This window comes from Enhydrobacter aerosaccus (assembly GCF_900167455.1).
Classification (GTDB): Bacteria; Pseudomonadota; Alphaproteobacteria; order Reyranellales; family Reyranellaceae; genus Reyranella; species Reyranella aerosaccus.
In genome coordinates this window covers 1-54,885 of the sequence record NZ_FUWJ01000013.1, presented here as the reverse complement: position 1 = coordinate 54,885, position 54,885 = coordinate 1, and the positions used below count along the sequence as shown (strand labels likewise).

The following is a 54,885-nucleotide window of genomic DNA, read 5'->3' as shown; positions in this document are numbered from 1 at the left end:
GGTCGACGCTCATGGCGCCGGCGACGCGCCGAGTCTTCGGGTCGAACGTCGCCTTGCCGAAGATGACGCTCGGCACGTCCTTGACCTTGGACAGCCCGTCATGGATGGCCTGGCGGTCGATACCGGACTCGCGCATCACCTGCGCCATCAGGATCATCGTGTCATAGGCATAGGCGTTGAAGGCATCCGGCTCCTTGTTGTACTTGGCCTTGAACTTGGCGACGAAGTCGCGCACTTCCGGCCGTGGATCCTCCGGGAAATAGCGCGACGCGGTGAAGATGCCCTCGACCGCATCGCCGCCCAGTTCGATGAGCTTGGGGGAATAGACCGAGCTCGCCGCTACGATCGGCAGCTTGAGGCCGGCCTGCTGGAGCTGGCGCGCGATCAGGGCGGCGTCCGAATAGTAGGAAATCAGCATCACCCCGTCCGGCTTGGCGTCGCGGACGCGGACGATGGTCGAGCGGAAATCCTTCTCGTCGGGCAGGTAGCCTTCGGTCGCGACGACTTCGGCGCCGTATTCCTTCGCCGCCTTGACGAAGATGTCCTTGGAAGTGCGGCCCCAGTCCGTATTCAGGTGAAGCACCGCGATGCGCTTGAGGCCGAGCCGCTTGACTGCGAAGGCGGCGCTCAGCGGCTGCTCATCCGCCTGGCTGACCGAGTTGCTCCACATGTAGTCGCCGCCCTTGGTGAAGTCAGGATGCGAGTTGGTGAAGCCGAATTGGACCAGCTTGGCTCGCTGGTAGATCGGCGAAGCCGCCATCGAGGCTGGGCTCGAGAAGTCGCCAAGCTCGGCGACGATGCGCTTGTCGGCCACGAATTTCTGCGCCACCGCGACGGACTGCCGTGGATCGCTCTGCGTATCCTCGAAGATATAGGCCAGCGGCCGGCCCTTGATGCCCCCCGAGCCATTGATCTCGTCGAGCGCGAGATCGAAGCCCTGCTTCCACTGCGCGCCGTACTGCGCGTTGGGGCCGGTGAGAGGACCGCTGACGCCGAGATAGATCGGCTCCCCTTTGGCCGGGCCCGTCTGCGCGCCCGCCGGCATGATCGACAAGGGCAGGAGGGCAATAGCAGCAAAGACGAGACGGCGATGGGCGAGCATGGAAGACCTCTCGGATGGTAGCTTCGCGCCTGACAGCTAAAGGTCCGGCCCGAAGGACGGCGAACCTGTCAGGGGCATCGATGCCGGGAAAGGGAAAGTTCGCGTCGAAATTACAGGATTCGAAATCACATCCTCTTCCGGGACAATGGCATCACCATAAAATCCATGCACGGAGCGTACCAGCGGCTTGTGATGGCAGGGCTTCGTGCCCGTTCAGTTCCGCCAGACATCGTCGATAAGGACAGATGCGTTGCCGATATCGAACAAATCGGCGTTAGCTGGGCCGTCACACGCAAGCGCAGAAAGCCCATGCTTCCCAGACCTGGCGTCACGAAAGACCTTTCCCGATTTGTGGTCGAATCCCGATGGGAAGATATTCCTGCAGAGGCGAGGCATGAGGCAAAGCGCGCCCTGCTGAACTTCTTCGCTGTTGCCCTCGCCGGCTGTCGCACAGAGCCGGTGGACATCGCCCTCAGGACGCTCGGCGATTTTTCAGGCGGTCGCCAGGCGACGGTGATCGGCCGTCCCGAGCGGATCGATGCGCTGAATGCAGCCTTCCTCAACGCCGCTGGCGCCAATGTCTTCGACTATTGCGACACACATCTGCCGACGGTCATTCATCCGACGGCGCCTGTGGCGCCGCCGCTGCTGGCGATGGCCGAGCTGAAATCCGTCTCCGGCCGGGAGCTGTTGCTGGCTTTCGTCCTTGGCGTCGAGATCGAATGCCGTGTCGGCTTGGCCGTCTCGCCGGGTCATTATCCCAAGGGCTGGCACATCACATCGACTTGCGGTGTCTTTGGCGCTGCTGCCGGAGCCGCGAAGCTGTTGGGTCTCGGAACGGAGCAGGCCGTCTGGTCGCTGGGCAATGCCTCGACCCAGTCCGCTGGACTATGCGAGTGCCTGGGCTGGCCGGCCAAAAGCCTCTCCGTGGGCAACGCCGCGCGCAATGGGCTGCTCTCGGCCCTCCTGGCGGAGAGAGGCTTCTCCGGACCGCAAGAGCCCATCGCCGGTGCCCAGGGCTTCCTGGCCGCCATGGGGGAGCCGCCGAACTGGGCGGCGCTGACCGATGGTCTCGGCAAGACCTGGGAGGTCGCCAACAACTCCCTCAAGCCCTATCCCTCGGGCTTCGTCATTCATCCCTTGCTCGACCTAGCGCTGGATTGGCGTCTCGCAAACCCCGAGGCGACGGTCGAGCGCGTCGCGGTGCGAGGCAATCCCCTGCTGTTGCAGCGCACCGACCGGCCCAAGATCTCGACGGGTCGCGAGGCGCAGGTGAGCCTGCAGCACGCCGTTGCGGCCGCCCTGGTGTTGGGCAAGGCGGGCCTCGAGCAGTTCACCGATGCCTGCGTCAATGATCCGGCCGTCGCCGCTATGCGCCACCGCATCGAGACGGCGAGCGATACCTCGTTCTCGACCATCGCCGCCGAGATGGATCTCTGGACCAGTGACGGCCGGAAACACAGCGTTTCCACCAAAGCGGCGCGTGGTAGCGTTTCCAACCCGCTGAAGGACAGCGAGATCGAGCAGAAGCTGCGGACGGAAGCGGCCAGCTGGCAGCCGGACCACGATATCCAGGCGCTGATCGATGCAGTCTGGTCGCTCGATCGCAGTGACGACGTGTCAGCCCTTGTCGCGATGACTGTCCCTATTCCACGGTGACGTGCGCGGCCTGCGCCACGGCCTTCCAGGTCGCGATATCCTTCTGGATGAAGGCCGCGAAGTCAGCCGGGCTGTTGCCGACCGGCTGCATGGCTTGGTTCGCCAGCAAGGCTTTGGTTTCCGGGTCGTTCAACGCCTTCGCGATCTCCTGGCTCAGGCGATCGACGATCGCGGGCGGTGTCCTGGCGGGCGCCAGGATGCCGTGCCAGGCGATGGCGTCGAAGCCGGGATAGCCGCTCTCCGCGACGGTCGGCACGTCGGGGGCAACGGGCGACCGTTGTTGCGTGGTGACGGCGAGCGCGCGCAGTTTGCCGGACTTGATATGCGGCAGCACGCTGACCGGGTCGCCGAAGACCATCGTCAACTGACCTGCCACCAGATCGGCGACGGCAAGCGCGGTGCCGCGATAGGGGATATGGGTCATCTTGAGTCCGGCCTTGCTGTTGAACAGCTCCGCAACGAGGTGATTGGCGGCACCCACGCCGGTCGATCCATAGTTCATGGTGCCGGGCTTGCTTCTGGCCAGGGCGACGAACTCCTGCAGGGTCTTGGCAGGCAGGTCCGCGTTGACGACGAGGATGTAGGGGTAGGATGTCGTCATCGTCACCGGCGCGAAATCCTTCACCGGATCGTAGGGCAAGCTCTTGTAGACGGCGGGATTGATGGAGATCGGACCGGATTGGCCGAGTAGAAGCGTGTAGCCGTCCGGCTCGGCCTTGGCGACGATTTCCGTTCCGACGATGGCGCCCGCACCGCCCTTGTTATCGATGACGATGGCCTGGCCGATACTCTCGCCGACTTTCTTGGCGACGATGCGGGCGACGGCGTCGGCACCGCCGCCAGGGGCATAGGGAACGACGAGCCGGATGGGATGGGAGGGATAGTCCGCCGCCTCAGCGGTCTGGCCGAGTGCCGGTGCGAGGAGCGCTGCGCACAGCAAGGAAACTATGGTTCGCTTTCCGACACAGCGCATGGCGCTTTCTCCCCGAAGTTTGTTTCTTCTCGCCACCTTATCGAACTTGTCGCGCCGTGATCACCCCTTCGTGTGCATCGCATCCGCTCTGCGTACGCTACAGTTGGTCGCCTGCAGTCGAACGGGGTGATGGAAAATGCTGAGACGTTCAATTCTTCTTGGCGGACTTGCCCTCCTGTCGGCGGCATCACCGTCCTTGGCTCAAGAGACCCTGCGGCTGCGCGGCACGATCGAGAGCGTCAGCGAACCTGGAAACTTCATCGTCAAATCCCGTGAGGGCGAGACGGTGAAAGTCGTCATGACCGAGAAGCCGATCTACACCGCCATGGTCAAGGCGAGCCTGGCTGATATCAAGCCCGGCCAGTTTGTCGGCGCGACGGCGTTGCCGGACTCCAGCGGAACCCTCAAGGCGGTCGAGGTCCACATCTTCCCTGAGGCGATGCGCGGAACGGGGGAGGGACATCGCCCCTGGGACCTGAAGCCCGAGAGCACGATGACCAACGCCAGCGTGGAGCAGTCGGTCACCAGTGTCGACGGTCGGACATTGACGCTGAAATACAAAGGCGGGGAGAAGAAGATTGTCGTCACGCCGGAGACCGTGGTGGTGACCTACGACATGGGCAATGCTGCCGAGTTGAAGCCCGGTGTCGGGATCTTCATTTCCGCCGGCAAGAAGATGGCCGATGGCAGCATCAGCACGCCGCGTATCACCTACGGTCGGAACGGCCTGATCCCGCCAATGTAGCCGGCTGTGCGGATTTCGTCGTAGCGTCCGCGGAGGTCGCCATTATTCTTCTCCCAAAAGCGGAGGGAAGAATGATTCGTCTCGGGCTCCGATCTGTCGGAATCGCGGTTGCTGTCCTTGCGCTGGTGTCGTCGGCGGTGGTCGCCAACGCGCAGTCGACCCCGCGCTGGCTCACCCTGCCGGACACGCCGACCCTACCGACAGCTCAGCAGAGCGGTCATGCGCCCGTAAATGGCGTCTCGATCTGGTACGCGACGTTTGGCGGCGGCGAGCCCGTCGTGCTCCTGCATGGCGGCCTGGCCAATGCCAACTACTGGGGCGGCCAGGTTCCGTCGCTGGCCCGCAAGTACCGGGTCATCGTCATGGACAGTCGCGGCCACGGCCGCAGTACGCGCAATGCCGAACCCTATGGCTATGATCTCATGGCTTCGGATGTGCTCGGTCTCATGGACTATCTGAAGATCGACAAGGCCGCGATCGTCGGCTGGAGCGACGGTGCCATCATCGGGCTGGATATCGCCATGAAGCACCCCGAGCGCGTCTCGCGGTTGTTCGCCTTCGCGGCCAATTCCGATCCCAGCGGCGTCAAGGATGTGACCAAGAGCCCGGTCTTCACCAAGTTCATCGCCCGGGCAGAGAAGGAATACGAGGCGCTATCGGCGACGCCGAAGGACTACAAGCGATTCCTCGAGGAAATCAGCCATATGTGGGAGTCGCAGCCGCATTGGACCGAATCCGATCTCGGCCGCATCAAGGTCCCGACATGGATCGTCGACGGCGATCATGACGAGGCGATCCATCGCGAGAACACTGAGCTGATGGCGGGGGCGATCCCGCGAACCGGGCTTCTGATTCAGCCAGAAGTCAGTCATTTTTCGATGCTTCAGGCGCCGGACCAGTTTACCGGCGACATCCTGCGCTTCCTGGCGCGCAAATGGGACTAGCCAGCTTTCTCCGTCCCCGTCTCCGTGCTCCCTGCGTTGCGCACATGGTCGTAGTTGGCCCTTTGATAGGCCGTGACGAACTTCATGTATGTCGTCGGTTCATACTTGGGCGGATTTCCCGGTCCGGTGCATGTCGGCAGGCAGACCATCTCGTAGTCGATGGTGCAGTCGAAGAAGAAGGGGATCGCGTAGCGATCGCCGCCTGACCGATTGATCACCCGATGGGGTGTGGCGCGGAAGCGATCATTGCTCCAGCGGTTGAGCATCTGGCCGCTGTTGACCAGGAAGGCTCCGTCGATCGCCGGTGCATCGATCCAGCGATTTGAGGCCGTTCGCAGCGACAGGCCCGGCACTTTGTTGGGGGCCAGTAGCGTCATGAACGACGTATCGGCATGGGGTGCGAGGCCATATTCGTTCTGCTGCAGTTGCGGCGTGTCGGGATAATGCGACATGCGGAGTTGATATTGCGGTTCCCGGAAGGCCTCGCTGAAGTAGTCGGGCGGCAGATCGAGAGCCACGGCGTAAATAGGCAGGATGGAGAGCGAGAGTCGCTCCATTGCGGTGCAATATTCGACGATCGTCTCGCGGAATCCCGGCAGGTTCGCAGGCCACTGATTGGCGCCGCGGAAGCGCTTGTTGGCAATGACATCCGGGTGGTCGAGCGGCAGGTCGCGCTTGACGAAGAAGGCCTCGTTCAAATTCGGGCGATTGTTGGTGCTCACGTCGGAATGCCGCGTCGTCGCGGCGCCGATCGCCAGATAGCCGATATTGTGCTCGTTGATCTTGAGCTTGATCTTCTCCGCCGGAGGCTGGGCGTGGAAGCGCTCCACCTCGGCATAGACCCGATCGATCAGTGGCTGCGGGATGCCGTGTCCCTCGAGGAACCAGAAACCGACGTCCTCATAAGCGTGCTGCAAAGCCCGGGCGCAGCGCGCTAACGCCTCGGTGTCTCCCGCCCGGACACCTGAGATGTCGATGATCGGGATTTCGTCGCCAGGGGAGCTGGCGGAAAACGCAGCCGAGGCAGTGCCCATGGTGGCCTCCTGGAGAAAGGGTTCAGGCGATACGGCGTTTCGTCAAGCGCAAGGCTTTTGACGAGCAAGGAGCGGGCCATTGGGGTAAAACAGACGCTCAACTCAATCGGGAGAAACGCACCTGATGTCCGACGATCTCTTCGCCGAGCTGCGCAAGATCGACACGCCGACAATCACCAATGTCGTGGCGACCTATCCGAAGAACCCGTTGTGTCTCGGCCTCTATAATCCCTGGACCGAGAACTGGTACACCGACACGTCCATCCGTTGCATCTATCCCGAATTGGGCGCGACCATCGGCTACGCCGTGACCTGCGTCTATGGCCTGCCCGATCCAAATTTCTCGGGACGGCTGTCGTTCATGGATGTGGTCGATGCGCTCGACGCCATGAAGAAGCCGACAATCCTGGTGATCCAGCAGAAATGGCCGCCGGAACTGCACAACAAGGCCGGTCTCGCCGGCGAGATGATGGTGAGCTCGATGATGGCGGTCGGCTGCGTCGGCATGCTCTCGAACGGGCCGTCGCGAGACGTCGATGCGATCCGCAAGCTGAAGTTCCAGCTTCTGCTGGGCGGCGTGACGGCTGGCCATGGCGAGATGGCGGTGCAGGCGGTCAACGTTCCGGTGTCGGTCGGTGGCATGGATGTCGCTCCCGGTGACCTGATCCACATGGACGAGAACGGTGCGGTCAAGTTCCCGGTCCAGCATGCCGAGGCGGTATTGAAGAACGCCAAGGCGATGCTCGACGACGAGGCGCGTCGCCTCGTGGATATCCGCAAGGCCAGGACTGCGGCGGAAGTCCGCGCGGCCAATTCGGGCGGCGCCTATACGCAGAAGAAGGGGTGAGGACATGGCCGAGCTCGCCAAGGATCTCCGCGAGGCGCTGACCAGGGTTGGCACCTCAACGCTTACCGGCGTGCTGAACCGGCGTGGCCTGCGCAGCATGACACTGTTCGACGTCTGGCCGTTGCGTCCGGAGCAGCCACCGCTGGTGGGCATCGCCTTCACCATGCGGTTCATTCCCTCGCGCGAGGACAAGGACGGACCGACCTCGACCAGCCGATCGATGGTCCAGCCGCAGGCCATGGAGGAATGTCCGCCCGGCCATGTATTGATGATCGATTCGCGCGGCGACTCCCGGGCGGCCTCGGCGGGTGATCTCTATGTCGGCCGGCTGAAGGCTCGCGGTGCCGCCGGAATCGTCACCGACGGCGGGTTTCGCGATACCAATGGCGTCTTCAAGACCGGGTTACCGGCCTATCATCGGCGCCCTTCCTCGCCGCCGAGTCCGATCGCCCATCGGCCTGTCGACCTGCAGCTCCCGATCGCCTGTGCCGGTGTTGCCGTCTATCCGGGCGACATCGTCGTCGGCGATCGCGACGCGGTGGTGGTCATACCGCCCGAGTTCGTCGAAGCGGTGGCCGAGGAAGCGGTGAAGGCCTACGAGTATGAGGAGTTCGCCGAGTTCGAAGTCGCGCGTGGCCGTCCCCTCAAGGGGCTGTTCCCGGTTGCCGGCGAGGAGGCCAAGCGCGACTACGAGGAATGGAAAAAGAAGCAGCGTTGACGGTGTCGGCCTAGAGCTTCGCCATCACCTCGCCGCGGAACCTCTTCATCTCTTCCAGCATGTCCGCGACCGTTGCGCCACCGAAGCTGAGATCGATGGCGGTGACTCCGATTGCGGCCAGATCTTTCACATCGGCCGCGATCGCCGCTCCTGAGCCGGAGAAGAGGCGGCGTTCGCCGTCGCCTGCCTTGTCGGGGAGCGCGGACCCGTATTTCGGGAACCGGAAAGCAAGCCCGATCGACTTGGGGTCGCGGCCCGCCTCGACCGCCAGCTTGTGCAGCTTCTCCACGCCCGCCCGGAAGCGGCGGAGGCTGTCGAGCGGAAAGGTCGGATTGCTGCCGATCGGATACCAGGCGTCGCCGAGTCGCGCCGTCCGCCGCAGGGCGGGCCCGGATTCGCCGCCGACCCAGATCGGCAGGCCTGACTTCTGCGCCGGCTTGGGCGCAAAGACGATATTGTCGAACTTCACGAACGTCCCGGAAAAGCGCGGATGCTCCTGGGTCCAGAGCTCGCGGAAGGCGGCGACATACTCGTCCGTCACCTTGCCGCGCTTGTCGAAGTCGGGCGCATCGATCGCTTCGAATTCTTCCCTCATCCAGCCTGCGCCGATACCGAGGGTGACGCGGCCGCCGGACAGAGTGTCGATCGTGGCGAGCTGCTTGGCCGCCAGTACCGCCGGACGGTGCGGGACGACCATGACCGACGTCACGAGGCGTAGCCGCGAGGTCCGTGCCGCCACGAAGGCGACTTCGATAAGCTGCTCGTTGCGCTCGCCGTTGCCGGCGGTGCTGAATTCACCGGTGTCGCTGTAGGGATACCGAGCCTCGATGTCGGTCGGAATGACCACATGATCGCTGAAGGTCGCGTAGTCGTAACCAAGCGCTTCGGCACCGGTCGCAAGCCTCGTCAGGTTGTCGGCACTGGAGAGAGGACCTGCGGTCGGGGCGCTGAATCCGAATTGCATCTTCGTCTCCTCAAGCCAGTGTGGTGCGGATCTCGAGGCCGCGCTTCAGGGTCAGCGTGACCGGCGTGCGCTCGGCGATATCTGCCATGCGCTTCCTCTGCTCGTCGTCGAGCGCGCCCTCGATCCGGAGCGTGCGATCGATTCGCTGACTGTCGCCATCGCGGACGAAATGGACATCGGCATGGACGGCCTCGACCGGCCACTTCTTGCGCTCGGCATACATGCGCAAGGTGATGACCGTGCAGGCACCGAGGGCGGCGATCAGGAGGTCATAAGGGGCGGGACCCGTGTCCTTGCCGCCAAGTTCCGGCCCTTCATCGGCTGTGAGTCGATGGTGTCCGGTGGTGATCGACGTCGCGTAGTTGGTCGTGCCGATGCTTGCCGTCGCTCTCGCCATGCCGTCCTCCTCGATCATCCGCCTGTCGGGCCGTCAATCCCGCTTCGCCAGTCTAGCCGCAGAACCAGCTTTGCGGCCGTTTCGATCGGCGGGCTCTGGTGCTGGTTCAAATATCGTTGTATATCAAAGCAATAAATTTCATTCTTTTAGTTATTTCGGAGCTTTGCCATGGCCGTTACTTCCGGCCTCTCCCTCTCCCCTGATGCGGGAGTACGGTCAACACACTCGCCTTGGGCGCTCTCCGGGCCCTTGCTGCTGGGGCTTGTTGTTTTCGTCTGGCTTGCCAACCTGAAGGGAGTGCCGCTGCTCGGCGATCCGGACACCCACTGGCATATCACAGTCGGGAACTGGATTCTGCAGCACCAAAACGTACCTACAGTCGATAGTTACTCTTTTACATTCACTGGCCAGCCATGGATCGCCAAGGAATGGTTGTCCCAGGTGATCCTGGCATCGGCCTACGATGCCGGCGGCTGGGGCGGCGTAGTGGTCCTCGGCGCGGCGGCGTTGGCGGCGAGCTTCGCGTTGATGTTCCGACTGCTGCTGCGCGATCTTAAACCATTACCTGCGTTGCTGTTCACCGGCGCGGCGATTGCGATGACGGCACCGCATTTCCTGTCGCGCCCGCACGTCCTCGCCTTCCTCTTCATGCTGTGGTGGGTCGCCGGATTGGTGCGGGCGGTCGAGGAGCGGCGTGCGCCTGATCCTTTCCTGCTGATCGCGATGCTGTTCTGGGCGAACCTGCATGGCGGCTTCACCTTGGGCCTGGTCCTGGCCGGGGCTCTCGGTCTCGATGCCCTGGTCGGCGCGTGTGATGCGGCGGAGCGGCGGGCATTGTTCTTCGGCTGGGCGAAGTTCGGCGTCGGTTCGCTGGTCGCCGCCTGCGTGACGCCTTATGGGCCGGAATCGATCCTGGTCACGCTGCGCATTTTCGGCCTCGGCGATGCGCTGAGCGCCATCTCGGAATGGAAGTCGCCCAACTTCCAGGAAATCCCGACGCAGGAAGTCATTCTGCTCGTTGCCGCCTATCTCGCGCTTTCGCGTGGCCTCAAGGTGCCCTTGATCCGCTTGCTGATCGTGATCGGATTACTGCACCTGTTCCTGCGCTACGTCCGCAATGCCGAGTTGCTGGCCATGCTGGCACCCCTCGTTCTTGCACCGGTTCTGACCCGCCAATGGCCGTCCTTGCGGCCGGATGCCGAGCCCAAAGGCCGGTTCTCGGCTCTCGCCAGGCCGGCAGGGCCAGCCTCGACTTTCACCGCCGTCGCCTTGATTGCTCTCTACGGGGCCGGACTGGTGCGCTTCGGCGGTATCGAGCCGCCGAAGTCGACGGCGCCGACGGCCGCGCTCGAATTCGTGCGCGAAGCCGGCATCAAGGGGAACGTCTTCAATCACTACGGCTATGGCGGTTTCCTGATCGGTGCCGGCATCCCGACCTTCATCGACGGCCGTGGCGAGCTGTTCGGCGGTGACTTCATCAAACAGTATGTCCAGGCCGTGAACCTGCGGGGCGACGAGCCGCTCGAGGCGCTGCTCGACCGCTACAACATTGCCTGGACCTTTCTCGCCAAGGACCAGCCCGCCAATCGCCTGCTGGCGCACCTGCCGGGTTGGCGTCAGGCCTACAGTGACGACCAGGCCGTGATCTTCGTGCGCGATCGCTAAGCCGGCTTGAGCACGATCCAGGTGCAGTGGCCGAGCGCGCAGAGCCGACCACTCTCGGTGTAGAGCGCCGTGCCCGAATAGAGCTTGCGACCTTCGGTGCCAAGTCTCCAGCCGACCACGGCACAGCGCTCGCCCACGCGGGGCGGATCGATGATCTTGGCGGTCATCCGGCCGGTGAGGGCGGGGCGCCAATCGCTGGGATCCTGCGCGGCCCAGGCACCCGGGCAGTCGAGCGTTCCCCACACGAACTCGGGCCGGATGCGCCCCGTCGCGTCGGCGTGCGCCGCATGCGGCGTGTAGCAGGAGAGGGAACGGCCGGCGCCGGGGCCCGACGCCCCGAGGACGCGCAAGCCATCGCCGACCGGACGGCCACGACCGCAGACAATGCACCAGTGGAAGTCGCTGTCTTCGGGGCTGCCGCCTTCTTCGCCCCGTCGCTCGACCTCGTGCCAGTCGCTCGGTGGTGGCGGTGGCGTGAGATGATCCACCGATCCCGCCCGCGCTTCGCAGATCAGGGTCTCGCCGTCGCGCAGCAGCAGTGCGCCGTCGACTCGGTGCAGGGACATCGGGGTTTCCAGAGGGACCGGCGCGCGAAACGTGATCTCCACCGGTTGGTCACCGCCGAATTCCCGCGCCAGTCGGCCCCCGACATAGCCGCCATTTCCAGACAGGCGCGGTCCATTGAAGCCGCGCTCGACGATGAAAGTCCTGTTCACGAGATCCCTCCGCGGCGCGGACCGTGGCGCGTGCATGCAGCGATTGCAAGCCTGCCGACCGCCAAAGCGCTTGCGCCAATCAGGTCGTGCGGCCAAGGGTGAACGAGATGAGCCGATCCGTGCCCTGGTTCCTGGTCGCCTTGTGCTTCGCTCTTGGCGTCGCCAGCCGCTCGATCAGCGACTCGTTTCCCGTCTTCGTGCCGGCGTTGCAGCAGGCTTTCACCGCAAGCCGAAGTGCGGTCACCGTGGTCTACAGCTTCGCCCTCCTGGTCGGCGGCACCGCGGCGCCGATCGCCGGATGGATCGTCGATCGCTTCGGTCTGCGGGCACTCACCGTGACGGGCATGTCCGCCGCGGCCATCGCCACGTTCAGCGCCTTCCACGCGACCGAACTCTGGCAGCTCTATCTGGGCCTCGGTGTCGTCATGGGCTTCGGAAGCGCGTCGCTGTCGGGCGTGCTGAGTTCCTCTGTCCTGGGACGCTGGTTCCCCAGCCATCGCCTTGGCGTGGCGCTCGCGGTCGCATGGTCCGCGTCGGGCGTCGGCGCGATCATCATCCTGCCGCTGGCCGAGCGCATCATCGTCACCTCGGGATGGCGGGAAGCCTATTTCGTCTTCTCCTGCATCAGCGCCGCTTTCATTCCTGTGCTGCTGTTCCTGCCGTGGCGTCGCATCGCCGGTGGCGCGCCTGGACTGGCGCGCCATCATGGATCGGCTGCGGGCGGCATGACAGTCGGCGAAGCCGTGCGGGACTGGCCATTCTGGGCGCTTACTTTCTCGTTCGGTTTCACGTCGCTCGGCATCTTCGCACTGGCGCCGCAGGCCATGGTCTATCTGCTCGAGCGCGGCATCGAGGGCGCCTACGCGGCCCGCGCGCTCGCAGTGGCCGGTTTCCTCACGCCGCTCGGCATGGTCGGCTTCAGCTGGCTGTCCGATCGCGGCGGGCGCAAGTTGGCGGCGATCCTCGCCTATGCCTCTTCGATCGTCGGGGTCGGCATGCTGGCGCTGGTGCGTGGCCCACAGGACGATCTGTGGTTATGGCTCTACGTGCTGCTGTTCGGCGGCAGCATGGGGTCACGCGGGCCGATGATCTCGACGCTCGCCACCTTGCGCTATCGTGGTCCCAATTTTGGCCGCATCTACGGCCTCATCAGCATGGGCATGGGCACCGGTGGATTTCTGGGCGCGTGGATCGGCGGCCTGCTGCACGATCTCACCGGCGGTTACGGCGTGGTAATGATCTTTTCCGCCTGCTCGCTGGCGCTTGCGGCAACATCGCTCGGGGCCGAGGCCGGAGCCCGAGAACGGCTTAGCCGTTGAATGGAACGCTGACGGACCTATTAATCTTGAGCGACATCTCGATGACCTCGATATCGACATATTGTGTTTTCAGGATAGCCTTGCCACAATGAAAACCATGCTGGACCGGATGGATTTTCCGAGTAGTCACAGTCAAAGGCGGCGGAGCTAGCCGTGACGCCCGGCCTTGAGTCCTGCCACGCGCTGGTGCTCAACGCCGACTTTCGGCCGCTGTCGTATTTCCCTCTGTCGATCTGGTCCTGGCAGGACGCCGTGAAGGCGGTGTTCCTCGATCGCGTCAGCGTCATTTCCGAATACGATCGCACCATCCACAGCCCGTCCTTCGAGATGCGGCTGCCGAGCGTGATCGCCCTCAAGGAGTATGTGCCGGCGGCGCGCCGCCCGGCCTTCACGCGGTTCAACGTCTTCCTGCGCGATCGCTTCACCTGCCAGTATTGCGGCGACGAGTTCGCGACCAACGAACTCACTTTCGACCATGTCGTGCCGAAATCCCGCGGCGGGCGGACCAGCTGGGTCAATGTCGTGACGGCCTGCAGTCCCTGCAATCTCCAGAAGGGCAACCGGCTGCTGCGGGAAAGCGACATGGTCCTGCAGCGTGCGCCGATGGAACCGACGACGGTCGAACTGCAGGAGAATGGCCGCGCCTTTCCGCCCGGCTACCTGCACGAGAGCTGGCGCGACTTCCTGTATTGGGACAGCGAACTGGATCAGAACTGAGCCGCCGCGGCGCGCCCCTCAAGAGGCGCATCGCCCGAAGGGTCAAATCCGCGTCGACAGCCAGATGGCGAGCCGGGAGCCGGCCTTGATCGCCGTGGTCAGCGGACCGTAGCCCAGCGTCTCCTCCGCGCCGGAAGCCAGGGCGGTGTCGCGATGCTCGACCTCCTCGGCCCGGAACTTCTCAACGGTCGCGCGCAGTTCCGCTTCGTCGTCGCCCAAGGCCGTGGCCTGGCTGGCATAGTGTTCGTCGATGGTCTCTTCGACGGCGACGGTGCAGGCCATCGCTGCCTCGTCGCTGATCAGGGCCGTCGCGGCGCCCAGCGCGAAGCCGGCAAGATGCCAGAGCGGCGACAGGGCGGTCGGCCGCACCCGCCGCTGCACCAACAGCCGGTCGAAGGTGGCACGATGTTCACGCTCGGCGTGGGCCATGGCCGCGATCTTGCGCCCGGCCTCGCTGTTGGCGCGTCCTTTGAGACGCAGCGCGGCAAGCTGCCCCTCGTAGATGCGGACGGCGCCGAACTCGCCGGCCTGGTCGACGCGGATCACGCGTTCGGTGATTCTGCGCGGATCTGGATCGCCCGGATTGCGTCCTTCGCCGGTGATCATGGGGTCTCCTTGATGTGCCGTGCGACGCCAACCGACAATGCGATCGCGACAGCTGCGGAGATGATGGCATTCCAACCTGCCATCGAAATGCCGAACAGCGACCACGGAATGGCGTCGCAACGCACCATCTTGGCCGAGAAAAGATACTTCTTGAGCTCGGCCGGCGAAAGGCCGGGCGGGATGCGGCCGGAACATTCCTGCGGACCCTGCCACCAGTGCTGCTCGACGCCGACATGGAAGACGCCGATGCCTGCCGTCAGGAACAGGGCGAGGATGGCGGTCAGCGCGAAGATATAGGCCAGCCGCGGGGCCGCGAACGACGCCAGGGCGGCGAGGCCGATCGCGATCGCCGCGATATGCGGATAGCGCTGCCAGTGGCACAGGTCGCACGGTGGCAGGCCGACCACGTACTGGAAGAAGAGAGCGCCGCCCATCAAGGCGGTGCTGGCCAAGGCGGCCAGCAGGCCGATCTTGCTGGGGAAGGGAAGTTTGGCGAGGGTCATCAAGCTCTTCAGAACAGGTATCGGAAGGCGACGAATCCCCCGATCAACGCCACCAGGAACAGCCATGTCACCAGGGTCAGTCGTTCCTCGATGAAGCTGCGGATAGGCTCGCCGAACTTCCACAGCAAGGCTGCCACGACGAAGAACCGGATGCCACGCGTCACGATGGACGCCCACACGAAAGTGAACAGGTCGAAATGCGCAGCGCCTGAAGCGATGGTGACCAGCTTGTAGGGGATTGGCGTCAGGCCCTTGATGAGGATGATCCAGGTCCCCCATTCGGCGAAGCCGGCGCGGAATCGCTCCAGGCCTTGCTGCAGGCCGTATGTGTTTACCAGCCAGTTCCCGATCGTCTCGAAGAAATAATAGCCGATCGCATAGCCGAGCAGCCCGCCCAGGACCGAACAGACGGTGCAGACCAGGGCGATGCGGAAGGCCTTATGCCGGTTGGCCAGCACCATCGGCACCAGCATCACGTCCGGCGGCACGGGAAAGAAGGAGCTTTCGGCAAAGGCCACAGCGCCCATGGCGACGATGGCTTTGGGATGACCCGCCAGACGGATCATCCAGTCATAGAGGCGACGCAGCATGTGACACGCTCTTAGCGTGTCACATGAGGGGAGGCGAGGGACCTTTGTTGGGCATGCCCCCGCCCCTGCGGGTATCGTGGGCCTATTCCGCCGCCTGCTTGAGGCTGGTCGGCACCGTCTCGCCGGCGAACAGCGCGGCACGGGCAGCATCGTATTCCGCCTTCAACCGGGCCACGACCTCGCCAGCCGGCGGCGCGTCGTGGATCTGGCCCACACCCTGGCCGGCGCCCCAGATATCGCGCCAGGCCTTGGTCTTCATGTTGCCGCCCGAGCCGAAGTTCATCTTGCTCTTGTCGGCTTCCGGCAGGGTATCCGGATCGAGGCCGGCGGCGGCGATGCTGCGCTTGAGGTAGTTGCCGTGCACGCCGGTGAAGAGATTAGTGTAGACGATCTCCTCGCCGGTGGAGTCGATGATGCACTGCTTGTTGGCCTCGGTCGCTGCCGCTTCCTTGGTCGCGATGAAGCGCGTGCCGATATAGGCGAGATCGGCGCCCACTGCCTGCGCCGCCAGGATCGAGGCGCCGTTGGCGATCGAGCCTGAGAGCAGGATCGTGCCGTCGTAGAACTTGCGCACCTCAGGCACCAGGGCGAACGGCGAGAGCCGGCCGGCATGGCCGCCGGCGCCGGCGCAGACCAGGATGAGACCGTCGACGCCCGCCTGCAGCGCGCGCTTGGCATGGGCGATGTTGGTGACGTCGTGGAACACCAGGCCGCCATAGCGGTGGGCCGACTTCACCACGTCGTCGGGCGCGCGCAGCGAGGTGATCTGGATCGGCACCTTGTACTTCTCGCACATGTCGACATCGTGCTGCAGGCGATCGTTGGAACTGTGCACGATCTGGTTCACCGCGAACGGCGCCACCTTCTTCTCGGGATGCTTGGCCTTGTACTCGGCCAGCTCCCCGGTGATGCGCTTCAGCCACTCTTCCAGCATCTCCTTCGGCCGCGCATTGAGCGCTGGGAAGGAGCCGACAATGCCGGCCTTGCACTGCTCGATCACGAGATCGGGGTTGGAGACGATGAAGAGCGGTGCTCCGACCACGGGAATGGAGAGCGAGTCGCGCAAGAGAGCCGGCAGAGCCATGGAGCGAATCCTTCGTCTATTTCAGCAGGGCGTACGGTCCGCCCCGTTCGATTGCCTTCTTGTATGCCGGTCGCGCGTGGATGCGGTCAAGAAACGCCGCCAGGCGAGGGTAATCCGCGCCAAGGCCGGTGCGGGCGGAGGCTCCTTCGAGAGGGAAGCTCATCTGCACATCCGCGGCCGAGAAGCTGTCGCCTGCGAACCAGTCTCGTTTCGAGAGCTCGCTTTCGAGAAAGGAAAGGTGGTTCCTGAGTTGCGGCCCGAGCAGATTCTTCTCCACGCCGGCGGCGATCGCCTTTGCCGCCGGCCGCAGGAAGAAGGGCACACGTTGTGGGATGCGGCTGAACACCAGCTTCATCAGCAGCGGCGGCATCAGCGAGCCCTCCGCATAGTGCATGAAGTAGCTGTAGCGCAGCCGGTCCGGTGTTCCGGGCGCAGGGGCAAACTTGCCGCCGCCATAGGTGTCCGCCAGGTATTCGAGGATCGCGCCCGATTCGGCCAGCACCAGGTCGCCGTCGCTGATGACGGGCGACTTGCCCAGCGGATGCACTGCTCGCAGCGAGGCCGGTGCCAGCATGGTGGCCGCATCGCGCTCGTAGCGCTTTACCTCGTAGGGGATGCCGAGTTCCTCCAGCATCCAGAGGATCCGCTGCGAGCGCGAGTTGTTGAGGTGATGGACGACGATCATGGGGCCTCGACGAGTTGGTTTCGCTCCATGATACGGACGCAATTCTACAGTGGACCACCGCGCCAGTTGCCGTGGAAGCCGGCCGGTACACGGCTGGATAGATGCGCCAGCGCCACCGGCCCTTTGGCCAGATCGGTGGCCTCGAACACGGCGAGATCGGAGCGGCCTTCCTCGGCGCGATAGATCACCGACAGCACCCAACCGTCGCCCTCGGCGGCATCGTCGTTGCGGGCCACGAAGATCGGCTCGCCGAAGCGGTCGTTGGCGCCGGCATTCCAGGTCGTGTTGCGGCCGGTGGCGAGGTCGTAATGCGTGATGCCCTCGATGCGCTGGGCACCGGCGGCGGCGACATTGCCCGAGACGATCCAGCCATGGCGGTAGTCGCTCATGCAGAAGCGCTCGTCGAAGCGGGGGAACTCGCCGGCCCGGTCGTCGAGCTGCTCCTCCTTGAAGGTATTGCCCTGGCCGGCGAGATCGAACGTCCAGCGGAACAGGCGGGCAGCAGGCGTCTGCGGCGCCGAGGGCGAGCCGTCGGGCAGCGGGAACAGCGGGGCCACGTCATACTTCATCACGTCGATCACGACCTTTCCATCCGCCGTCTCGAAATGGTTCATCGGATGGAAGACATAGGAGGGCGGCGCCGACACCCACTTCACGTCGGCCACGGTGCCGCCGCGAGGGATGAAGGCGATGTGCGTGCCCTTGTCCGGCTCCCAGGCGAAAGGCGGCTTGCCGGCCATGGCACGCTCCATCGAGCCGGTGAGCGGGAACACCGGCACGACGATCCAGTTCCGCGTCACGGCGAAGTCGTGGATCATCGCCGAGTAGGGACCGTCGAGGATCTCCGCACGCGTGACCGTGCCGTCCGCGGTCACATTCTGGATGCTGATCTCCTTGGTGAAGCGGCCCTTGGCCGAATAGCCGAAGAAGACCATCTCGCCTGTCACGGGATCGAGCTTGGGATGGGCGGTGAAGGGCCCGCACAGTCTGTCGCCGTAGGTCTCGTAGCCGCCCTTGGGGCCGACCGGCATCAGCGTCGCGGGGTCGAGCGAGAAGGGCGCATGCGCCTCCTCGAGCGCCAGCAGGCGACCGCCGTGCCAGACGATGTTGGTGTTGGCGATGGTCGAGTTGAGCGCCATGACGCGGGGATCGGTATAGAGTGGATTGCCGAAGGTGCCGGACAGGCCCTCGCCCTCCTTGTTCTCGATCTCCCACTTGGGCGTGCGCACCCAACGATTCCGGTAGGAGACGTTGCCGTTCTCGATATGGATGGCGTGGATCATGCCGTCGCCGCCAAACCAGTGATAGGGGCCGCGCGGCGCGAATTGCGGGTTCGGTCCGTTGCGGTAAAGCGTGCCGCACAACTCCTTGGGCATCTCGCCGGTGATCTGCAGATGGGCACCGTCCGCCTCGACGTTCACCGGGGCGTAGTAGCCGCGCAGGAAAGGATTGTCGGTCGGGAAGGGCTTGGCCATGGCGTGCTCCTGATCTTGGACCGTTATGGATAACGCTGTGTATCCAAGAAACGTTATCAATACACGCCGTTTCCCGCAAGAGCTGGTCGATGACATTTGCGCCGACCGTTTTCACCGTTTTTAAACGGTTGGAAAAACGGTCAGGCGGGCGGCCCGCCGGCTCACAAGACCGGCGGTGCACAGGGTGGCGGCAGCATTTACCTTCGAGCGGAACATGCCCTGCATCCTAAGGGCGGCCCTGCAGGAACGACGATTCCGGTCGTCAACGACCTCGTGTGCGCAGACCGGTTGCCAGCCTGTGATCTGTGCCGATCAACTCAAACTGGCGGCCTTGGCTCTGGCGTCCTGATACATTGGGAAGTGGGCCACGCCAGAGATTGCTCCGCCGCGTTGCTTCCGTGCCTACTTCACCCACACCCCGCCATCCTTGCTCCTGTAGCCGAGCGAAAGATAGGTTGCGTCGACGAGCGACTGGCCGCGATCGTTGAGCAGCAGGCCGGGGCCCATCTGGTTCATGGTGTAGCCGAAGGAGAAGCCGGCAGCGGGGTCGGCGAAGCCCAGCGAGCCGCCGGCGCCGACATGGCCGAAGGCGGCGCTGCCCAGGATGGCACTGTCGACGTCGGGGCCGAATATCTGGGCGCCGAGGCTGCGCCTGCGATTGTCCATCGACTTCATGAAGCCCAGCGCGAAGCGGGTCGGGATGCGCAGCGTCGCATCGTCGTGCGTCGCCATCGAGACCTCGCCCATGCGCGCCAGGGTCTTGCCGTCAACGAGTTTGCCGCCGCCGACCGACAGCGGGGCATACAGGCCGGCGAGGCCGCGCGCGTTGGTGATGCCATTGGCGGCGCCGATCTCCGCCGCATGACCGGCGCGGGTGTTGGCGCCGCCGGCGCGCCAGGCGCCGACATTCATGTAGAACAGCCACGGGATCGAGGTGCGGTCGGTGGCGAGGTCACGCAGGAACGGTGTCTTCGCCTGTTCGGGCTTGAGGCTGTAGGCGAGGATGGGGGCCACGCGCGGCTCGATCTCCTCGGGCAGGCCGATCCAGAAATCGAGGCCCAGCGGCTTGGCGATCTCGTCGCGGAAGAAGGTGCCCAGTGACTTGCCGCTGGCGCGCCGCACCATCTCGCCTACGGTCCAGCCGAAGGTGAAGCCGTGATAGCCGTTGCGGGTGCCCGGCTTCCAGAACGGTTCCTCGGCGGCCAGCCGCTCCGTCATGTAGGCCCAGTCGTAGGGGCCGTCCTCCTTCACCTTCTCGCGCAGTGCCGGCACCGCCGAGGAGTGGTCGAGCATCATGCGCGTGGTCACCATCTCCTTGCCGTGCTGGCCGAAGTCCGGCCACAGCTCGGTGACCGGTGCGTCGAGGTCAAGCTTGCCGCGGCTTGCCAGCACGTGGGCGCACAGCGCTGTCGCCCCCTTGGTGCAGGAGAAGACGATGCCGACCGTATCCTTCGTCCACGGCATGCCGGTCTTCGGGTTGGCGACACCTCCCCACAGATCGACCACGGTCTCGCCGCCGACAGTGACGCAGACGGAGGCGCCGACTTCGCCATGATCGGCGAAGTTCCTCTGGAAGGCCTCGGCGATGCGCTCGTAACCCTTCTTGCAGATACCATCGACCGTCATGTCAGTTTCCCTGGTTGGGCAGCGGCAGTTCGAAAGCGTCCAGGAGGAAGCGCGCCGCTTGGGAGAGGCCGGTCTGGTCGATACCGTGACCGACGCCCGGCGCGATATGCAGGCCGACCGGCACGCCGTTGCGGCGCAAGGTTTCCGCCGCTGTCTCGCTGAGCTGGCTCGGCAGCATGGGATCGCTGTCGCCATGGATCAGCAGGACCGGTGGCCGGCTGCGCAGTTCGGTGTCCAGAGCTTCGGGAGCGGCCAGCATGCCGGAAAAGCCGATGATGCCGGCGAGCGGGATGTCGCGGCGCAGGCCGCAATGCAGGGCCATCATCGTGCCCTGGCTGAAGCCCACCAGCACGGTTCTCGTTTCGTCGAGGCCGTACTGCGCCATGGTCTCGTCGAGAAAAGCGTCGACGAACGGCGCGGCGGCGCGCACGCCGGCAGCAACGGTATGCGGATCGAGCCGCGAGATGCCGAACCACTGATAGCCCATCGGCGCGCCCTCGCAGGCATAGGGCGCGTTGGGTGCATGGAACACCGTGTCCGGCATCAGCGGCGCCAGCACCGGCGCGAGGCCGATCAGGTCGTTGCCGTCGGCACCGTAGCCATGTAGCAGCACCACGAGATGACGAGGCGCGCCACCCGCGGCCGGGCCATGGCTGGGACCCTCGAGCTTGATCATGATGCCTCCGCTTTGATCTTGGTCGTTTTTGGCGTGGCCTTGGGCACGGTCTTGGCCACCGGATCGACCGGCGCGACCTTAGGCTCGCGCGCGCTCCAGTCCGGCATGTTGCGGCGCCAATGCCAGAGCAGCAGCGCAGCGGCGCTGCGCCACGGCCGCCACGCTTCGGCGATCTTCACCAGCCGCTTGGCGTCGGGTCGCGTGCGCAGCTTCTTCAGGTGCTGCGCCGCGATCACCAGGCCAAGGTCGAGGCCCGGCATGATGTCGGGCCGGCCATGAGCGAACATCAGGTAGATCTCGGCGGTCCAGGGGCCAATGCCCTTGGCCTGCGTGAGCATGGCGATGGCCGCCTCGTCATCGAGCGCCTCGAGCGCCGCGAAATCGATACGGCCCTCGACGATATCGGTGGCGAGGCTGCGGCCGTATTTCATCTTGGCGGCCGACAGGCCGACCGCGCGCAGATCCTCGTCACCAAGCTTCAGGAAGTCGGCCGGCTCCATCGAGGGCACGGCGGCCTCCAGCCGGAGCCAGATCGACCGTGCCGCGTGCACTGAGACCTGCTGACCCACGATCGAGCGCATCAGGCCACCGAAGCCGGATGGGACCCGGCGCAGCTCGGGGTGACCGACCTCCTTCAAGGCGCGCGCGAAATCGGCGTCGACCTTGGCGAGGTGGCGCAGGGCCTTCTTGAGGTTGGCAGCATCGAGGACCACTTGGGGCATCTCGACCGCATAGCACGCCACGCGAGCCCGCTGTAACGTCCGATTGATGAAGATCGTCACGCGCTTTGCCCCCAGTCCGACAGGCGAGCTGCATCTCGGCTCGGCCTATTCGGCCTGGACCGGCTGGCATCGCGCGCGCGAGGCGGATGGTGTGTTCCTGGTGCGCATCGAGGATATCGACATCCGCCGCTGTCGACGCGAGTTCGAGCACGCGATCCTCGCCGACCTGACGTGGCTGGGCTTCCGGTGGGACGGTGCCGTGCGACGGCAGTCCGAGCATTTTGCCGATTACGGGCGCGTGCTCGACCAGCTCGATCAAAGGGGCTTCGTCTATCCCTGCTTCTGTTCGCGTGCCGACATCGCCCGCGAGATCGCGGCCGCCGCTGGCGCGCCGCATGGTCCCGACGGTCCGCACTATCCGGGGACCTGTCGCCATCTACCGCTCGAACAGAGGCGAGCGCGGCTGCGAGCCGCCGAGGAGCATTGCCTGCGGCTCGATGCGGCGAAGGCGGCGGCCGAGGTGGGTGCCTATCATTTCTTCGACGAGACGCGGGGCCGGATCGAGGGCGAGCCACTGCTGCTGGGCGATTTCGTCATCGCGCGCAAGGATACGCCCACCAGCTATCACCTCGCCGTCACGGTCGACGATCATCTGCAGGGTGTGACTTTGGTGACGCGCGGCGAGGATGTGCTGCCCTCAACCCATGTCCATGTGCTGCTGCAGCGGCTGTTGGGTTACGAGACGCCGCTCTACGCCCATCACCGCCTGCTGACCGATGCCACTGGACGCCGCTTTGCCAAGCGCGACCGCGACATGACCATCCGCGCCCTACGCGAGTCCGGGCTCAGTCCGCAACAAGTGATCGATCGCGCCCTGCAAATGGCCGGCGAGGCGGTGACATAGCAGCTGCATCGCCGCTCCGGCGCGCCCGCGGCGGAACGAAAGAGGAAGAGCGGGCTGGAAGCCGCTTCGCCGGCTGGCGCGGCGGCCCGGCTGGGCCTAGGATTTTGCCATGGACCGAAAAGAAGAATTGGCCGTCGGGAGGCGGCTGCTCGGCCATATCGACTGCCGCACCACCGATCTGGCGGCCGATATGTTCCGCAACCAGACCATCGCCTATGCGTGCCGCGATCGCGCGGCGCTCGAGCGCGAGAAGCTGTTCCGCGAGCGACCGCTCCTGATGGGGTTGTCGTCGCGGCTGGCCAAGCCGGGCGACTATCTCACCGAGGATGTCGTCGGCATGCCGGTGCTGCTGGTCCGCGATGGCACTGGCAGCGTGCAGGCCTTTGCCAATGTCTGCCGCCATCGCGGTGCACCGGTGGCGCAGGGCTGCGGCAACGCGCGGGCCTTCACCTGTCCCTACCATGGCTGGACCTACGATCTTGCCGGCCGATTGCTGGGCGCGACCGACAAGCCGGGCTTCGCCGGGCTCGACATTGCAGCACACGGGCTGGTTCCGCTGCCGACGGTGGAAAAGCACGGCATGATCTATGTGCGACCGGGCGTCCCCAGGCCGGGCGAGAGCCGCACAATCGACATCGATGCCGAACTGGGAGTCTTCGCTCCGCCGCTTGCGGCGCTGCAGCTCGACGACTTCGTCCTCCATTCCACCGATCGCATCGCGCCGCGCATCAACTGGAAGTTCGCGGTCGATACGTTCCTCGAGAGCTATCACATCGCTCATCTGCACCGGAAAACCATCGCGCCGTATTTCGTCGGCAATTGCTGCGTGTTCGATTCCGGTGGCCTGCATGGGCGCGCCTCGTTCGTGAAGAACTCGATCGACAAGACCCGGGCCGAGCCCGAGGACGAACGCCGCTACCTGCCGCATATCGTGCAGATCTATCAGCTGTTCCCCAACTCGCTGCTGGTCTGGCAGATGGATCATATCGAGATCTGGCGCACCTTCCCCAAGCAGGGAGATCCCGGCGTGTGCGAAGTGGAGCTGACACTCTACAAGCCGGTCGAGACGACAAAGCCGGATTCCTACTGGGAGAAGAACCGCGACATCGCCATCCGCACCGTGCTCGACGAGGACTTCCCGTTGGGCGAGCGCATGCAGATCGGCTTCGAGTCGGGCGCGACAGAAGAGGTGGTCTATGGGCGCAACGAGCCCGCACTGGTCCATTTTCACCGTTCGATCCGCCAGGCTCTGGGAGTAGCAGCATGATGCGTGACAAGCCGCCGTTTCGCGCCGATCAGGTCGGCAGTCTGTTGCGCACGGCGCCGCTCAAGGAAGCGCGTACCAGGCGGGCTACGGGAGAGATCACTCCCGCGGAGTTGAAGGCGATCGAGGATGAGGAAATCCGCAAGCTGGTGGCGAAGCAGGAAGCGATCGGCCTCCAGGGCATAACCGACGGCGAGTTCCGCCGCTCCTGGTGGCACTACGACTTCCTGCGGCATCTCGACGGTGTCGAGCTGGTGAGTGTTTCCCAGGGCCTGCAGTTCAAGGGCACGCAGACCAAGGCCGAAGGGCCGCACGTTCATGGCAGGATCGACTTCTCGCCGTCGCATCCCATGCTCGATCACTTCAGGTTTCTGAAGTCGGTGACACGGCAGACGCCCAAGATGACGATTCCCTCGCCGGCGGCCTTGCATTATCGCGGCGGCCGCCAGGCAATCGAAAAGTCCGTCTATCCCGAGATGGACGCCTTCTTCGACGATCTCGGCAAGGCCTATACCAAGGCGGTGCGGGCGTTCGGCGAGGCCGGCTGCACCTACCTGCAGCTCGACGAAGTGTTCGTGGCCTATCTCTGCGATCCCGCCCAGCGCGAGTATCTCAAGAGCCGTGGCGACGATCCCGACAAGCTGCTGCATATCTATGCCGACCTGATCAACGCGGCGTGTGCTGGCCGTACGCCCGGCATGACGATCTCCATGCATCTTTGCCGGGGCAACTTCCGATCCACCTGGATGGCGCAGGGCGGCTACGAGCCGGTGGCCGATATGCTGTTCAACAGGATGAACGTCGATGCCTATTTCATGGAGTACGACAGCGAGCGCGCCGGCGGCTTCGAGCCTTTGCGGTTCCTGCCGCGGAACAAACACGTCGTGCTGGGCGTCATGACCTCCAAGACCGGCGCGCTGGAGAGCAAAGATCTGCTCAAGCGCCGCATCGATGAGGCGTCGAAGTTCGCGCCGCTCGACCAGCTCTGCCTGTCGCCGCAATGCGGCTTCGCCAGCACCGAGGAAGGCAATCTGCTGGCGGAGGAAGAGCAGTGGGCGAAGCTTTCGCGCTGCGTGGAGGTGGCACGGGAGGTCTGGGGTTAGACCCGAATCGCCGAGCTTCTGCCACTGGTCCAGGGCCGGCGAATATCCTTGTCCTTTCGGCTCCAGCGCCGAACCGAATATTCCCTGCCGACACCGAGCAAAGGCATATCCCCGTTTTGTTCGAGCGACCCGGCTTTGCTGTTCCGACGCTGACCGCTACTCCATCCGTCGTTGAAACAACCGGCGGCTCCAGGGTCGAGGCGTTGGCGCCCCCGGTGGAAATGCCGAAGTGGAGGCCTCATTCATGCCGTTACATCCGAAAGGCTCGATCCTGCCCTTTCATCTCCACGGGAAGGGACACGGTGTCCTGCAGACCGTGAACATCGAGGGGTCGCCGCATGCGATCCGGGCGGAAGGTCATCCGGCCTTCGGCGGAAAGGAGTCCGCCCCGAGTCCGCTGGACTATGCTCTTGGCTCACTGGCATCGTGCAATCAGGTAACCACCTTCATCGTCGCTCGCGATCTCGGCATATCGATCGGCAGCTTTTCGATCGATCTACGGGCCGAACTCGACAACTCCGTGCTGGTGTTCGGTGCCGAGGGAAATCCGAACTTCTCTTCCGTCACGCTCGACGTCGTGGTGGAAACCGACGCGAGCGATGCGGCGTTCTCAAAGCTGGCGAGTGAAGTCGAGCGGCGGTGTCCGTTGACGCAGCTCTACGCGCGCAGTGGGGTCAAGGTGACGAACAACTGGCACAACTGCCGGCTCGCGAAGGTCGTCGGCTGACCGGATCGAGCATGACACCGAACTGTCACCGATTGATCTAACGCAAGGGCCAGCGAAGCCGGTCGACCTATCAAAGCTCCGAACTTGCGTCGGGTGGCGGCCGGTGACCGAAAAATCGCAGATTGTCCGATTGCTCGGCGAAGGCAGCCTGCTGCTGCCGACGCTGCTTGCAGATGCCCTGGCGGCCAACGATCGCCTCAAGCTGAGACTGACCTTGCTGCAGGAGGCGTCTGCGCAGGCACGTCATCCTGTTCATGCGCCGCCCTCCTTCACGATTGAGCGGCAGGCGGCGGGACTGGCCGATCCTCAGTTCGATGCCATGGTCAGCGGCGCGCGGCAGGTGTCGGGCGATCGGCTGCAGATCCCCGGCGCGCATGCGCTCGTGCACGGCGTGCCCGATGATCTCAAGACGATGTTGGCGCCGCTGGAGGCTTGCGGCACCGACTCCTATCCTGAATTCAGGAAGCGCCTGGAGAAGCTTTCGGCATCGTTGCCGGTGGCCGCGCATGACGAGCTGACGGCCGAAGAGATCCAGTCGATGGCCGCGGCCCGACCCGGCGGCCCGGAGACCGTTCACCGCCTGGTCATGGACGCCCACAAGGCAATCAACGCCCTCGCCGCGGAGTCGGCACTAGAAGTGATCGATGGCGCACGGGTTCATCACGTCGACGAGGCTGACCGCCAGCGCATCCGGGCCTTCATGGCCGGCCTCAATCGCACCGCCGGCCTTGCCTTCGGCCATCCCGGGCTGGCGACACTGGCCACGCGGTCGGGGGCACGACTGGTGATCCAGAACGACATCGGCACGACCGATGCGCACGTGCTGGTGATCCATGTCGAGGGCAACACCACGACCGTCACCTACACCGACATCCACCGCCCGCGTGCCCGCTTCTTCATGTCGATGTTCGACGGGCGCGATGTCGCCTGGAACGCCCTGACCGAGCGGCAGGCCCAGGAGCTGCAGGGCGGCGAGGCCTTCTATCTCGTGGTCGGTCGCCACGCGGCCGCGGACGAAGCCGCGCAGCTGCGCTTTCTCGAGTTCCTCGGTTCGCGCATCGTGTTCCTCATCGACTGGAACAAGGCGCGCAAGGCGCTGCAGATCTTCGTCGGCAAGCAGAATGCGATCGACATCCTGCGCTGGGCATCGTCGCACGATTGCGGCCATCGCGGCTTTCTCGAGCTGGGCGGCGCCGATCTCGTCTTCGAAGCGATCCGCCGCACCGGCGCCGGCCGCATCCCCTACGGAGCCCGCCTCGATGCGGTTCTGGGCGAGAAGGAATGCACGACATTTCTACGTCATGTGCTGCGTCAGACCAGCGAGGGCCTGCGTGCGAGCCGCTCGGTCCGCCTGATCCGCGACGAGATCCAGGCCGAGCTGGCCGAGCTGTTCGATACCGCCGAGGCGGCCTTGCTCGTCCTGCTGGTGCGTCATCTGGGCATCGCCCGTACCCTGGCTTCCGCCATTGCCGAAAGCTTTGCCAGTGATGGCCATGCAGTCGCCGGCCTGAGGACGCGGCTCGCGCAGCGCGCGAAGCAGATGGAGGAGAAGGCCGACCGGCTGACGGTCCAGGCGCGCGAAATGTGCGAGCGCATGCAGGACGCGGACGCGCTCCGACTGGCGTTGGACGAGATCGAGAACTGTACGGACGCGCTCGATGAATGCGCCTTTCTATGGAGCATCGCGCCGACGGGTGAAGGCCTGCTCGGGAACGTTGTCCTCGTCGACCTTGCCGACATCGTGGTCGAGAGCATCAGCCATCTCGTGCGCGCCGCCGAGGCCGCGTCGCGGCTGCCGCAGGGCAACCGACTCGATGCCGCGACCTCGCTGCAGGCGATCGATGCCGTGACCCTTGCCGAACGGCGGGCGGATACGGCGGAGCGGGAGGCTCTGCGGGCCTTCATGCGTCAGCCGACGTCGGACAGCCGGGTGCTGGTGCTGGGCATCGAATTGGCGCGCACGCTTGAAACCGCCACCGACCATCTCGCCCATGCCGCGCTGTCGTTGCGGGAACGCGTGCTGCAGGAGTTGTCGACATGAGTGACGCGGTCGAGCCTCTCTTCATTGCCAGCGGCACGAAAGGCCCGGAGATCACGGCCGAGGTCGCCGGGTCGAAGGCGGTTGGATTGTGGCGGATGGCGAGACTTGGCTTGCCGGTTCCGCCGGCTTTCGTCCTGCCGACTGCGCTGTGTCAGAGGGTCAATGCCGGCGACGGGGCCGCCCTGGAGGCGTTGGAACGGGGGCTGGTCAAGGGTATCGCGTGGCTCGAGGAGCGGACAGGACGCCGGTTCGGCGACGCTCGTGCGCCGCTGCTGATCTCGGTCCGCTCGGGAGCGGCGGTCTCGATGCCCGGCATGCTGCAGACGGTGCTGAATATCGGCCTGGATGACGAGACGGTGCATGGCCTGATCCGCCTGACCGGGAACCCCCGCCTGGCTTTCGATTGCTGGCGCCGCCTGATCCAGTCCTATGCCGAGGTGGTGGGGGACGCGCGGCCGGACGATTTCGATCGTTGCTTGGCGGCCATGGTGGCCGCCGAACAGGTGGAAGGCGAGGCGGAACTCGATTCGGAAGCAATGGAGCGTCTGGCGCTGGATTATCGCGAGCTGGCGACCCGGCTCGATCGGGGAGCGCCGCCGGACAATCCGCGCGAACAGCTGAGCGAGGCGGCGCGAGCGGTGTTCCGCTCCTGGGACAGTCCGCGCGCGGTCGAATACCGTCGGCTCAACGGTTTGCACAAGCTCGCCGGCACGGCGGTGACCGTCCAGGCGATGGTGTTCGGCAATTCGGGCCCGCGCTCGGGTGCCGGCGTCGTCTTCAGCCGCAATCCGGCGACGGGCGCCAACGCGCTTTATCTCGACTTTCTGTTCGACGCGCAGGGCGAGGACGTGGTTTCCGGCCGGCGCACGCCGGTCGATAGCACCCGCCTGGCCTCGCGCTTGCCCGACGTGGCGAAGCAGCTGGCCGACGGCGTCCGACGTATCGAGCAGGAACAACGTGATGCCCAGGATGTCGAATTCACGGTCGATGATGGCCGGCTGTATTTCCTCCAGACCCGCAGCGCCAAGCGCACGCCACTGGCGGCGCTGTCGATGGCGGTGGCCATGGTGCAGGAAGGGCTGATCGATATACCCACCGCGCTGGCCCGTATCGGCACCATCGATCCTTCGGCGCTGACGGTGTCACACTTCGCGGAGCCGGCGGAGGCTGGTGCCCAGGCGATCTCCGCTGCCCCGGGCGTCGCCAGCGGCCGGGTGGTGTTCGACTCGCAACGCGCACAGGAATGGACGCAGCGCGGCGAGCCGGTGATCCTGGTGCGGCCCGATACCTCGACCGAGGATGTGGCGGGCTTCGCCGTTGCCCAAGGCATCCTGACCGCCGCTGGCGGCCGTACCGCGCATGCGGCGGTCGTGGCGCGGCAACTCGGCAAGGTGTGCCTGGTCGGCTGCCGGACACTGGCCATCGACGAAGAGCATCGCCAGGCGATGCTTGGTGATGCGGTTGTGCGCGAAGGCGACTGGATCTCGCTCGACGGCGATGCCGGAACGATCGCGCTGGGCCGGCGCTCCATCGTCTCCTGTCCACCACCAGAGGCCGCCGAGGTGGAGCGCTGGAAGCAGGCCGGGGCGGGCCCGGCCTGACACGCGCCCGGCCGTTCTTTCGTCGTCCGCCTACGCCGCCTCGGCCTGCCCCTCGATGGCGCGGCGGATGGCGGCCCGGGCGAGGAGCCGGGTCGAATCCAGCGTCGGCAGCGGCGCGTTGGTGTCGTTCAGGATCAGCGGGATCTCGGTGCAGCCCAGGACGACCGCGTCGCACCCTTCCTCGTCCTTGAGCCGGCCGATCACCTTCTGGAAATAGGCGATGCCCTCGGGCTTGAAAATGCCGCGCACCAGCTCGTCCATGATGATGCGGTTGATCTCGTCGCGCTCGGGGACGGTCGGCCGCACCCACTCGAGACTGCGGGCGGACAGCTTCTGCGGATAGACCTCACTGTCGGTGAGCCAGCGCGTGCCGGTGATGGCAATGCGCCGGAAGCCGCGCGCCACCGCCTCCGCGGCGACGCTGTCGGCGATATGCAGCCAGGGAATCGGCGACCGCGCCTCGATAAAGGGCAGGGCTTGGTGGATCGTGTTGTCGGGGCAGATCACGAACTGCGCGCCCACACGGGCAAGTTTCTCGGCCGAGCGCAGCATGAGCTCGCCCACGGCCGGCCAGTCGCCGCGATAGATGGGGGTCATGTAGTCGTCGAAGGACGGGGTGTGCATGGTCACCTCGGGATGACCATGGCCGCCCAGCAAGGCCGGCGCTTCGGTGCAGATGGTGCGGTAGCACAGAGCCGCACCCTCCGCGGAGCAGGCGGCAATACCAATGTGAAGAGGTGTCATGGCGCCACTGTTGCCGAAGAGCGGGCGGACGTCACCTCCTCAATGGCGTGCAGCTGTCACTTGGCGGCGTATTTGAAGGCAGGCAGCGTAGTAAGAGTCTTCTTGCTGGCTCCCGCGAGCAGAAGTTCGCCCTCGTAGGTCGTCAACGCTCTATAGGGAAAGGCCACCAACTTGGGACCCGATCCCACGAAATTCCCGACCGACAGGACGACGACGTCCGATTTGCCGTCCTCGCTCAGGATCACATCGTCGACCTTGCCCACGGTCTGATGGGCTTCGTTGACCACCGCTTCCCCAATGATCTTGCTGACGCGCTCGCCCTTGTCGACACTCACGACATCGATCTTGGAGAGTTGCTGGATCGGCGGCTCGCTCTGCGCGTAGCCGGGAACGCTGGCCAGAATGCCGATGGCAGCGGCAACAACGGATGGGATCAGACGCATCGGAGAACTCCATTCTCAAGGCGATCGTCGCCGGCGCAACGGCAACGGACGGCAACTTGGCCTGTTCCTGCGGCGTTAGTGAGGCACATGACGCACTGCGTTTGCGGTGCTCGTGCAAATTCCTAAACCGGAGGCATGAATGACCGACGTTACCAAGATCACGAGCGGGTCGCTGATCGCGGCCGACAAGGTGAACGGCACCGACGTCTATAACCCGACGGGAGACAAGCTCGGCACCGTGGACGACATCATGCTCGACAAGAAGAGCGGGCAAGCAATCTACGCCGTGATGTCGTTCGGCGGCTTCCTCGGCATGGGCGAGAAGCAATATCCGTTGCCCTGGTCGGCCCTGACCTACGACGAGACCAAAGGCGGCTTCGTGGTCAACGTCGACAAGAAGCGGCTCGAGAATGCGCCGACGATCGACGAGGAGGACTTCGTCTGGACGCCTGACTACGGACGCAGCGTGGACAAGTACTACGGTGCGCCGACCTATTGGTGATCAGTGGCGAATGGCGTCGCGCGGCAGTCCGTGCGACGCCTACTTCTCGCCTAGCTGCCGGTTGACCCAGAACTGCACCGGGTCCGCTTCGAGGAACTTCCTGGCAATCTGCCGCTGCTCCGCATTGGCAATCTTGCCGACGATCAAAGCGACCACGAGATCACAATTGTAGGAAACCGCGATTCCGGCAGCGAGCTGGGAATCGCCCCGCGAGCGCAGGCGATAGAGGCGCATGCGTCCGACCAGGTCGGCGATCTGGATGTGCTGGCCTTCGAGCGGGACGAACAGCGGATCGACGAGATCGATGTCGGTGACCCGATCGACTTCAGAATCCTCCACGACGCCGGTATCGCAATTGCCGCAGAAGCCGAGCTTGGGGCGGACATAGAGTTCCATGTCATGCCCGCGCCAGGCTTGTCCTTCGTTCCAGCCGTCGCGCGGAAACGGCCAGGCGATCCGCTGCCATCCGTCATGCGTTTCGGGCCTGTGCGCTACGTCCCAGCGGGCGAAGACGGAGAGACCGGCAAGGGCGACCACGAACGTCGCCGCCAGGGCACCGTAAACAAGGGTACGCGTACTCAGCATCCTTAGTTGAGGCCCGCGGCGGTTCGGGCCGATCCGGTCAGTTCGAGAATATGCAGGCCGGTATTGGCACGGTCGACGATATAGATGTACCCCCGTTCGTCGGTTTCGACGTTGTTGGTCTGTATCGCTGTCTTGCAGCGGTCCTGACCAGCCTCGCGCACGCAGCGCTTATCGGTCTTGTCGGTGATGGCGGGGATGAAATACCCGACTTCGGTCGGATGGTACGGGTCGCGGATGTCCAGTGCGCGGACGCCGGCATTGAAGAAGGCGATGAAGGCCATTTTCTTATAATAGACCGGCGCCATGCTCTCGTTGGAAGAATGCGAGCCGAACCGGCCGCCGCGCTGGCAGAAGTTGCCGCTCGCTTCCGGCACGGTCCAGCTCGAGATCATCATCGGCCGCGATTCGATCGAGACATCGGCGAACCACACCATTTGCCGGGCCTCCCGGCATTCGTTCTGGATCGCCTCGTCGACGATCATGACGATATCCCGCTTCGATCCGTCCTTGTCGTGCGCGAACTCGGCGATCGGCATCTGCAGCATGGGGAAGGTCGTATGCGCGCCGTTCCAGGCCGACATCGGCAGGCGGCCCACTTCCGGATAGCGCAGGTTGGCATCGGTGGGCGCGGCCGGGCCTTTCAGGAGCTTGTCGCGATCGACGATCTGCACCATGCCTTCCTTGTCGGTGCCGTAGCCGAAGTAGACGCGATTGCCCTGCGGGCCGGTCGAGATCGGGCCATGCAGCTCCATCGGAACGGTGCCGGTGGCTCCCGGCTGCTGGCCCGGCAGGCCGAAGTCGCGGATTTTGCGGGGGTGGGCAGGGTCAGACAGATCGTAGATCTGCGTCATGCGCCGCACGCGCCAGTCGGGTGCGCCCGAGACGAGGTAGGCGATGCCGGTATCGCATTCCCACCAGCTCTTATGCGTGTCCTTGAGGCCGGCGATGCGGGTCACGAGCCGGGGATTGGCCGGGTCGGCGACGTTCCAGATCTCATGCGCCTCGCTGCCGAAGGTCCTCAGCATGTAGACGGCATTCCTGTCGCCCTTGGGCAGGGTGCTGCCATCGCAGACTCGCACCATCTGCGCCCCGCCACCCTCGTACTTGCCTTCCTGCCCCGGGATGTGGCGCAGATATTTCGGATTGGCGGGATAGGTGACATCGACGATCGAGGTTCCGTTCGGCTCGGCCTTGCCGGTCATCGGATTGATGGGATCGGGTATCGCGTCGGTGCCGCCGTGATGGCCAATATAGGCAATCCAGCGGTCGCCCTGATGGTGAATGGTGGGCTGGTAGGCACTACGGCCTTGCAGGTCGTTCCAACCGACGAGCCGCATATTCGAGGCTTCCGGCGGATCGCCGATTTTCTGTTGCTGGGCGAAGGCGCCGGACGCGGCAAGCAAGGGAAGACCGACGATCAGCAAGGCCAGGGGCTTCATGGCGTTTCTCCCTTTTGCGGCAACACTACAGCAGGCCGGTGCGGCGGCAACCCCGCGACCGGCCCTGCCGTTGGCTTCGGAGGTCACAAATTGCGGAGGACTCCATGGACAGCACCGAACGGGAGCGCCTCGATCGGCTCAATCGCGAAGCCGAAGCCGAGAAGGGGCCTGGCGATCCCCAGCCCGTGCAGCCGCGTAGTACCCGGCCGCTGATTGTGCTGATCTGCGTTGCGGTCGTGGTCGCGATCGGCATCGTCGGCATCATGTATCTGCGCAACTACGATGGCACGCGCTCCGTCCCCGTCGCGCAAGGCCAAGAGCGGACACCGGCGCCCGCGCGGTAACCGGCGTGCTGCAGAGGGGAGCGATTCAAGGCTGTCTGTCCTAGGGGCGAGGGTCGATTGGTCGACTGGCGAAGGCCGGTTGCAACTTCCCGGCCCGCGGCACGGCCTTCGTTCGTTCAAGCATCCAGGCGGGCACAGCGAGCAGCATGATGCCGGCCACGGCGATGGCCGTCTTGCCGATCTCGCCGAAGGGTCCCCAGTTTTCGTCGACGGCCTTGAGCAGGTAGACGGCGATGACGTGCCAGGCATAGACCTGAAGTGAATGCCGGCCGAGCAGGCGCAGAAACGACAGCTTGAACAGGCGATCGAGCAGGTAGGCAAGCCATCGCAGAGGGATACTGGCCGTAGCCGGACCGAGACGCACCACCCAGGTGACGAGGTAGGCGAGCGCGACGAAGTTGAGCAGATAGACAGGCCCGAACTCGCCGCGATTGGCCAGCGCTCGCAACCGTGCTTCCACCGCCTCGGGCATTGCGAAGTGGTTGGACCAGACGCGCCAGATGGCGAAGAAGAGGACCGTCATGGCTGCCACCAGCGCAAGCTGCGGCCGGTCGGCACGGAAGAGTCGGCTCCAGTCGATTCTGTCCTGGATCATTGCTGTTCCGAGTACCAGGCCGGCGACGAACACGAGCTGCCAGGCGAACGCATTGAAATAGGCACGGAGCGGCAAAAGCCGCGCGACGGCGTCGGCCAGGGCGAGATGGGCGCCCAGTTGCACAGCCAGCCACAGCACGATGCTGCCGCCAGCCACCCACGCCCAACGGCCCTGCAGGCAGAGCCAGATCAAGGGAGGAGTCGCCAGCAGATAGACGACGTACTGCGGCAGGACATCCAGATAGTCGGGTTGGTAGAGCAGCAAGGCGGAGGCGGCGACATGCCGTCCTCGTCCGAAGTGCAGATCGCCCAGCCAGTGATGCCAGTAGACCCACGAGCCGGGCAGCAGCGTCTGCAAGACCAGGATGATCAACACGCATCCCAGCGCATAGGCGTAGATCTCCGCGGCGCGGTTCCAGATCGCGACGGTGGCGGTGCCGAGTCCGTGACGTGCCATGCGCCGACCGTGCACCAGACCTGCAAGCAGGCCGGAGAGGAAAACGAATCCCTGCGCGCCTTCGACAAAGGCCAGTTCGGCATGATTCAGGAGCACCAGCAGATAGCCGCCGGTGAAGGTGAGATGATTCAGGAACATGAAGACGAGAAAGTAGCCGCGCAATCCGTCGAGGATTGCCAGTCGGCCAGCAACCAGACTTCCTCCTGGGGAAGGTGGCTCCGCGTGCGGGTGAAACAGCCTCATCGGCAGACGTTCGTCTCCTGCACCCGAGCGCTGCCGGGCTACACCAGGGAAACGCCTCAACTCTGCCGCGGGTTCGGAGGTCCGGCCTTCAACTTTCTGTGCTTCACACGCAATGCGAGCGTATGGCGGCGGGAAGCTCGTCCATCGACATCACGACGAGATCCGCACCGGCGGCTTCCAGCTCGGCAGGCAATCGGTCCGTCGCATGTCCCGCCCCGCAAAAGCCAATGGCTGACATTCCGGCCGCCTTGGCTCCCCTGACGCCATGCGGCGAGTCTTCGATCACGATACAGCGGGAAGGCGTGGCGCCCGCTATTCGCGCGGCGTGAAGGTATATGTCCGGTGCAGGCTTGCCGCGAGGCACGATTGCCGTGCTGAAGATGTGCGGCGCGAAGTGCGCCGTCAGCCCGACGGCGTCGAGCTTCCTGGTGAGCTTGGCTGGAATACTCGAAGATGCCACGCATTTCGGTATGTGGCTCAAGGCGTCCAGCGCAGCGCCAACCCCGGCGACCGCTGACAGATCGACATCGCAACGCGCCCAGACCATGGCCTCCCGCTCGTCGAGGAGACCGGCCGGCTGTGGCTGGCCTATCTCCTCGAACAGTGTCCTGTACATGTCGGCGCGAGCAATGCCGACAAAGCGCTCGATCAACTGTCTCGTCGTGACCGTCAAGCCGAAGCGCGTCAGCAGTTCGGCATCGACGTCGTGTTCGAGGATCTCGCTGTCGACGAGGACGCCATCGCAGTCGAAGATGAGGAGATCGGGCCTCCTCAAATCTGGTGAGCCATCGGCGGGGCGGGGATGGGGCGGACGCGTTCGTAGGCGGCGGCGGCCCGCATCACCAGCGCATCACGGGCATGGGCGCCGACAATCTGCAGGCCGATCGGCATGCCCTCGCGGTCGAGGCCGCACGGGATGGTCGCCGCGGGCTGGCGCGTCAGGTTGAAGGTGAGCGTGAAGGGCGTCCAGCCGATATCGACGCCGTCGCCACCCCACGCCGCGTTCTCGTTCACGGCAAAGGCCGTCATCGGCATGGTCGGCGTCAGCAGTAGGTCGTACTTGGCAAGGAATTGATTCATGATCACCGCGAGGTGCTGGCGCTGGCTGATGGCCGACACCACCGCCTCCTGACCGAGGTTGGCGCCGACTTCCGCCGCCTTCAGCAGGCCGGGATCCATCAGCGCGCGCTTCTCCTCGCTGTAGTTCTTCACCAGCAGCGCCACGTTGGATTGCCAGTGGGCATTCAGGATGCGCCGCGGATCGAGGCCCGTCAGGTCCGGCGAGTCCTCGATCACCCGGGCGCCCAGGGTCTTGAACACCTTGACCGCAGCGTCGACGGCAGCCGCGACGTCGCGATCGATCTTGTCCTTCTCGACGAAGCCGAGAGTGGGCGAATAGGCGATGCGCAGTCCCTTCACGCCCTTGTCCAACCCCTTGAGGAAGTTCTCCTCGTCATCCGGTCGCGCGTAGGGATCGCGGGCATCGTAGCGGGCAATGACGTTCATCATCATCGCCGCATCCCTCACTGTGCGCGTCATCGGCCCGATATGCGAGAGCGTGCCTTGTGCCGATGCCGGCCACAGCGGCACGCGGCCGTGCGTGGGTTTCAGGCCGAACAGCCCGGTGAAGGAACAGGGAATGCGGACCGAGCCCGCGCCGTCGGTGCCGATGGCGAGATTGCCCATGCCCACCGCCTCCGCGGCGACGCCGCCCCCGGAGGAACCGCCGCTGGTGCGCCCGATCTTCCACGGGTTGTGGGTGGCCCCGAACAGCGCCGAATCCGTCACGCCCTTCCAGCCATATTCGGGCGAGGTGGTCTTGCCGAGCAGCACGGTGCCGGCTTCGCGCAGCCGTTGTGCCACCGGGGCATCGACGGTCCAGGGGCCGTCGGGATCGGTCGCCAGGCTGCCCATGCGCGTCGGCATGCCCTTGGTCAGCACCATGTCCTTGATGGTGATCGGCACGCCGTCGATATCGGACAGGCGCTTGCCGCCCTTCTTCCAGCGCTTCTCGGCGGCGCGCGCCGCGCGCAATGCTGCATCGGGATCGAGATGCTGGAAGGCATTGAGCTGCGGATTGAAGGCGTCGATGCGCGCCAGCGCCGCCTTGGTGGCTTCGACGGGCGAGGCCTTGCGCGCCTTGTAGAGTTTCACCAGCTCGTAGGCTGGCATCATCGCAAGGTCGGCGGTCATTTCATTGTCTCCGGAAGGGTAGGGAACTCGAGGGGATCGGCCTCGGCATAGCGAGCCGCGGCGCGCAGGACCAGGGCGTCCTTGTAATGGCCCGATGCAATCTGCAGGCCGACCGGCAGCCCGTCGCGGCTGAGCCCGCACGGCACGCTGACAGCGGGATGGCGCGAAAGATTGAACTGGAAGGTATAGGGAGACCACTGCTGGTTCGGCTTGCCGTCCGCGCCGATTGGGGCATTCTGACCGGCCTCGAACGGCTGCACGGCCAATGTCGGCGTCAGCAGAAGGTCGTACTTCTCGAAGAAGGCATTCCAGGCGATCGTTGCCTCACGCCGTGTGACCTGCGCGTCGACGACGTCCTGCAGCGTATATTTCAATCCTGCCTGTGCGCCCGCCAGCAGACTGGCATCGAACTGGTCGTGGCGATCTGCCGGATAGAGCTGCAGCAACCGCTGCAGAGCACTCAGCCAATGCACCACGAAGGTCCGGCCGGTCTCGCGATAGTTCGTCGGCGGCACGGCCTCCTCGACGGTGCAGCCCATCGCCTCGAAGCGTTTGGCCGCCTTGGTGACCATGGCGGCCACCTCGATGTCGAGCGGGTGATCGCCCATGCGCAGGATGAACGCGATCCGGCATTTCTTGAGCTTGCCCTTGATCGCCTTCACATAGTCGACGTCGTCGGCTGGAAGGCTCCAACCATCGCGCAGGTCGGGCTTGGCGATGGCGTTCATCATCAGCGCCGTGTCGAGCACCGTGCGGCACATCGGGCCGGTGTTGGAGAGCTCGCCGGTGAGCGATGGCGGCCAGGCCGGGATGCGGCCGAAGGTGGCCTTCAATCCGACCAGTCCGGTGAAGCTCGACGGCAGGCGGATCGATCCGCCGCCGTCGGTGCCGATCGCGATCGGTCCCAGCCCCGCGGCCACGGCGGCACCAGCTCCGCCGGACGAGCCGCCGGGCGTGCGGTCCATCTTCCAGGGATTGCGCGTGATGCCGTGCAGGGGCGAGTCGGTCACCCCCTTGTGGCCATATTCCGAACTGGTGCTCTGGGCGAAGACGATGGCACCGGCCTCGCGCAACCGCGCAACCGCCGGCGCGTCCGCCTCGGCCGGTGTCTTGTCGGTAAGCTTGCTGCCCATCGAGGCGGGCCAGCCTTTGACGCGCACCAGTTCCTTGATGGAAACCGGCACGCCGTCGAGCGGCGACAAAGGCTCTTCCTTCATCCAGCGCTTCTCGGATGCCTTGGCGGCGGCCAGGGCCGGCTCGGCATCGATGACGCACAGTGCATTGAGGCGCGGATTGATGGCCTCGGCGCGCTTGAGCACCGCCTTCATGACTTCCGTCGGCGAGGTTTTGCCCTTGGCGTAGAGCTTGCCGAGTTCGGCGGCAGTCGCCTGTGTCAGGTCCGTCACGCAGCATTCCCCTTTACGCTTCGATACTGCCGCGCCAACTGGCCGGCCTGGTAGTCGGCAGCCATCGCCAGCTCGGTCCGACCGAGTTTACGGTACAGCTCGGCCAACGCGCGCTTGGTCGCGGGCACGGTCGGCCGCTCGCGCTCGTCGATCTGCAGGATCTTTACGGCGGCATCGTTCCAGCCTGCCCGCATCAAGGCATCGAGATGGAACGCGCCGAACAGGGACCGTTGGGCGATGCTGCCGCCGATCGTCGCAAGATGAGGCACGGCCCGGCCGAGCAGCTGCGCGGCTTCGCCGTAGTCGCCTTTCGCATAGGCAGCGAGACCATGCGCCGCCGGTACGGCGGCGTCGGCCCACGCTTCGCGCTCGAACGGCTTGGCTCGCTCGGCGCGGTCCTCGAGGCTCGCCAGCATCTCCGTCACGGCGCCGTGCTGCTCCGCTCGTGCCAGCGCATACAGATACTGCAGGTCGAGGAAGGCCACGAAATGATCGTGCAGGCGGTCCTTGAGATAGGAGGCGACGTCCGTCCATCGGGATCCGACATCCACGCCGCGCAGCTCGAGACGGGCCAGCAGCGAGATGGCATTGATCTGGTCCTCGGAGAATTCCTTCCACACGCCCCAAACGCGATTGTCGAACAGCGCCAGAGCCTCGTCGGTGCGATCGAGATCGATCAGGAACAGCGCCAGATGCCACCAGTTGTGGGTGTACATGAAGGAATTGCAGTCCTCCCACGTATCCGCCACGCCCTCCAGGAAAGCCACGCCTTCGACCATACGGCCGCGCGCTTCCAGGCAATGGGCCAGCGCATGGTGGGCCCACGGGTCCTTGCGCTCCATCTCGATCGCAGTGCGGGCATGCGCCTCGGCCTCGTCGAGTCGGTTGCATTCCTCCAGGCCGAAGGCACACATGCCCCAGACGAAATGGTTGTCACGGTTGGCGGCGAGCAGTTGTTCGCCGATGCGCATCAGGGCCTTGGCATCGCCCTGGTTGAAGGCATGGAGCTGGCCCAGCTTGCCGGCCAGCAGGTCGCGTGGCCACCCGGCGACGATCTTCTCGTGCAGGGCGAGGCTCCTGTCGCCATCGCCGGCAAGCCAGGCCTCGGTTGCGGCAATCCAGGCCCGTTCACGCGGGTTGGCGTTCTGCTCCAGCGCCTTTGCGCGCTCGAGATAGCCGGCGCCGAGCGCGCGGCCTTCGATGGAATTCATCGACAGGACCAGGTTGGCAGCCAGTGCCGGCAGCAGCGCACAGCGCTCCTCGCGGTCGGCGGCCTCCATGAAAGGCTGAAAGCGCTTGCCGAAGACCAGCCATTCCTCGCGCAGGAAATCCAGCGCCTCGATGGCATCCGCGTCGGCCGCGCCGACCTCCAACCCCTGACCGTCCCGAAGCAAGATTCTTCCTCTCGTTAGCCCGACTTTTGCATGCCTGACGGTCGAGAGCAAAAGCTAGCAAGCGCGAGGACCGAGCAGTGATAAAGCGTCGCTCTTTGTTGGTCGGAGTTGCCACCACATCGATCGTTCCGCGCATCGGTCTGGCAGCCGGCTATCCGGACCGCCCGATCCGCCTGGTCGTGCCCTATGCGCCCGGGGGCGCGACAGATACGGGGGCGCGCGCCCTTGGCGAACGCCTGGAGAAGATCCTGGGGCAATCGATCGTGGTCGAGAACAAGGCGGGCGGCAGTACGATCATCGGGACCGAGACGGTGGCCAAGGCCAAGCCCGATGGATACACGCTGCTGCTGGCTCCCGGCGCCCTGGCCGTGAATGCCGCGTTCGGCATCGCCTTGCCCTATAACACCTTCAAGGATCTGGCGCCGGTCGCACGCTTTTTCGACATGCCGATCCTGCTGGCAGCCAGCAACGACGCGCCCTTCAAATCGATGCAGGAACTGCTGGCGACCGCCAAGGCCGGTGGACCCTCCATTCCCTTTGCCACCGCCGGGGCGGGCAGTATCCAGCATCTCTGGGCGGAGTATCTGAAGACGCGCACCGGGCTCAACCTCGACCACGTGAGCTACAAGGGCAGCTCCGAGGCTTTGCGCGATGTAGTGGGTGGACACGTGCCGCTCCTCTCCGATCTTCTGATGCCGACGGCAACCGCTGTGAGAGCGGGCAAGGTCCGCGGTCTCGTCGTCGCCATGCCGCAGCGTTCTGCCTTGTTGCCGGACGTACCGACGGTGGGAGAGGTGGGACTTGCCGGCATGGAGGGCGCAGTGCCTTTCGGTGTCATGGCGCCGGCCGGCGTATCACCCGAGATCGTGGCCAGGCTCAATGCTGCCATCAATGATGTGCTCCATGACGGCGGCTTTCGAGACAGGCTTGCAGAGTTCGGCTTCACGCTGATCGGCGGCACGCCCGATTTCTACGCGCAAACCTTGGCCGACGAGTCGGCGAAGTGGCGCAAGGTCATCCAGGATGCGCACATACCGCCGCCAGCCTAGCTGAGTGGCGTCGGCCGGCGAGCTCGCCTCAGGATTTCGGCGAGCCGCCGAGGAAGCAGTAGACGAGGCCGCTGCGCGAAGCACAGATATGGCTGTTTCCGTCGGGAGCCAGCTGCTTCAATACCGCGCGCGGCGGCACCGTGATCCAGTGGCCATCGACCAGCGCGTGCCACATTCCGTCTTCAGAGAGGTAGGCGCGGGTCGGCCGGCAATCGCCCTCGCGACCGTCGATTGTGCCGTTACAGCACGAGTATCCGGTCTCGGGCTGCTTCAGGTCGCGATACCAATCGTGATTCTGGGCGTGGCCCTGACCGTGGAAACCTTCTTGCGCCAGCGCCGGCAGGGCCAATGCGGTGGCGCAGAGCAGGACAATGGGACGAGCAACAACAGACCAACGGCGAAAGGGCATGGGGGCCGAACCCCTTTCCGCAAACACCAGTCGAGCCGGTCACGTATTCGAAACGACGCGCCATTGCGCTCGACTGAATCCGTTACGACAATATTAACTCAAGATGTTGTGGATGTCGTCAGCTCTTCGGTACACCGCCGATGAAGCAGTAGATCATTCCGCTCTTTCCAGCACAGACATGTGAATTGCCGTCGGGCGCCAGGGTCTTCAGTACGACGCTGGGCGGCACGGGCTGCCAATGGCCATCGACCAGCGCGCGCCACGTGCCGTCGCTGTCCTTGTAGGCGCGGGTCGGGCGGCAGTCGCCATCGACGGTGTCGCCATTGCAGCAGGAATAGCCCGTGCCGGGCTGCTTCAAGTTCTTGTACCAGTCATGATTTTGCGCATGCCCATGGTCGCGCCATCCGTCGATCGCCGATGGATCGTGATGGCCTGGGGCGGACATATCCTGGGCGGCGACCGAGAGGGCGACTCCCAATGTCAGTGCGACCGCAAGGGAAATGACGCGCATGAGGACAACCTCCTCAGGCGCATCAACGGCCGATCAGGACGGAAGTTGCCGCGCGCCGCCCTAGGGGAAGCCGGGTTGCGTCTGGCGCAGTCCTGCCGCGATGGCGAAGAAATCGGGATCGTCGGCGCGCAGCAGGCCGTGCCGCACGAAGAAGTCGATCAGCACCAGATTGCAATTGTATTTGAAGGCGTTGGTGTCACGCACCGTCTCGAACACGCGCTGAACGGGCCACAGCTCGAACGACTCGACCTCGCCGTCATTGGCGCGCGGCGTGAAATCCTCGGGCAGCTCCAGGTCGAAGCAGGTCATGATGTCGGGCTTGAGCTGCGCGCCGGACTGGTTCCAGTAGGAAACGTAGCTCACCGCCCTGGCCTGGCGCGCGAGCTCGGGCGGGATCGAAGCTTCCTCGCCGCATTCCTTGATCAGATTGTCGAGCAGTCCGATGCCGGCCGGCTGGCCGCCGGCAACGGTATTGTCCAGTTCGCCCGGAAAGGTCGGTTTGGTACGGGACCGGCGCGGCACCCAGATGTGCAGGCCGTCCTTCTTGCGCACATAGCCGGTCATATGCGGACCGTAGGCGCGCACGCCGAACCAGGGCACTGCCGCCCGTTCCATGGTCATCAGCGGCGGCCGCGAGAACTCCCAGGTCACGGCGTAGGGCTCTTCCCGCCATAGCCCCTTGAAGTGGCCTTGTGCGCGCAGTTCGAGCAGAAACGACCGCATTGCGGCGGTGCGCTTGGTCGGGGCGTCGAGATGGCCGGCGAAGTACCAACCCTGCTTGCGGTGGGTGAAGAGGTCCGGCTTGGCGGCAAGCACGGATGCAAAATCGCGATGGATGAATCCTGCCCGCTCGGTACCGACGAACCACGGTTCGAAGTGGCGCAGATCGACATTGTTGCAGCGGGCGATATGGTCGAGAAAGGACATGGCGGCAGACGACTAGCACAAAGTGATGGGGATGACCGAAGACGAACTGCAGGCGCGGCTCGATGCGACAATCGTGGCAGAGGAACGTTACGGTCTGGTCGTGGAGGAGTGCGGCGACCAGGAGGTGCGGCTGCGCTTCCCCGAACGGCCGCGAGCCTGGACTATGCCGGCGCTGCTGGCCGCCCTCGATGCGTCATTGCGGGCCGCGGCCGGCGCCGATGCCGAGGTCACGCATCTCGCGCTCACCGTGCTGCGACCGGTGCAGCAGGCCGACATCGTGACGCTGTCGCGCGTCCTCCGCCGCGACCGCGATACGATCCATGCCGAGACCTGGCTGTTCAGCCATGCGCCGATCCAGCCCATCCTGCATGCGACGGCGACGCTGTCGGCATCGGCATAGAGTCTGGACAGGAGGCCCATCGCCCGCCATAAGCAGAGACATGCAGACCGTGTCCGCTCTCGTCGTCGTTATTCTCGCCATCCAGCCGGTGGTGGGTTAGCGCGCGTCCGAACGGTCCCGAAGCAACCCGCCCCGAGAGGCGGGTTTTTTAATGCCTGTCCCTCGGAGGTCCGATCAGAGGAGACAGACAATGCCCGACCATCCGCCCTATCCGTCGCCCCATCCTTTGCACGACGTGATCGCCGCCGCCGACCGCGCCATCACCGACGAGGATTTCGACGCCGTGATGACCTTCTATACGGAGGATGCGACCCTCGTGGTGAAGCCCGGCCTCAACGCCACGGGCACGGAGCAGATCCGCCGCGCCTTCGAGGCCATCGCCGAGCATTTCAACCACAGCCTTGTCGTGACACAGGGCGAGCTGGTCGTGATCGAGGGCGGCGACACCGCGCTGGTCGTGGCCGAGACCATGCTCGACTGGACGCAGAAGGACGGCGCGCTCGCCTCGGCGACCCGCCGCGCGACCTACGTCTTCCGCAAGCAGGCGGACGGAAGCTGGCTGTGCGCGGTCGACAATTCCTACGGTACGGACCTCGTGATGTCGGAGGTCTGACGCGGTGGCGCCTTCTACGCCGCGTCGGCCGTTGCGACGCGCGGACGATCACGCAGGACGAAGACGATCAGGCCGGCGGTCGCTGTGAGCGCGGCCGATCCCAGCCACACCCAGTCGTAGCGGAACGTGAGATCGAACAGGTATCCGCCGAGGAACGCCCCGGCGGCAGCGCCGATCGCATGGCCTGCCGAGATCAGTCCCATCGACAGGCCCATGACGCGCAAGCCGATATGGCTGGCGGCAAGACTGGCAGTCACTGGGACCGTCGCATAGTCGACAGCGCCGAACAGGGCGGCGAAGGCGATCAGCCGATCGTAGTCGACTCCCACGCGCATCAGGATCACGAAAGCGATCGCGCGCATCAGATAGATCACGCTCAGCAGAGCGATACGGTTCACCCGATCCGACAGCCAGCCGGACAGAACCATGCCACCCATGTTCACGGTCGACAGCAGCCCATAGGCTGTCGCACCGAGCAGGGGCCCGAAGCCGCAGAACGCAGCGTAGGACAGGAAGTGGGTCTCGATCACGCCGGCGGTGGTGTAGCCGCACAGCAGGAAGCTCCAGAACAGGACGTGGAACGCGGGCTTCTTCAGCACGAAGCGGATATCGGTCAAGAGCGGAGCTGTGCCGGGTCCCGCCTTCTCGATGACGACGTGCTTCGGCAGCGTTGCCCACAGGAGCGGCAGCAGGGCGAGGGTGGCAGCGCCGAGCGCGAGAAAGCTCCAGCGCCAGCTCGAGCTTGCCAGGATGGCGGCAACCAGCGGCACGACCACGAGCTGACCTCCCGTGGCGCCGGCGGTGGCGATGCCCGTGGCGAGGCCGCGATGCCGGTCGAACGACCGCGCAATCGCCGTCGAGACGACATGGGTCGCGACCATGCCGAAGCCAACGGCCGCTACGCCGCTGAACGCCAACAGGAAGACGAGCCGACTGCTGGTCGCAGCGACGATCACGCTGCCGCTGCCGATCAACGCCAATCCTGCGACAAGCGTCGTGCGGACGCCCTTGCGGTCGATCATCCGTCCCGCGAAGGGGGCAACCACGGCCATCACCAGCAACGCAACGGCGGCAGCCGAGGAGACGAAGCTGCGCGACCAGCCGAGTTCCTGCGTCCAGACGGGCATCACCAGCCCCAGCGTGGCACGCGTCGAGAAGGCGAGTGCCAGGGCGAGGAAGCCGAAGGCGACCACTGACCAGGCGATCAAGGAGGAGGAGCGGAAATTCACTGACATGTCAGACCCTTTGCGGCCCGCAGGCTCGGCCGCCGGGGCCGCGGCGACAAACGATGCTTTCAGCCCATCGCTTTAGCTGTGCTAAACCCTGGGTCGTGGCCATCCGATTCGATCTTCTTCATACCTTCGTGGTCGTGGCGCGTGAGCGCAGCATGAAGGCGGCGGCCGAGCGGCTGTCGGTGACGCCGGGCGCCATCAGCCAGCGCATCCGCTTGCTGGAGGAAGCAGCGGGACAGCGGCTGTTCGTGCGCGGTCGCGATGGGGTCCGATTGGCGTCGAAGGGCGAGACGCTGTTCGCTGCTCTCGACGCTCCGTTCCACGCCATCGAGGCTGCCGATCGCGGTCTGGGCAAGAACGCCGCGCGCCGCGTCGTCGTCAGCATGATGTCCTCGTTTGCGTCGGGATGGCTGGTGCCGCGGCTCGGCCGCTTCGCCAGGCGCCACCCCGACATCGAGGTCGTCGTCGAGACCGGGCCGCGGCTGGTCGATCTCGCGCGCGAGCCGGTCGACATGGCCATCCGCCACGGCCTCGGCAACTATCCCGGCCTTGACGCGACGAAGCTGATCGCGCCCGAACTGGTGGTGGTCGCAAGTCCGCGCCTGCTCCGGTCAGGACCACCCCTTGCCGCGCCGGCCGATTGTCTCCGCTATACGCTGCTGCACGACATCGATCGCGGCGACTGGCCGCTCTGGTTCGAGGCCCAGGGCGTGGCGGTCCCCAAGCGCCTCAAGGGACCGTCTTTCTCCGACGACCACCTGGTGGTGCGGGCCGCCGTGGCCGGGCAGGGGCTGGCACTGGTGCGCGATGTCTATGCACAGGACGAGCTGCGCTCCGGTCGCCTGGTGAAGGCTCTGAAGACGCGCTGGCCGGCCCGCTTCGCCTATTACGCCGTCACCCGTGCGGGGCGGGAGCACAGCCCAGCGCTCCGGCACTTCAAGCGCTGGCTGGTCGAGGAAGCGAAACGGGACCGGCGCTGAGCTGCCCCGCACTCGGCGAAGGCCAAGGCAGAGTCCGATTTTGTGAAGTGTCATGGTGCCATACGCGGCGTGATTCCGATCGCACAGCCGAGAGGATCGAAGGCGAGATGGCGGCTCGGGGAGTAGGCCGACATTGCGCCCCGATGAGGATGGGACCACAGTTTGCGTCGGCCGCAACCGATCGCCGAGACATGCTGAAACTGGACCACCTCACCGTCATCGCCCCGACTTTGGCGGAGGGTGTCTCGCACATTCGAACTTGCCTCGATCTCGACGTCCCCTTTGGGCAGCGCCATGGTTACATGGGCACCTACAACCACCTTCTTCAGCTAGGGGGCGCGATCTATCTGGAAATCGTGGCTCTCGATCCCGAGGCGGATGGACCCGGTCGACGGCGCTGGTTCGGCCTGGACGATCAGGGAAAGGTCAGGAACGACTGGGAGGAAGGAAGGCGCTTGCGAGGCTGGGTCGCGAGAACCGATGCCATCGAATCGGTTATCGCCGGGCGCGAAGGAATCTTCGGCGAGAAGGTCTCCCTTCCAGCGATCAACTCGACATTCGACTTCGCCATTCCCAGAGACGGCTCTCTTCCTCTGGATGGGGCAGCACCCTCTATCATCGACCGGCGCGGCAAGCCTCGCTCAATGGCGACAATTGCTGATCTCGGCGCACGCCTGCGGTCCTTCTCGCTCGAGCATCCTGACCCGGCCGCCATATCAGCCCTCTATCGAGAACTCGACATCGATCGCCCGCCTGCGCTCACTCGCGGGCCAATGCTGCGCTATCGCGCGCAGATCGAAACGCCCACCGGGCTTAAGGAACTGACCTGAACTGCCTGGCCGTGCCCAGCGGGACGCGAGCATGGCCGAGCCGTCTCGCCTACGCCGCTTCCTTCCACGCGCCGTCGACCACGGCGACGATGTCGCGCATGATCTGAGTGAGGTCGAAGTCCTTGGGCGTGTAGACGCGCGCCACGCCGGCGGCAATCAGCGCCTCGGCATCGGCCGGCGGGATGATGCCGCCCACCACGACCGGGACGTCGCCGATGCCGGCCAAGCGCATGCCCTCGAGCACGTCGTTCACCAGTGAGACGTGGCCGCCCGACAGGATGGAGAGCCCGACCACATGCACGCTCTCCTCGAGCGCCGCATTAACGATGCGCTCGGGCGTGAGGCGGATGCCCTCGTACACCACCTCCATGCCGCAGTCGCGGGCGCGCACGGCGATCTGCTCGGCACCGTTGGAATGGCCGTCGAGGCCGGGCTTGCCCACCAGGATCTTGATGCGCCTTCCGAGCCGCCGGGAGACCGTTTCGACCTCGCGGCGCGCGGCATCGAGGCGTGTATCGCTGACACCGGCCGCGCGGGCGACGCCGGTCGGGGCGCGGTATTCGCCGAACACCTCGCGCAGCGTCTGGGTCCACTCGCCAGTGGTGACGCCGGCCTGGGCACAGGCAATCGAGGCCGGCATGACGTTGCGATCTTCCTTCGCCGCTGCCGCCAACTCGGCCAGCGCCGTCTTCACGGCCCCGCCGTCGCGGGCCGCGCGCCACGCATTCAGCCGCTCGATCTGGTCGCGCTCCACCGAAGCATCGACGGTGAGGATGGCGCCCTCGCCGGCCGAAAGCGGCGACGGATCGCCCTCGGTAAAGGCATTGACGCCCACCACTGTCTGCTCGCCTGCCTCGATGGCGGCCAGCCGCTTGAGGTTCGATTCGACCAGCCGCTGCTTCATGTAGGCCGACTCGATCGCCGCCACGGCGCCGCCCAGGTCGGCGATGCGCTGCATCTCGGCCAGTGCCTCCTGCTTGAGGCTCTCGACCTTCTTGGCGATCTCGATGCTGCCGTCGAAGATGTCGGCATATTCAAGCAGGTCGGTCTCGAAGGCCACGATCTGCTGCAGGCGCAGCGACCATTGCTGGTCCCACGGCCGCGGCAGGCCGAGCGCCTCGTTCCAGGCCGGGAGCTGTACCGAGCGGGCACGGGCATTCTTGCTCATCACGACCGCCAGCATCTCGAGCAGGATGCGGTAGACGTTGTTCTCCGGCTGCTGCTCGGTGAGGCCGAGCGAGTTCACCTGCACGCCGTAGCGGAACAGTCTCTGCTTGGCATCGGCGACGCCGTAGCGGGTGCGCGTGAGCTCGTCCCACAGCTCGGCGAAGGCCCGCATCTTGCAGATCTCGGTGATGAAACGGATGCCCGCATTCACGAAGAAGGAGATGCGGCCGACCACCTGCGGGAAATCCGCCTCCGGCACCTGGCCGCGCGACCGCACCGCGTCGAGCACGGCGATGGCGTTGGCGAGCGCGAAGGCCAGCTCCTGCATCGGCGTGGCACCCGCTTCCTGCAGGTGATAGCTGCACACGTTCATCGGGTTCCACTTGGGAACCTCGCGATAGGTGAAGCCGATCGTGTCAGCGGTCAGCCGCAGCGACGGCTCGGGCGGGAAGATGTAGGTCCCGCGCGACAGATATTCCTTGATGATGTCGTTCTGCGTCGTGCCCTGCAGCTTGGCGCGCTCGACGCCCTGTGCCTCGGCGGTGGAAATGTAGAGTGAGAGCAGCCACGCCGCCGGCGCATTGATGGTCATCGACGTGTTCATGCGGTCGAGCGGAATGCCGTCGAACAGGGTGCGCATGTCGCCGAGGTGGCAGATCGGCACACCGACCTTGCCGACCTCGCCCTTGGCCAGCGGATGATCGGAGTCGTAGCCGGTCTGGGTCGGCAGGTCGAAGGCGACCGACAGGCCGGTCTGGCCGCGCGCCAGGTTGGTGCGGTAGAGCTCGTTCGACTTGGCCGCCGTCGAATGGCCGGCATAGGTGCGAATCAGCCAGGGCTTGTCGCGTTTGGCCGCTGTCATGGTGTAAGCTCCGACCTCCCATTGGATGTTGCGCTGCAGCATAATGGCTTTCGCGGTGCAGCCAAGAGGTAAAAGCCCGTCGTGCAAGACCCTTCCGGGCCCGCCGGCCCTCCGTCCCCTCCCGCGTCCCGGGTCGAGCCGACATTGATCCCGCAGCCGACGGCGAGCGCGGCGCTGGCGCCCAGCCGGCCCGTGTATGACGGCAAGCTGGGCGAGCTTTATGCCATTTATCTGCGCCATCTGCTGCTGATGCTGCTGACGCTCGGCCTGTCGCGCTTCTGGGGGCGCACGCGCATCCGGCGCTACCTGTGGAACCACTTCTCGATCCTGGGGGATCGCTTCGAGTATCGCGGGCGCGGGCTGGAGCTGATGATCGGCTTCCTGATCGTGGTGGCGATACTGGCCGTGTGGGCGGGAGTCGTGTGGGCGATCTGGCACTTCGGCTTCCGCGATCGATCGGCGCCAGGCCTCGACATCATCGACGTCGTGTTCCTGTCGATCGGCCTGATCGGCGTGCCGCTCGCTTTCGTCGGCCAGTATTCGGGCCTGCGCTACAAGCTCTCGCGCACACGCTGGCGCGGCATACGCTGCGCCATGGACGGCTCGGCCTGGAGCTATGGTGCGCTGGCGACCGGACTCACCTTCGCCAATGCCATGACGGCCCGGTTGTTGACGCCGGTCGTGTCGGTGAATCTCGCACGGCCGCGCATCGCCCACGCCCACGTCGGCACGCAGGGCTTCGAGTTCGCTGGCCGCGCCGGCGACATCTATGGCCGCTATGTCGGCTATTACTTCCTCAATATCGGCGCCTGGATCGTGGCGGTGGGCATCGCGGTCGCGGCGGTGACCGGCTCGATCGCGCGGCTGGGCGGAGCGGAGTTCGAGGAGGCTTTCACTCATCCCGGTCCCAAACTCTTTCTGACCATCGCCGTCGCGGCCTTCGCGGCCTATCTGCTGTTCGGCGTCATGATCCTGCCGTTGCGCTGCTGGTGGCGGGCCTATCTCTATCGCTACCTCGTGAGCCACACCCGTGCCGGCACCGTGCTGTTCGCGACCGCGCTCACGACGCGCCAGATGTGGGGCTTTCTTGTGCTGAACTACCTGATCGTGATGCTGACGCTCGGGCTCGGCTGGCCGTGGGTGATCCATCGCACCATGCGCCTGATCGCGGGCGAGCTGTGGGTTTACGGTGAGCCCGACGGCGCGGCGATCGGACAGCCGCCGCAGCGGCCGCCGCGCTTCGGCGAGGGGCTGCTCGACATGTTCGATGTGAGCAGCATCTGATGCCGGCCGCTCCAGGGACGATCCACGGCCGCTACTATGACGGCAAGAGTGCCTGCGTGCGCGAGGTCTTCGTCGTGACGACGCCGGGCGAGGTGATCCTGCGCGATCTCGGCGACTCCTCACTGGTGGCGCGCTGGCCGATCGTCGAGCTCGGCATTCTCGGCGACAGCGAGCACGAGGCGGTGCCCCTGCTGGTCCGCGGCGGCGACGAGGCACGGCTGGCGATCGAGGATGCCGAGCAGCGGCGCCAGCTGGCTACCGCCGTGCCGGAGATCGCCGCCATTGGCGCGCGCAAGCCCGAGCCCGCCGGTCGCATCCTGCAATGGGGCGGTGCCCTGGTGGCGGCGATCGGTCTGTTCTGGTTCGGCATCCAGACCGGCAGTGACACGCTGGCCCCGATGGTGCCTTACGGGCTGCAGGCACGGCTGGGCGAGAGCGTCTATCGGGCGATCGCCGGCAACCGCCCGCAATGCGACGGCCAGGAAGGGCTGGCGGCGATCAATCAGTTCGCCAACCGCGTCGCCGCGGAGGCGGGATACGACCATCCCATCAGCGTGCGGGTGCTGAAGGGCGGGCCGGTCAATGCCTTCACCCTGCCCGGCGGGACGATGATCCTCTACGGCGACCTGATCGCCCTGACCAAGGACGGCGACGAACTCGGCGGCGTGATCGCGCACGAGATCGGCCATGCCGTGCTCTATCATCCGATCAAGGGCCTGGCGCGCCAGTACGGGACGCAGCAGATCCTGAAGGCGCTCACCGGTGGCTATTCCGATATCGGCACCCTCGGCAGCGGCGGTGCCCTGCTGGCAGCGCTGCGCAACGGGCGCGACTTCGAGCGCGAGGCGGACGAGGAGGGCGTATCGCTGCTGGAGAAGCTCGGCCTGCATGCCGATGGCATGTCGCGCTTCTTCGAGGAGCTGCTGAAGGCCGAGCCGAAGGATGCCGCCAAGGCTGCGGGCATCTGGTCGGATCATCCGCCCACGGCCGAGCGCGTCGAGGCGACCAAACGCCCGGCGACGGGTGCGCCCGACTTCACGCCGGCGGAATGGACGGCGATCAAGTCGATGTGCCGGTAGCGCGCCGAGGCAACTTTCCCACGGAATCCGGCGTTGGCCCCGATGCGAGCAGGGGAGCCCGCCATGCACAAGGATACCCGGGATATTGCCAAGGCCACGCTGTGGACCATCGCGGTCCTCGCTGCCGGACTGATCGTGGTCGGCATCTCGGCCGAGCTGCTTCAGGATTGGGCGGTCCACCGCCACGAACAGGCCGAGGCGACGCGCACCGCAGCTGCCCAGTAGCATACCTCCTCGAGACCGAGAGAGCGCGAACGGCGCGCCCTCGGCAACGCTGCTAGGTGCTGCTGATCGTGCCGTTGTTATTGTTGATCGGAGGCACCGATCCGCCGCCGCCATTCGGGCTGGGATTGATGAAGGATCCACCGCCGGTGGAGCCGCCGCCGTTCGACCCACCATCCGACCCGCCCGTGCTGGCGTTGGTCGCGGGCGTACTGTTGTTGTTGGACGGGCTGCCGGCCGAACCGCCATCGAGCGGGATGACCACGTCGACGGGGATAGCCGGCGATGCCGTCGGCACCGTGCCCGGCGGTAGGCTGGCCAACATGGTATTGGTGGTCGGCGGTATCGCCCCGCTATTGACCGGCGCGACGGCATCCACCGCCCCGCCATCGATCACCGGAGCAGCGCCCATCAGCGGACCCGTGCCCGACAGCGGACCGGAACCGGCAAGCGGACCGGCGCCCGTCAGCGGGCCGGAGCCGGCAAGCGGGCCAGTCGATTGCATTGGACCGGCACCCGACAGCGGACCGGCACCGAGCAGCGGGCCGAAGCCCTGCAGCGGACCGCTATCCTCCAGCGGCTTCTGGCCCTGGAGTGGGTTCTGATCGTCGAGCGGTCCCCCGCTGGCGTTCTGCAGGCCTACACGTCCTTGCCCCGGACCGGTCTGGCCCGAAGTCTGGCTTTGTCCAGAACCTTGGCCTTGACCCTGATCCTGGCCGATGCCGGTCTGGGCGACAGCCAAGCCGATGCCCAGAGCCGCAACCGTGGCAATGGTCGAGGTGGAGAGAAGCTTTTCCATGAGGGAAATATAGGACTCTTGGCGGTGGGTTTCATCACCTCAATTTCAATTTCATTGAGGGAGACAAGAACCACTCTTAATTGCAGAAGAAATTGCAGTCAGGGTGACCTCTGGGTTTGGGCGCGCGTGCGAAGCCAATCCCGAGATACTGCCTCTTTCCAGCTCCGGCCTGCGTCCTTCAATACCTTGACAGTTCCGTGTGGTGAACCGAGAGGGAGGCCACGGCCCGCACGGGGCGGGCCGGCCGAGTGAGGAAACATGGCTCAGAAGACGGCAGCCGGGGCGCACAAGCGCAAGGCCTGGTACAGGGTCCTTTATGTTCAGGTGTTGATCGCGATCGCCCTGGGTATCGTCGTTGGCTGGCTGTGGCCGCAACTCGCCACCAATGAGTGGATCAAGGCGCTGGGCGACGGCTTCGTCCGCCTGATCAAGATGGTGATTGCGCCGATCATCTTCTGCACCGTCGTCTCCGGCATTTCGCACATCCAGGACGCCCGCAAGGTCGGGCGTGTCGGCGTCAAGGCGCTGGTCTATTTCGAGATTGTCTCTACGCTGGCGCTGGTGATCGGCCTGATCGTGGGCAATCTCGCGCCGGTGGGCCAAGGGCTCGCCGCCAAGCCCGATGCGGCCGCGGTCGCCAGCTATGCCAAGCAGGCCGCCTCGCAGAAGTCGGTCGACTTCGTGCTCAACATCATTCCAGATAGCGTGTTCGGCGCCTTTGCCAAAGGCGACATCCTGCAAGTGCTGCTGTTCTCGATCCTGTTCGGCTTCGCGCTGATGACGCTGGGCGAGCGCGGCCATCGCCTGCGCGGCATGATCGACGATGCGGCCCACGCGGTGTTCGGCGTTATCGCCATCGTGATGAAGGCGGCGCCGGTCGGCGCCTTCGGTGCAATGGCCTACACCGTGGGCAAGTTCGGGCCGGCGGCGCTCGGCAACCTGTTCGGCCTGGTTGCGGTCTTCTACGTCACCGCCGCTCTGTTCGTGGTGATCGTGCTTGGCCTGATTGCCCGCTTCGTCGGCTTCAACATCTTCCGCTACCTCGCCTACATCAAGGACGAGCTGCTGATCGTGCTCGGCACCTCGTCGTCGGAAAGCGCCTTGCCGCAGCTGATGGAGAAGCTGGAGCGGCTCGGCTGCTCCAAGCCGGTGGTCGGCCTCGTGGTGCCGACCGGCTACTCCTTCAATCTCGACGGCACGAACATCTACATGACGCTGGCGACCCTGTTCATCGCGCAGGCCCTGGGTGTCGACCTGACGCTGGAGCAGCATCTCGTGATCTTGGGCGTCGCCATGCTCACCTCCAAGGGCGCCTCTGGCGTGACCGGCGCCGGCTTCATCACGTTGGCCGCCACGCTCAGCGTGGTGAATCCGGCCCTTGTGCCCGGCATGGCCATCATTTTCTCGGTCGACAAGTTCATGAGCGAAGTGCGCGCGCTCACGAACATCACCGGCAACGGCGTGGCGGCGATCTTCGTCTCCTGGTGGGAAGGCGAACTCGATCGCGCCAAGCTGAACCGCAACCTGCGCCGCGAGATCGATCCCTCCGACGTGGAGACCGCCGTCACCACGGGATAGGGTGGGGTGGCTCCCGTTAAATAAACGGAAAAAAAACGGGAGCCGGTGCCCTTCAAGGCGCGAAATCAAGGACCGGGCCGAGGCCATCGCTGGGAAAAGCGGCGGAAAACGAGCGCGACCGACGACGGACCTTTTGGAGATCGGTCGCGGATGCGGGTGACGGCGAACGGCGGGACTTGAACATGCGGGCGCTCCGGTCGGAGATCGAGACGCGCGCAGCTTACGCGCACTCTCTCTGGGACCACGATTCCGGTCGTCAATGACGGCTTGCACGAACAGGATCACCGCGTGGAGGTGCCATCCGCCGCGCCGTTGCTCCATTGGCTGAAGAGTGGCATGCCGCTTCCGGTGCCGAGACCCCGGGGGAGTCGATCAGATGGACGCCATCGTTATCGTCGACATGCAGGTCGGACTGTTGGAGGGCGCCCCCAAGCACGACCTGGGCGGCGTGATCGACCGCATCAATGCGTTGACCGCCATGGTTCGACGAGAGGGCGGCACCGTCATCTGGATCAGACATTGCGGCAAGCCGGGTGACAGCTTCGAGCGCGGCGGCCGCGGCTGGGCATTCCTGCCCGAATTGAGTCGCTGCCAGGACGATCTTCTGGTCGAGAAGAGCCTGAACGATCCCTATGTCGGAACGCGGCTCAAGGAGATGCTGGAGGGGCTGGCGCCGCACCGCGTACTGATTGCCGGTTGGGCAACGGACTTTTGCGTCGATGCGACGGTGCGCTCGACTGTCTCCTGCGGCCACAATGTCGTGGTCGTGCAGGACGGCCACACGCTTGCAGACCGCCCCCATCTCGATGCCCCAGCGGTCATCGCGCATCACAACTGGATCTGGAGCAACCTGATCACGGACCGTTCCATAACCGTCCTTCCGGCGGACGTGCTGTTGGCTGGATAGGGCCGGGCAGCCGGATGCCCGCATTCGCCACGCCCTCCTGCACAAAAAAGGCGGCCCGGGAGGGCCGCCTTCTTCGTTTCGATCAGGTCGAGATTACTGGATCTCGATCACGACGCGGCGGTTCTGCGGCTCGCGGACACCGTCGGCGGTCGGGACCAGGAGGCCCTGCTCGCCCTTGCCGACGACCGAGATCGCCGTGGCCGGCACGCCGTTGCGCACCAGAGCGTCCTTGACCGCATTCGCACGACGCAGCGACAGCGCCATGTTGTAGCTCTCCGGGCCCGA

57 protein-coding genes (1 of these 57 only partly in view) are annotated in these 54,885 nt (G+C 65.2%); 26 read left to right on the top strand and 31 right to left on the bottom strand.

What is annotated here, in order from left to right; all coding sequences use genetic code 11:
• A protein-coding gene (locus tag B5D62_RS28455) for an ABC transporter substrate-binding protein (RefSeq protein WP_085937468.1) crosses the window boundary here: on the bottom strand, nt 1-1,102 show its 5' portion. The gene continues 56 nt to the left of window position 1, outside the view; the window shows 1,102 of its 1,158 coding nt (coding positions 1-1,102); it begins with the start codon at nt 1,100-1,102; its stop codon lies off the left edge, out of view.
• A gap of 165 nt (nt 1,103-1,267) precedes the next feature.
• Here B5D62_RS28455 and B5D62_RS28450 point away from each other — a divergent pair, with 165 nt between their 5' ends.
• Nucleotides 1,268-2,761, top strand: coding sequence for an MmgE/PrpD family protein (locus tag B5D62_RS28450; protein WP_336470177.1), 1,494 nt, complete (start codon nt 1,268-1,270; stop codon nt 2,759-2,761).
• On the opposite strand, the gene B5D62_RS28445 is transcribed toward B5D62_RS28450, so the two are convergent.
• A complete protein-coding gene (locus B5D62_RS28445) occupies nt 2,748-3,734 on the bottom strand; it encodes a Bug family tripartite tricarboxylate transporter substrate binding protein (RefSeq protein ID WP_085937466.1) in 987 nt (328 codons plus the stop codon). The genes B5D62_RS28450 and B5D62_RS28445 overlap by 14 nt on opposite strands.
• A 136-nt stretch (nt 3,735-3,870) precedes the next feature.
• On the opposite strand from B5D62_RS28445, the gene B5D62_RS28440 reads away from it, so the two are divergent.
• Complete coding sequence (locus B5D62_RS28440; RefSeq protein ID WP_218191363.1) at nt 3,871-4,479, top strand: DUF5666 domain-containing protein; 609 nt, start codon at nt 3,871-3,873, stop codon at nt 4,477-4,479.
• Nucleotides 4,480-4,550: 71 nt separating this feature from the next.
• Nucleotides 4,551-5,423 (top strand): alpha/beta fold hydrolase, encoded by an 873-nt coding sequence (locus B5D62_RS28435; protein ID WP_085937465.1) that lies wholly within the window; start codon nt 4,551-4,553, stop codon nt 5,421-5,423.
• Here the strand turns inward: B5D62_RS28435 and B5D62_RS28430 are convergent.
• A complete protein-coding gene (locus B5D62_RS28430) occupies nt 5,420-6,457 on the bottom strand; it encodes an isopenicillin N synthase family dioxygenase (RefSeq protein ID WP_085937464.1) in 1,038 nt (345 codons plus the stop codon). The two genes, B5D62_RS28435 and B5D62_RS28430, sit on opposite strands and share 4 nt — an antisense overlap.
• A 124-nt stretch (nt 6,458-6,581) precedes the next feature.
• On the opposite strand from B5D62_RS28430, the gene B5D62_RS28425 reads away from it, so the two are divergent.
• Nucleotides 6,582-7,304, top strand: coding sequence for an RraA family protein (locus tag B5D62_RS28425; RefSeq protein WP_085937463.1), 723 nt, complete (start codon nt 6,582-6,584; stop codon nt 7,302-7,304).
• Nucleotides 7,305-7,308: 4 nt separating this feature from the next.
• On the top strand, nt 7,309-8,022 hold the full coding sequence (locus tag B5D62_RS28420) for an RraA family protein (RefSeq protein WP_085937462.1): 714 nt from the start codon (nt 7,309-7,311) through the stop codon (nt 8,020-8,022).
• 10 nt (nt 8,023-8,032) lie between these two features.
• Here the strand turns inward: B5D62_RS28420 and B5D62_RS28415 are convergent, their stop codons facing one another.
• Together B5D62_RS28415 and B5D62_RS28410 are read right to left on the bottom strand one after the other, a co-directional pair.
• Nucleotides 8,033-8,986: an LLM class F420-dependent oxidoreductase gene (locus B5D62_RS28415; protein ID WP_085937461.1), complete on the bottom strand. Its 954-nt coding sequence runs from the start codon at nt 8,984-8,986 to the stop codon at nt 8,033-8,035.
• A 10-nt stretch (nt 8,987-8,996) separates the two neighbouring features.
• Complete coding sequence (locus tag B5D62_RS28410) at nt 8,997-9,383, bottom strand: OsmC family protein (protein WP_085937541.1); 387 nt, start codon at nt 9,381-9,383, stop codon at nt 8,997-8,999.
• Nucleotides 9,384-9,815: 432 nt separating this feature from the next.
• Between B5D62_RS28410 and B5D62_RS28405 the strand changes: the two genes are divergently transcribed.
• Nucleotides 9,816-11,048 (top strand): hypothetical protein, encoded by a 1,233-nt coding sequence (locus B5D62_RS28405; RefSeq protein ID WP_170921184.1) that lies wholly within the window; start codon nt 9,816-9,818, stop codon nt 11,046-11,048.
• On the opposite strand, the gene B5D62_RS28400 is transcribed toward B5D62_RS28405, so the two are convergent.
• Nucleotides 11,045-11,764, bottom strand: a complete 720-nt coding sequence (locus B5D62_RS28400; RefSeq protein WP_085937459.1) for a hotdog fold domain-containing protein — start codon at nt 11,762-11,764, stop codon at nt 11,045-11,047. The two genes, B5D62_RS28405 and B5D62_RS28400, sit on opposite strands and share 4 nt — an antisense overlap.
• A 107-nt stretch (nt 11,765-11,871) precedes the next feature.
• On the opposite strand from B5D62_RS28400, the gene B5D62_RS28395 reads away from it, so the two are divergent.
• Both B5D62_RS28395 and B5D62_RS28390 read left to right on the top strand, forming a co-directional pair.
• Nucleotides 11,872-13,083, top strand: a complete 1,212-nt coding sequence (locus tag B5D62_RS28395; protein ID WP_085937458.1) for an MFS transporter — start codon at nt 11,872-11,874, stop codon at nt 13,081-13,083.
• 186 nt (nt 13,084-13,269) lie between these two features.
• Nucleotides 13,270-13,800, top strand: a complete 531-nt coding sequence (locus B5D62_RS28390) for an HNH endonuclease (RefSeq protein ID WP_231714977.1) — start codon at nt 13,270-13,272, stop codon at nt 13,798-13,800.
• Between the two features lie 42 nt (nt 13,801-13,842).
• Here B5D62_RS28390 and B5D62_RS28385 read toward each other — a convergent pair whose 3' ends face one another.
• The 9 genes from B5D62_RS28385 to B5D62_RS28345 all read right to left on the bottom strand — a co-directional run bounded on the left by B5D62_RS28385 (nt 13,843) and on the right by B5D62_RS28345 (nt 21,767).
• A complete protein-coding gene (locus B5D62_RS28385) occupies nt 13,843-14,406 on the bottom strand; it encodes a demethoxyubiquinone hydroxylase family protein (protein ID WP_085937456.1) in 564 nt (187 codons plus the stop codon).
• Nucleotides 14,403-14,909, bottom strand: a complete 507-nt coding sequence (locus B5D62_RS28380; RefSeq protein WP_085937455.1) for a disulfide bond formation protein B — start codon at nt 14,907-14,909, stop codon at nt 14,403-14,405. Before B5D62_RS28380 ends, B5D62_RS28385 begins: the two co-directional genes overlap by 4 nt.
• An 8-nt stretch (nt 14,910-14,917) precedes the next feature.
• Complete coding sequence (locus B5D62_RS28375) at nt 14,918-15,499, bottom strand: YqaA family protein (protein ID WP_085937454.1); 582 nt, start codon at nt 15,497-15,499, stop codon at nt 14,918-14,920.
• A gap of 82 nt (nt 15,500-15,581) precedes the next feature.
• Nucleotides 15,582-16,583 (bottom strand): NAD(P)H-dependent flavin oxidoreductase, encoded by a 1,002-nt coding sequence (locus B5D62_RS28370; RefSeq protein WP_085937453.1) that lies wholly within the window; start codon nt 16,581-16,583, stop codon nt 15,582-15,584.
• A gap of 16 nt (nt 16,584-16,599) precedes the next feature.
• Complete coding sequence (locus B5D62_RS28365) at nt 16,600-17,268, bottom strand: glutathione S-transferase family protein (protein WP_085937452.1); 669 nt, start codon at nt 17,266-17,268, stop codon at nt 16,600-16,602.
• A 44-nt stretch (nt 17,269-17,312) separates the two neighbouring features.
• The gene (locus tag B5D62_RS28360) at nt 17,313-18,743 is read right to left on the bottom strand and encodes a carotenoid oxygenase family protein (protein ID WP_085937450.1); all 1,431 of its coding nucleotides are present in this window, start codon (nt 18,741-18,743) and stop codon (nt 17,313-17,315) included.
• Nucleotides 18,744-19,145: 402 nt separating this feature from the next.
• A complete protein-coding gene (locus tag B5D62_RS28355; RefSeq protein WP_085937449.1) occupies nt 19,146-20,369 on the bottom strand; it encodes a serine hydrolase domain-containing protein in 1,224 nt (407 codons plus the stop codon).
• A 1-nt stretch (nt 20,370) separates the two neighbouring features.
• Nucleotides 20,371-21,045, bottom strand: a complete 675-nt coding sequence (locus B5D62_RS28350; protein WP_085937447.1) for an alpha/beta hydrolase — start codon at nt 21,043-21,045, stop codon at nt 20,371-20,373.
• Complete coding sequence (locus B5D62_RS28345; RefSeq protein ID WP_085937540.1) at nt 21,042-21,767, bottom strand: DNA-3-methyladenine glycosylase family protein; 726 nt, start codon at nt 21,765-21,767, stop codon at nt 21,042-21,044. Before B5D62_RS28345 ends, B5D62_RS28350 begins: the two co-directional genes overlap by 4 nt.
• Nucleotides 21,768-21,813: 46 nt before the next feature.
• On the opposite strand from B5D62_RS28345, the gene gluQRS reads away from it, so the two are divergent.
• The 6 genes from gluQRS to B5D62_RS28315 all read left to right on the top strand — a co-directional run bounded on the left by gluQRS (nt 21,814) and on the right by B5D62_RS28315 (nt 29,407).
• The gene (gene gluQRS, locus B5D62_RS28340; RefSeq protein ID WP_085937445.1) at nt 21,814-22,671 is read left to right on the top strand and encodes a tRNA glutamyl-Q(34) synthetase GluQRS; all 858 of its coding nucleotides are present in this window, start codon (nt 21,814-21,816) and stop codon (nt 22,669-22,671) included.
• 109 nt (nt 22,672-22,780) lie between these two features.
• Nucleotides 22,781-23,938 carry an aromatic ring-hydroxylating oxygenase subunit alpha gene (locus tag B5D62_RS28335; protein WP_085937444.1) on the top strand — a complete coding sequence of 386 codons (1,158 nt, stop codon included), beginning with the start codon at nt 22,781-22,783 and terminating at the stop codon, nt 23,936-23,938.
• Nucleotides 23,935-25,038 carry a 5-methyltetrahydropteroyltriglutamate--homocysteine S-methyltransferase gene (locus B5D62_RS28330; RefSeq protein WP_085937443.1) on the top strand — a complete coding sequence of 368 codons (1,104 nt, stop codon included), beginning with the start codon at nt 23,935-23,937 and terminating at the stop codon, nt 25,036-25,038. The genes B5D62_RS28335 and B5D62_RS28330 overlap by 4 nt, the downstream gene beginning before the upstream one ends.
• 316 nt (nt 25,039-25,354) lie before the next feature.
• Nucleotides 25,355-25,765 (top strand): OsmC family protein, encoded by a 411-nt coding sequence (locus B5D62_RS28325; protein ID WP_218191362.1) that lies wholly within the window; start codon nt 25,355-25,357, stop codon nt 25,763-25,765.
• 103 nt (nt 25,766-25,868) lie between these two features.
• Nucleotides 25,869-27,806, top strand: a complete 1,938-nt coding sequence (locus B5D62_RS28320) for a hypothetical protein (protein ID WP_085937440.1) — start codon at nt 25,869-25,871, stop codon at nt 27,804-27,806.
• Entirely contained in the window at nt 27,803-29,407 is a 1,605-nt protein-coding gene (locus tag B5D62_RS28315) for a pyruvate, phosphate dikinase (protein ID WP_085937439.1), read from the top strand. Before B5D62_RS28320 ends, B5D62_RS28315 begins: the two co-directional genes overlap by 4 nt.
• A 30-nt stretch (nt 29,408-29,437) precedes the next feature.
• Here B5D62_RS28315 and B5D62_RS28310 read toward each other — a convergent pair whose 3' ends face one another.
• Both B5D62_RS28310 and B5D62_RS28305 read right to left on the bottom strand, forming a co-directional pair.
• Nucleotides 29,438-30,151 carry an aspartate/glutamate racemase family protein gene (locus B5D62_RS28310; protein WP_085937438.1) on the bottom strand — a complete coding sequence of 238 codons (714 nt, stop codon included), beginning with the start codon at nt 30,149-30,151 and terminating at the stop codon, nt 29,438-29,440.
• 56 nt (nt 30,152-30,207) lie between these two features.
• Nucleotides 30,208-30,594: a PRC-barrel domain-containing protein gene (locus B5D62_RS28305; protein WP_085937437.1), complete on the bottom strand. Its 387-nt coding sequence runs from the start codon at nt 30,592-30,594 to the stop codon at nt 30,208-30,210.
• Between the two features lie 139 nt (nt 30,595-30,733).
• Here B5D62_RS28305 and B5D62_RS28300 point away from each other — a divergent pair, with 139 nt between their 5' ends.
• The gene (locus tag B5D62_RS28300; RefSeq protein ID WP_085937436.1) at nt 30,734-31,096 is read left to right on the top strand and encodes a PRC-barrel domain-containing protein; all 363 of its coding nucleotides are present in this window, start codon (nt 30,734-30,736) and stop codon (nt 31,094-31,096) included.
• A gap of 39 nt (nt 31,097-31,135) precedes the next feature.
• On the opposite strand, the gene B5D62_RS28295 is transcribed toward B5D62_RS28300, so the two are convergent.
• Complete coding sequence (locus tag B5D62_RS28295) at nt 31,136-31,681, bottom strand: hypothetical protein (RefSeq protein WP_085937435.1); 546 nt, start codon at nt 31,679-31,681, stop codon at nt 31,136-31,138.
• 2 nt (nt 31,682-31,683) lie between these two features.
• The gene (locus B5D62_RS28290; RefSeq protein WP_085937434.1) at nt 31,684-33,120 is read right to left on the bottom strand and encodes an LVIVD repeat-containing protein; all 1,437 of its coding nucleotides are present in this window, start codon (nt 33,118-33,120) and stop codon (nt 31,684-31,686) included.
• Between the two features lie 104 nt (nt 33,121-33,224).
• Here B5D62_RS28290 and B5D62_RS28285 point away from each other — a divergent pair, with 104 nt between their 5' ends.
• Entirely contained in the window at nt 33,225-33,464 is a 240-nt protein-coding gene (locus B5D62_RS28285) for a hypothetical protein (RefSeq protein ID WP_085937433.1), read from the top strand.
• 40 nt (nt 33,465-33,504) lie between these two features.
• Here the strand turns inward: B5D62_RS28285 and B5D62_RS28280 are convergent, their stop codons facing one another.
• The 5 genes from B5D62_RS28280 to B5D62_RS28260 all read right to left on the bottom strand — a co-directional run bounded on the left by B5D62_RS28280 (nt 33,505) and on the right by B5D62_RS28260 (nt 39,751).
• Nucleotides 33,505-34,758, bottom strand: coding sequence for an OpgC family protein (locus B5D62_RS28280; RefSeq protein ID WP_085937432.1), 1,254 nt, complete (start codon nt 34,756-34,758; stop codon nt 33,505-33,507).
• A 103-nt stretch (nt 34,759-34,861) separates the two neighbouring features.
• Nucleotides 34,862-35,533 carry an HAD family hydrolase gene (locus B5D62_RS28275; RefSeq protein WP_085937430.1) on the bottom strand — a complete coding sequence of 224 codons (672 nt, stop codon included), beginning with the start codon at nt 35,531-35,533 and terminating at the stop codon, nt 34,862-34,864.
• Complete coding sequence (locus B5D62_RS28270) at nt 35,530-36,951, bottom strand: amidase (RefSeq protein ID WP_085937429.1); 1,422 nt, start codon at nt 36,949-36,951, stop codon at nt 35,530-35,532. The genes B5D62_RS28275 and B5D62_RS28270 overlap by 4 nt, the downstream gene beginning before the upstream one ends.
• Nucleotides 36,948-38,357 carry an amidase gene (locus tag B5D62_RS28265; RefSeq protein WP_085937428.1) on the bottom strand — a complete coding sequence of 470 codons (1,410 nt, stop codon included), beginning with the start codon at nt 38,355-38,357 and terminating at the stop codon, nt 36,948-36,950. Before B5D62_RS28265 ends, B5D62_RS28270 begins: the two co-directional genes overlap by 4 nt.
• Nucleotides 38,354-39,751 (bottom strand): tetratricopeptide repeat protein, encoded by a 1,398-nt coding sequence (locus B5D62_RS28260; protein WP_139374128.1) that lies wholly within the window; start codon nt 39,749-39,751, stop codon nt 38,354-38,356. The genes B5D62_RS28265 and B5D62_RS28260 overlap by 4 nt, the downstream gene beginning before the upstream one ends.
• Nucleotides 39,752-39,828: 77 nt before the next feature.
• On the opposite strand from B5D62_RS28260, the gene B5D62_RS28255 reads away from it, so the two are divergent.
• Nucleotides 39,829-40,800, top strand: a complete 972-nt coding sequence (locus tag B5D62_RS28255) for a Bug family tripartite tricarboxylate transporter substrate binding protein (protein ID WP_085937426.1) — start codon at nt 39,829-39,831, stop codon at nt 40,798-40,800.
• A 28-nt stretch (nt 40,801-40,828) separates the two neighbouring features.
• Here B5D62_RS28255 and B5D62_RS28250 read toward each other — a convergent pair whose 3' ends face one another.
• The 3 genes from B5D62_RS28250 to B5D62_RS28240 form a co-directional block, all read right to left on the bottom strand.
• Nucleotides 40,829-41,209 carry a hypothetical protein gene (locus tag B5D62_RS28250; RefSeq protein ID WP_085937425.1) on the bottom strand — a complete coding sequence of 127 codons (381 nt, stop codon included), beginning with the start codon at nt 41,207-41,209 and terminating at the stop codon, nt 40,829-40,831.
• Nucleotides 41,210-41,327: 118 nt separating this feature from the next.
• Nucleotides 41,328-41,720 carry a hypothetical protein gene (locus tag B5D62_RS28245; protein ID WP_085937424.1) on the bottom strand — a complete coding sequence of 131 codons (393 nt, stop codon included), beginning with the start codon at nt 41,718-41,720 and terminating at the stop codon, nt 41,328-41,330.
• Between the two features lie 60 nt (nt 41,721-41,780).
• Nucleotides 41,781-42,647 (bottom strand): NUDIX hydrolase, encoded by an 867-nt coding sequence (locus B5D62_RS28240; protein WP_085937422.1) that lies wholly within the window; start codon nt 42,645-42,647, stop codon nt 41,781-41,783.
• Between the two features lie 31 nt (nt 42,648-42,678).
• Here B5D62_RS28240 and B5D62_RS28235 point away from each other — a divergent pair, with 31 nt between their 5' ends.
• Both B5D62_RS28235 and B5D62_RS28230 read left to right on the top strand, forming a co-directional pair.
• On the top strand, nt 42,679-43,047 hold the full coding sequence (locus tag B5D62_RS28235) for a hypothetical protein (RefSeq protein WP_139374127.1): 369 nt from the start codon (nt 42,679-42,681) through the stop codon (nt 43,045-43,047).
• Nucleotides 43,048-43,237: 190 nt separating this feature from the next.
• A complete protein-coding gene (locus B5D62_RS28230) occupies nt 43,238-43,660 on the top strand; it encodes a YybH family protein (protein WP_085937420.1) in 423 nt (140 codons plus the stop codon).
• Between the two features lie 14 nt (nt 43,661-43,674).
• Here the strand turns inward: B5D62_RS28230 and B5D62_RS28225 are convergent, their stop codons facing one another.
• Complete coding sequence (locus B5D62_RS28225; protein ID WP_085937419.1) at nt 43,675-44,895, bottom strand: MFS transporter; 1,221 nt, start codon at nt 44,893-44,895, stop codon at nt 43,675-43,677.
• Between the two features lie 95 nt (nt 44,896-44,990).
• Here B5D62_RS28225 and B5D62_RS28220 point away from each other — a divergent pair, with 95 nt between their 5' ends.
• On the top strand, nt 44,991-45,872 hold the full coding sequence (locus tag B5D62_RS28220) for a LysR substrate-binding domain-containing protein (protein ID WP_218191361.1): 882 nt from the start codon (nt 44,991-44,993) through the stop codon (nt 45,870-45,872).
• A 191-nt stretch (nt 45,873-46,063) separates the two neighbouring features.
• The gene (locus B5D62_RS28215; RefSeq protein WP_085937539.1) at nt 46,064-46,702 is read left to right on the top strand and encodes a VOC family protein; all 639 of its coding nucleotides are present in this window, start codon (nt 46,064-46,066) and stop codon (nt 46,700-46,702) included.
• A 49-nt stretch (nt 46,703-46,751) separates the two neighbouring features.
• Here the strand turns inward: B5D62_RS28215 and B5D62_RS28210 are convergent, their stop codons facing one another.
• Nucleotides 46,752-48,731, bottom strand: a complete 1,980-nt coding sequence (locus tag B5D62_RS28210) for a protein meaA (RefSeq protein WP_231714971.1) — start codon at nt 48,729-48,731, stop codon at nt 46,752-46,754.
• Nucleotides 48,732-48,875: 144 nt separating this feature from the next.
• Here B5D62_RS28210 and B5D62_RS28205 point away from each other — a divergent pair, with 144 nt between their 5' ends.
• The 3 genes from B5D62_RS28205 to B5D62_RS33555 all read left to right on the top strand — a co-directional run bounded on the left by B5D62_RS28205 (nt 48,876) and on the right by B5D62_RS33555 (nt 51,319).
• Nucleotides 48,876-50,015: a YjgN family protein gene (locus B5D62_RS28205; RefSeq protein ID WP_170921183.1), complete on the top strand. Its 1,140-nt coding sequence runs from the start codon at nt 48,876-48,878 to the stop codon at nt 50,013-50,015.
• Nucleotides 50,015-51,094 carry a M48 family metallopeptidase gene (locus B5D62_RS28200; RefSeq protein ID WP_085937414.1) on the top strand — a complete coding sequence of 360 codons (1,080 nt, stop codon included), beginning with the start codon at nt 50,015-50,017 and terminating at the stop codon, nt 51,092-51,094. Before B5D62_RS28205 ends, B5D62_RS28200 begins: the two co-directional genes overlap by 1 nt.
• 63 nt (nt 51,095-51,157) lie before the next feature.
• Nucleotides 51,158-51,319, top strand: coding sequence for a hypothetical protein (locus tag B5D62_RS33555; RefSeq protein WP_170921182.1), 162 nt, complete (start codon nt 51,158-51,160; stop codon nt 51,317-51,319).
• Between the two features lie 52 nt (nt 51,320-51,371).
• Here the strand turns inward: B5D62_RS33555 and B5D62_RS28195 are convergent, their stop codons facing one another.
• Nucleotides 51,372-52,115 (bottom strand): hypothetical protein, encoded by a 744-nt coding sequence (locus tag B5D62_RS28195; RefSeq protein WP_085937412.1) that lies wholly within the window; start codon nt 52,113-52,115, stop codon nt 51,372-51,374.
• A gap of 258 nt (nt 52,116-52,373) precedes the next feature.
• On the opposite strand from B5D62_RS28195, the gene dctA reads away from it, so the two are divergent.
• Both dctA and B5D62_RS28185 read left to right on the top strand, forming a co-directional pair.
• Nucleotides 52,374-53,693: a C4-dicarboxylate transporter DctA gene (gene dctA, locus B5D62_RS28190; protein ID WP_085937411.1), complete on the top strand. Its 1,320-nt coding sequence runs from the start codon at nt 52,374-52,376 to the stop codon at nt 53,691-53,693.
• A gap of 376 nt (nt 53,694-54,069) precedes the next feature.
• Entirely contained in the window at nt 54,070-54,600 is a 531-nt protein-coding gene (locus tag B5D62_RS28185; RefSeq protein ID WP_085937410.1) for an isochorismatase family protein, read from the top strand.
• A 93-nt stretch (nt 54,601-54,693) separates the two neighbouring features.
• Here the strand turns inward: B5D62_RS28185 and B5D62_RS28180 are convergent.
• The coding region (locus B5D62_RS28180) for an OmpA family protein (protein WP_139374083.1) at nt 54,694-54,885 on the bottom strand (192 nt) is incomplete at its 5' end.

Coding starts and splice junctions, on each gene's coding strand:
- B5D62_RS28345 (WP_085937540.1), bottom strand. CDS start 21,767: ATGCCCCAAGTGGTCCTCGATGCTGCCAACCTCAAGAAGGCCCTGCGC.
- B5D62_RS28315 (WP_085937439.1), top strand. CDS start 27,803: ATGAGTGACGCGGTCGAGCCTCTCTTCATTGCCAGCGGCACGAAAGGC.
- B5D62_RS28420 (WP_085937462.1), top strand. CDS start 7,309: ATGGCCGAGCTCGCCAAGGATCTCCGCGAGGCGCTGACCAGGGTTGGC.
- B5D62_RS28285 (WP_085937433.1), top strand. CDS start 33,225: ATGGACAGCACCGAACGGGAGCGCCTCGATCGGCTCAATCGCGAAGCC.
- B5D62_RS28330 (WP_085937443.1), top strand. CDS start 23,935: ATGATGCGTGACAAGCCGCCGTTTCGCGCCGATCAGGTCGGCAGTCTG.
- B5D62_RS28210 (WP_231714971.1), bottom strand. CDS start 48,731: ATGACAGCGGCCAAACGCGACAAGCCCTGGCTGATTCGCACCTATGCC.
- B5D62_RS28430 (WP_085937464.1), bottom strand. CDS start 6,457: ATGGGCACTGCCTCGGCTGCGTTTTCCGCCAGCTCCCCTGGCGACGAA.
- B5D62_RS28215 (WP_085937539.1), top strand. CDS start 46,064: ATGCTGAAACTGGACCACCTCACCGTCATCGCCCCGACTTTGGCGGAG.
- B5D62_RS28230 (WP_085937420.1), top strand. CDS start 43,238: ATGCCCGACCATCCGCCCTATCCGTCGCCCCATCCTTTGCACGACGTG.
- B5D62_RS28360 (WP_085937450.1), bottom strand. CDS start 18,743: ATGGCCAAGCCCTTCCCGACCGACAATCCTTTCCTGCGCGGCTACTAC.
- B5D62_RS28410 (WP_085937541.1), bottom strand. CDS start 9,383: ATGGCGAGAGCGACGGCAAGCATCGGCACGACCAACTACGCGACGTCG.
- B5D62_RS28355 (WP_085937449.1), bottom strand. CDS start 20,369: ATGACGGTCGATGGTATCTGCAAGAAGGGTTACGAGCGCATCGCCGAG.
- B5D62_RS28290 (WP_085937434.1), bottom strand. CDS start 33,120: ATGAAGCCCCTGGCCTTGCTGATCGTCGGTCTTCCCTTGCTTGCCGCG.
- B5D62_RS28395 (WP_085937458.1), top strand. CDS start 11,872: ATGAGCCGATCCGTGCCCTGGTTCCTGGTCGCCTTGTGCTTCGCTCTT.
- B5D62_RS28295 (WP_085937435.1), bottom strand. CDS start 31,681: ATGCTGAGTACGCGTACCCTTGTTTACGGTGCCCTGGCGGCGACGTTC.
- B5D62_RS28270 (WP_085937429.1), bottom strand. CDS start 36,951: ATGACCGCCGACCTTGCGATGATGCCAGCCTACGAGCTGGTGAAACTC.
- B5D62_RS28375 (WP_085937454.1), bottom strand. CDS start 15,499: ATGCTGCGTCGCCTCTATGACTGGATGATCCGTCTGGCGGGTCATCCC.
- B5D62_RS28305 (WP_085937437.1), bottom strand. CDS start 30,594: ATGCGTCTGATCCCATCCGTTGTTGCCGCTGCCATCGGCATTCTGGCC.
- B5D62_RS28425 (WP_085937463.1), top strand. CDS start 6,582: ATGTCCGACGATCTCTTCGCCGAGCTGCGCAAGATCGACACGCCGACA.
- B5D62_RS28370 (WP_085937453.1), bottom strand. CDS start 16,583: ATGGCTCTGCCGGCTCTCTTGCGCGACTCGCTCTCCATTCCCGTGGTC.
- B5D62_RS28245 (WP_085937424.1), bottom strand. CDS start 41,720: ATGCGCGTCATTTCCCTTGCGGTCGCACTGACATTGGGAGTCGCCCTC.
- gluQRS (WP_085937445.1), top strand. CDS start 21,814: ATGAAGATCGTCACGCGCTTTGCCCCCAGTCCGACAGGCGAGCTGCAT.
- B5D62_RS28185 (WP_085937410.1), top strand. CDS start 54,070: ATGGACGCCATCGTTATCGTCGACATGCAGGTCGGACTGTTGGAGGGC.
- B5D62_RS28225 (WP_085937419.1), bottom strand. CDS start 44,895: ATGTCAGTGAATTTCCGCTCCTCCTCCTTGATCGCCTGGTCAGTGGTC.
- B5D62_RS28235 (WP_139374127.1), top strand. CDS start 42,679: ATGACCGAAGACGAACTGCAGGCGCGGCTCGATGCGACAATCGTGGCA.
- B5D62_RS28280 (WP_085937432.1), bottom strand. CDS start 34,758: ATGAGGCTGTTTCACCCGCACGCGGAGCCACCTTCCCCAGGAGGAAGT.
- B5D62_RS28300 (WP_085937436.1), top strand. CDS start 30,734: ATGACCGACGTTACCAAGATCACGAGCGGGTCGCTGATCGCGGCCGAC.
- B5D62_RS28335 (WP_085937444.1), top strand. CDS start 22,781: ATGGACCGAAAAGAAGAATTGGCCGTCGGGAGGCGGCTGCTCGGCCAT.
- B5D62_RS28380 (WP_085937455.1), bottom strand. CDS start 14,909: ATGACCCTCGCCAAACTTCCCTTCCCCAGCAAGATCGGCCTGCTGGCC.
- B5D62_RS28350 (WP_085937447.1), bottom strand. CDS start 21,045: ATGATCAAGCTCGAGGGTCCCAGCCATGGCCCGGCCGCGGGTGGCGCG.
- B5D62_RS28365 (WP_085937452.1), bottom strand. CDS start 17,268: ATGATCGTCGTCCATCACCTCAACAACTCGCGCTCGCAGCGGATCCTC.
- B5D62_RS28240 (WP_085937422.1), bottom strand. CDS start 42,647: ATGTCCTTTCTCGACCATATCGCCCGCTGCAACAATGTCGATCTGCGC.
- B5D62_RS28310 (WP_085937438.1), bottom strand. CDS start 30,151: ATGACACCTCTTCACATTGGTATTGCCGCCTGCTCCGCGGAGGGTGCG.
- B5D62_RS28200 (WP_085937414.1), top strand. CDS start 50,015: ATGCCGGCCGCTCCAGGGACGATCCACGGCCGCTACTATGACGGCAAG.
- B5D62_RS28195 (WP_085937412.1), bottom strand. CDS start 52,115: ATGGAAAAGCTTCTCTCCACCTCGACCATTGCCACGGTTGCGGCTCTG.
- B5D62_RS28440 (WP_218191363.1), top strand. CDS start 3,871: ATGCTGAGACGTTCAATTCTTCTTGGCGGACTTGCCCTCCTGTCGGCG.
- B5D62_RS33555 (WP_170921182.1), top strand. CDS start 51,158: ATGCACAAGGATACCCGGGATATTGCCAAGGCCACGCTGTGGACCATC.
- B5D62_RS28445 (WP_085937466.1), bottom strand. CDS start 3,734: ATGCGCTGTGTCGGAAAGCGAACCATAGTTTCCTTGCTGTGCGCAGCG.
- B5D62_RS28435 (WP_085937465.1), top strand. CDS start 4,551: ATGATTCGTCTCGGGCTCCGATCTGTCGGAATCGCGGTTGCTGTCCTT.
- B5D62_RS28415 (WP_085937461.1), bottom strand. CDS start 8,986: ATGCAATTCGGATTCAGCGCCCCGACCGCAGGTCCTCTCTCCAGTGCC.
- dctA (WP_085937411.1), top strand. CDS start 52,374: ATGGCTCAGAAGACGGCAGCCGGGGCGCACAAGCGCAAGGCCTGGTAC.
- B5D62_RS28450 (WP_336470177.1), top strand. CDS start 1,268: ATGCACGGAGCGTACCAGCGGCTTGTGATGGCAGGGCTTCGTGCCCGT.
- B5D62_RS28385 (WP_085937456.1), bottom strand. CDS start 14,406: ATGATCACCGGCGAAGGACGCAATCCGGGCGATCCAGATCCGCGCAGA.
- B5D62_RS28250 (WP_085937425.1), bottom strand. CDS start 41,209: ATGCCCTTTCGCCGTTGGTCTGTTGTTGCTCGTCCCATTGTCCTGCTC.